We start from the raw sequence: 44,043 nt of genomic DNA on the forward strand, positions 1-44,043 counted from the left end.
CAACAACGCCTCACTAGGCCAGAGCGGCATCTTCAACGACCCGCGCACCTACGGCCTGGACGTCACCGTCACCTTCTGATCGCCCTGGAGATCCCGATGAACCTTCGATGCAACCACCTTGCCCTTGCCATTGCCCTCAGCCTGCCGATGCTCACTGGCGCGGGCATCGCACTGGCCCGCGCACCCGTCGCCGACACGGCAGCCGCCGCGCGTACCACCAACGTGCAGCCGGTCGCCGCCGATGCACAACGCCTGATGCCGCTGCAGGGCGCATGGAACACGCGCACCTTTGCCGGCCTGCAGGGCAGCCATGGCCCGATCCCGGCCAGCGCGTTCGTGCGCACCTCGGACCTGGGCCGTCTGACGGCCGCCGATCGCGACGCACTGGCTGCCGCCGGCGTCACGCTGGATATCGACCTGCGCACCGCCGATGAGCAGGCGCAGTCGCCGGACCTGCTGGCCGACGATGCCCGCTTCGCCTACCAGCGCACCTCGCTGATGGGCACCGAGAAGATGGACCTGCAGAAAATGATGACCACCTTCCCGGATTCGCTGGGTGCGGCCTATGTGCAGTGGCTGGATCACAGCCAGCCGCAGTTCAAGCAGGTCTTCCAGCGCATCGCCGCCGAGCGCGACGGCACCGTGCTGTTCCACTGCACCGCCGGCAAGGACCGCACCGGCATCATCGCCGGGCTGCTGCTGGATCTGGCCGGCGTGTCGCGCGCGGACATCGTGAAAAACTACGCGATCTCCGCCCATTACCTGGAAGGCCAGCCCAAGGACAGCGCGATGAACGCGCAGATCATGGAACTGATCAAGCAGAACCCGGAGATCGGCAGGAAAATGGCCGGCATGTCCGGCACCGCGCCGGAGAACATGGAGCTGTTTCTCACCGCGCTGCATCAGCAGTACGGTGGTGCCGAGGGCTACCTGAAATCCATCGGCGTCAGCGAGGCGGAGATCGATCAGCTGAAGGTGCGATTGGGTCAGGCGGGCTGACCGCAATGCATGACGCAGGCGCCGGGGGACGCCCGGCGCCTGCTCGATCCGAGGTGAGCCAGCAGCGCTCGATCCCGGACGAGCACGCGGCGCTGCGTGGGCATGAGCGATGACGGCCTATTGCGCCTGCGGCTCACCCAGCGGGCGCTGCTGTCGCTCGTCCTGATCGAACGTGATGTAACGGCGGTGGATGAGCTTGGCATCCATGTCCCAGCGATACGTCTCCACCCCGCCGTTGCCTGTGCCGTCGGACAGAAGACCGACAATGCCGCGGGTCAGGTTGTCCGTGAGCAGCACCTGGGAAGCACCGTCGGCATTCACGCGCAGGCTCAGGCGATCACGCAGGTGATCCTCGCCCTTCCCCACCGGGGCATCGAAGGCAAGACCTACCAGGCCATCTTCGTGGGTTGCCATCCCACCGCGTTCATCGCCTTTGGCGTCGTACAGCCACACACCGGCCGTGCGCGATCGCCTTCCGGCATCAACTGCATCCTGGCCCACCTCAACGCGCATTACGCCTTGGTCATCCAGCACAACGACGCGATGGGCGTGGAGTTCATCAACGGTGAGTGTTCCGCGCGGCGCCATCGACAATGCGATGACTGCCACGGCCAGGCCCGCAACAAGCACTCCAAGGGCGATAGTCAACAGAGTGAGGCGGCGTACGGACGTGCGAAGCACCTCCAGCGGTTCTACAACGTCCATGTGCTTGGTGCTCCTTTGCTGATGCCCTTCCTTGGATCATAGCCCTGGCATCGCCGCTGACGTTGCGCCACGCGGTGATACCTGGTCCGCCAGGTACCCTCTTCCAACGCCATCTAAGGCTGCCCGGCCATCACACCTTGAATCCAGTCCCGATAGTGACTCACGCGCACATTGCAGGTCACCTGCCCATAGCGCCCGGGACGGGCCGTCAGCACATTACCCTGCACGACCTTCCAGGCTCCCTGCCCGGCCAGCAGCCACTGGCCATCGCGCTCGATGAGCACCGGGCCACCGCTGTCACCGTTGCCCAGCACGCCCTCGAGGGGCAACGCTTCCGGCGGTTCGTCGAACACGTAGCAGAGCCAGCGGTCGTAGGCGCTGGTGATCCGGTTGAACGCACGCCGGAGCTCGGTGCGATTGGGGCCGTTGGGAGAATGCCCCGTAGCGCCGGTACCCGTAGCGCCCTTTCCCAGCATCTTCGCGATCTGACCGGCTTCGTCGCTGTCGCCGTAAAGCGCCACCGGCGCCACGTCGGTGACCGGCGCCTTCAACCGGATCAGCGCAACATCATCGCCCGAGGCGAGAAACACCACGATCAGCATCGCCTCGCCGCTGGCCATGGCCTGATCGATCAACGTCTGCGGCAGCGTCCTGTAGCCGGGATGGGTGACCACCTGCTCAACCTCCCGCGCAGTACCGTTGATCATCACCTGCTTGAGATCGGCCTGCATCGGCAGCGTGTGCGCGGCCGTCAGCACCCACTGCGGTGCGATCAACGCGCCGTGGCCCTCGCCGGGCATGTCCACGAGGGCGGGAAACTCGGTGGCGGGAACGCGGTACTGCGCATCAGCCACGTCATGACGGATGACGATGGCATGGGCGGTCGAAGACACTGCGAGCAGCATCCCGATCAACAGAAATCCCTTCATTGGTGATGCCTTGTGAGGTTCAGACAGCGGCGTCCAGATGCCCTGCAAGGCGTGGGGTACCGTTACGGCTCGCGCTCACGGGCTTCCAGCGCGCTGGCGAACTTTGCCATCAAACGCACCAGCTCCGATACCTCCTGCGCAGGCCAGGAGGCGAAGATCTCCCGGCCGATCCGCTCACGTGCGGCATCCAACCGGTCCGTCATGTCCTTGCCCTTCGGCGCGATGGTCGCCTCACGGATGCGGCGATCCTCGGGGTTTCCACGACGTGTCACCAGCTCCATCGCCGCCAGTTTGGCGACCTGTCGGCTGATGGTGGTGTAGTCGCGGCCCAGCCGGTCAGCCAGGTCCACCACGCCGATGGGGCCGACCCGCTCGATCACCACCAGCAGGCGGAACAGGGCCTGGTCCAGCGTCACCCCGGCCTCCTGGATCAGCCGCTCATCGTTGCGCGGCCGATTCATCACGCTGGCGAGGCTGACCATGGAAAGGTGCAGCGACTTCAATGCGGAAGAATTATGTGTATCTTGCACCTTATTTTTCGCAGGCATAGCATCCCCTCCAAGTAAGTGCATATTACACACACCTGGAGCGGCACAATGGGCAATACCCCTGATGTAGTGATCTGTGGTGCCGGCGCTGCCGGCCTCACCCTGGCCATCGAACTGGCGCGCCGCGGTGTCGCCTTCCGGCTGTTCGAACAGCGCAAGCAGCCCTTTCACGGCTCGCGCGGCAAGGGCATCCAGCCGCGCAGCCAGGAAATCTTCGAGGACATGGGCATCCTCGATCAGCTGTTCGCGGCCGGTGGGCCCTACCCAGTGTCCCGGGTCCATTGCGCCGACGGCAGCAGCGTCGACGCGACGGTCATCGAAGGCGCACCGGCTACGCCGGTCGAACCCTACCGCCAGCCGCTGATGGTGCCGCAGTTCCTGACCGAGGCCGTGATGCGCGATCGACTTGCCGAGCTCGGCCACCGGGTCGAGTTCGGGCATGGATTGATCGGCGTCGAGCAGGACGCAAATGGCGTGACGGTTCGGCTCGCCACCCCCACGGGCGAGCAGACGCTCCAGACGCGCTATCTGGTGGGCGCCGATGGCGGCCGCAGCTTCGTGCGGCAGGCCCTGGACATCGGCTTCCCGGGCAGAACACTGGGTGTGCGCGCGGTGGTGGCCGACATCGTCCTGCAGGGATTGCCGCGCGATGCTTGGCACAGTTTCAACGAGGACGACATGGCGCGGCGCATCTCGCTATGCCCGCTCATGGGAACAGCGCTGTTCCAGTTGCAGGCCCCCGTGCCGTTCGAGGGCGACGTCGACCTTTCCATCGACGGGCTGGCGGACATGGTGCGCATGCGTACCGGCCGCAACGATCTCGAAGTGCTCGATGTCTGTTGGGCCTCGGCGTACCGGATGAACGCGCGATTGGCCGACCGGTACCGCGACGGCCGCGTTTTCCTCATCGGCGACGCCGCCCACACGCATCCGCCCACCGGCGGCCAGGGCCTGAACACCAGCGCGCAGGACGCCTACAACCTCGGTTGGAAACTGGCGGCGGTGTTGAAGGGTGCGCCGCAGGCCCTGCTGGATACTTACGAGGAAGAGCGCCGCCCCATTGCAGCCTCGATGCTCGGGCTTGCCACGACGCTGCTCGCTCAGGCCCAGCGCGGCGACAACCGCCGCGGGCGCGACGTGCAGCAGCTCGATCTCGCCTATGGTGAATCGTCACTCACGCTGGCTGCCGAGGCCCGCAGCGGACGCACCGCGCCGGGCAGCCGGGCGCCCGATGCGCCGCTCCTGGGCGCGGGTGGACAGCGCGTGCGCCTGTTCGACGTGCTGCGCGGAACGCATTGGACATTACTGGGCTACGCCTGCGATCGGTCCAGCGCCCCCTCGCGCGCGGGGTTGCGCGTCCACATCATCGGCCCGGCTGGCGACCTGCGCGATGCGGACGGGCACTTCGCCGAGGCCTATGGCGTGCAACCGGGCGCGTGGCTGCTGATCCGGCCGGACGGCTATATCGCCGCTATCGTCGACACGCCGCACCTGGCGGCGCTGCTGGCGCATTTTGAACGCCATGCGCCATGACGACGCATTACTTGCCGGCGGGACCCGCGCGGGCTCCCTCATCGCCCTGGGTCGCCTCGCGACTCTTCGCGAACTCCGGGAAGGTCTCCGCTATCGAGGCCTTGTCGGGAAGGACGTAGAACACCCCGCCGCGCTGGAAGGTAGATTCAATGATCTGCGCGTAGAACGCCGGCGAGACATTGATGCAGCCATGGGTGACGCGATTGTCGTCCGGTGACGCCGATGCCAGTCGCTCGGCCCGTCGCTCTTTCGGGACACCTGTCGCTGTGGGGTGGATGGAGACGGCGGAATCGTAGTCGACCCACAAGACGCGGCCCGCGTCGATGGACGGCCCGAAGCCCCCCACAAAGCGCCCGGCGGGCGTCGTGCGATCCCGGCCGGGAATTTCGCGAAGGGCGAGGCCGGCGATCCCCGGCGCGATGTGGTCGCCGGTCGCCGAGCCGAACAGCCCCGGGGCGGCGCCGCGAAGCTTGCCATCGCCGTCGAAGACCAGGATCTGCGCAGCGGCCTTGTCCATGATCGCAAACGGATAGCCTTGGCTGTCCTTGCTCGCGACAACCCAGCCCGCGAGTTCAATCACGGTCTCGGACACGGCCTGCCCTTGCGGAAGCTCATCGACGGCGGGTGCTGGCTGAGCGGGAGCATCCTCGGCGCTGGCCACGCCGATGCTCGTGAACGCCAGCGCCACGGCCAATGCGCCACGCAGGGCCCGGGTTACAGGGTATGAGTGCGTACGGATGGGACAATTCCTTACATTGAAGACTGCACAGCCACAGGAAACCAGTGGCCTGCAAAGGCCACTGGTTTCCGATTCACACGTTGCCTGCCTGATACATGCTGCGGGAACGAATCAGCCGCGCGGCTTGCGACGCGGTGCTTGTTCGAGCTGCTGGACGCGGCCCTCGATCTGATCCAGACGCTGGTTGGCCTGCTGCGCCGACTGATTGGCGGACTCGGCGCTCTGCGCTGCACCCTGCACCTTCACGTCGAGCTGGTCGAGGCGTGAATTGATCGTTGCAAACTCGTCTTTGTAGGTCGCACAGGCACTCAGGCCCACGGTAGCGACAAGCGCCACAGCAAGCGTACGCGCGGTCGTCAGGTGTTGTTTGGTCAGAATCATCGCACTGCCTCCTTCTTATGGGGTGTTCGGACTATAGCGGCGTTTACGCCAGCGCCATGACCGGCATTCAGTTGAAGCTCGGCGACGTAGAGGCAGCGTGAAGGACATGCGCTCTCGTTTTCCCACTCTGAAAACCTCACACGTTGGAGACCAGATACTCCGTCGGTGACACCCCGAGAGAGCGGCGAAACATGGCCGAGAACGCGCTTGGGCTCTGATAACCATGCTCCAGCGCAACCTCAAGGATGGAGACGCCCGAGGCGAGGCGCGGCAGGCTGAGCAGCAGGCACATCCGCCGCCGCCAGTCGCCAAAACTCATACCGACTTCTCGATGGAACAGCCTCGCCACCGTTCGCCCGCGTGATTGTCATCGTTGTGCCTTTCGCGACTGCGGTTGGATGTCTGGATTGCTGAACCGGAGCGGCTCCGGCGACAGTTGTCGGGCATGCCACGCTTGGAAGGTCAAGCGATTTCTGTGCCGTTGCCCATCCGCGTGGGGGACGGCCAATCCGCGGGCACGGCGCTGCCGCCCGGCGTGCGCTGAGGGCGCGGCGGGCACAGGGGTGCGATGTCTTCAGGCGATGACGCGGAGCGCAATCGTCAGATGACTGAGACCCGGGAAAGACCCGGTGCCCGCTTCACGCCTGCTGCAGGGAGGACGTGCTGCAAGGCACGCCAGGCGACAATGCCGCCTTGAACGGACGCTACGGTCCGAAACGTCCGTATAGGTCCTGTCCGGTGAGCACATTGACCTCACGCAGAAGTGCTTCCGTTGCAGCGTAGATGGCGCTGCCATCCATCTTCCTGATCGCCATGTCCATGCATTCCGAGCGCAGCTTGGCAGTGAGCTCCAGCAGCGCAGACACCACGGCCGGGTCGTCGGGGGTGTCACGCAAGGCGGCTTTGCCAACGGCATGGGCCAGCTCGACATCACCGCATTGAAGGTGCGTCCTTATCTGATGCGATGCCTCACTCATCATCGCCGGCCCGATCACCCACGCTCGCCTCCAGCGCCTTCGTCACACGCCAGCCGCCGGCATCCCTGCCCAGGCGCCACCCCTCGCTGAGCACCAGCGTCCAGCCGGGGCCCGACCACCTGGCCCCCTCGCCTTCCACGGCGCCGCCGCCCACGCTGAGCAGCGCCCAGTCCTTGGAGAGCAACGCACCGGCCGCCGCCGTCAGCTCGCCCCACTCGTCCCGCACCGTCAGGGGTGTATAGACCGTCCCGGCATCGTCGAGCGGGAAGAGAGAACGCGGATCGAACGACACCGACGGTTTGCGCAGTTCCAGCCGAACCGCATCGTTACCGAGGAAACGCTCACGATAGCCGGCGCTGCGTCGCTCCCGCACTGTGGCGCGTTCGCGTTCCTCTGCGCGCACCTCGTCCGCGCCATATCCGGCATCGCCCTTTGCGATGCCGGGCCCGCCCAGCGCATCGGCCAGCAGCGCAGGCAATGCCGAGCGGGCAGACAACCCGCTGCGCCATGGCGGCGACCAACGGTCGAGCAGCATCCCGTACGCCGGTCCGGTCGCGTACGCCGCCGAACGCACGAAACTCTGCGACGCATCCGCCTTGGCCAGCGCATCCACCGCGGCGGACACCGCATCGCCCTCATGCGCGGCCGCGGCGATTCTGCGCCCGGTGTACTCGGCCAGGCCTTCGTTGCGCTCCACCTTCGCCTCTTCGTCCAGCGCGCGTGTCCCCGCTGCCGCAGCGTCCGAACGCAATGCCCTGAAGCCCAGCGCCGCTGCCGCATGCTGGCGCGCCTGGCGCTCATCGCGCGTGGAGAGTGCCTGCGCCAGCGCACGCATCTCCAGCCGCAACGCGGTGCGACCGGCTTCGTTGTCCAGATGGGCCGTGTCACCTTCGGCGGCAGGCAGGCCGAGGGCCGCCTGCACGCAGTGCCACTGCTCGTGCCAGAGCAGCGTGGCCAGTCCGTCCAGCTCTGCGGGCAGTGGCAGAAGCAGCAGCACCGCAGGGGCACCATCGATCGTGATGCAGGTGTTCGCGGGCGGCTGGTCGTTGCGAAGCACGACGGGGAGCGTGGTGCCTGCAACGCCGTTTCTCCGCCAGCTGGTGCCGGAGCCGCGGTCGTGCACCACCACCGGCGCATCCAGTGGTGTTCCCCACAGCATCTGTGCAACCTGCCTGGACGACGCGGCCTCCGCCACGCTGGCGACCCTGGTCAGCGCGTCATCGACCCCCGCCGGCGGAGCCTGGGGTGCAGCGCTGCAGGGCATCAGCCAAAGGGTTGCGATGACGGCTGCGACGGCGACAGCAACGCGGTGACCGCGTGCAGGACGCCGCGGCGGCCTTGCCCGCTTCATTGTGGACATCCCTGCCATCATTCCCGCACCTCTCCCTGGGCGTACCCACGCTGCACCAGCTCCGGAAGGTAACCCGAGGCGGGCAGTGACGCCATGAGGCCGACCTCCTGCCTGCGCTCACGGGGCGCGCTGCGCCGCCTCCGCTTCCGCATCGTCGCCCGGGCCGGACGGCGACCAACCGCCCCCCAGGGCCAGGAACAGGTCCACCTGGCGGTCAATCAGCTGTGCCTGCGAGGACGCCAATGCGGATTCCGCATCCGCCAGCGCCGCCTCTGCCGAGAGCACGTCGATGAAACCGATTCGGCCGAACCGGTACAGCTGCCCGGCCTGCGCACTGGCATGGGCGGCGTCCTCACGCGCTCGGGCCAGGCTGGCCTCGCGATCGAGCGCCTGCGAGTAAGTGGATAGCGCGGTGTCTGTCTGCTGCAGCGCCTGCACCACGGCGCCATCGAAGGAGGCCAACGCCGCCTCCGCACGCGCATTGGCCGCAGCGATCCGGGCCTTCACTGCGCGCCGGTTCGGCCAGCGCCATGACAGCAGCGGCCCGACGCTGGCACCGACGCTCTCGCTGGCAAGCAGCCGCCGGGGGGCATTCGCCATGCCGGCCGAGGCGCCGAGGTTGACCTGCGGATACAGCTCGGCGGTCTCCACGCCAATGGTGGCCGTCGCAGCGGCCAGGCTGCGTTCTGCCGCACGGATGTCCGGACGCCGCTGGATCAGCTGCCACCCGTTGCCCACCGGCAGGGGCCGATCCAGCCGGGGCGGTCGCGCGCAGGCGCTGACCTCCTGCGGATAATGGGACGGCACCCGGCCCATCAGCGCACCCAGCTGAGCCACTGCTCGCTGACGTTCGGCGATCAGCTGCGGAACGGCCGCCGCACTCCGGTTGACCGCGGCGCTGGCACGGGTCACGTCGAACTCCGTGCCGCGCCCACCGGCGGCAAGCCGGCGGGTCGCATCCAGCGTGTCGCGCTGGGTCGACAGCACACGCTGGGTCGCTGCCAGCGTCTGATTGGCGGCGCAGGCGCCGACGTAGGCGCGGGTCACCGCCGCCGCGACCGTCACCCTGACGTGGTCACGGGCCGCTGCGACGGCTTCGGCATCGGCGCTGGCCGCTTCGATGCCGCGGCGGATGCCGCCGGCCAGATCCAATGGATACGACAGCGTGATGCCGAGCGCATAGGCCTGCGGCAGCGAGCCCGAGGGCAGCGTGTAGCCGCCCGCATGCGCGAGCGTGCCTGATGCCGCAGTGTCGGTGCGCAAGGTGCCTTGCGCCTGATGCTCCAGCACCACCGCCGAGGCACGCCGAAGATTGGCATCGGCCGCGCGCAGGTCCGTGTTGGCCCGCAGCGCTTCGGCCACGTAGGCCTCCAGCTGCGCGTCCTGGTACAGCTGCCACCAATGGTCTGGCGGCTCGGCCTGCGTATACGTTGGCGCTCTGCTTGAAGCGAAGCGACCCTGGGCATCGGGCGCCACCGCCATGGCAGTGGCCGGAACACGGTAATCCGGACCCGATACGCAGCCGGACAACCACAGCATCGCACTGATCGCGCCCACACGCCGAAGGTGCGCCCTCATTTGCAGGCGCCCCGTACCGTCGGGGTGATGGTGACGCTGGCCGTCCTGCCGATGATCAGGCGGGTATCAGGCGGGATGTCGTCGATCCGGATGCGCACGGGGATGCGCTGCGCCAGCCGCACCCACGCATACGTCGGCGCCACCGCGGGCAGCAGGTTGTGGGTGTTCGAGCGCTGGTCATCGGCGATGCCGGCAGCAATGCTCTCGACGTGGCCGTGCACGTCACGGGTGTCGCCCATCAGGCGCGCTGTCGCGTGATCGCCCTCGGTGATGCAGGCAAGCTTGGTTTCTTCGAAGTAGCCCTCGATCCGCAGGCTGCGGGTGGCGATCAGGGCCATGGCCTGGGTGCCCGGCGGCAGGAAGTCGCCGGGGTGCAGGTCCAGGTTGGTCACGATGCCATCGGCAGTGGCGCGCACTTCGGTCCGTTGGACATTCAGCCGTGCCACTCGTCGCTCGGCCTGCGCTTCGGCCAGGCCGGCCACTTCGGTGTCGACCTTGGCGGCGTTGCGCTCCCGTGTCTCGGAGGCGACCAGGTTGCCCAGGGCACCGTCCCGTGCCGATTCGCGGCGCGCCAGCGCAAGCGTCGCCTGGGCGCTGCGCAGCCGTGCGTCGGCCGTTTCCAGCGCGGCGGCGAAACGCGGCTGGTCCAGTACCAGCAGCAACTGCCCTGCCCTGACCCGCTGATTGTCCTGCACCAGCACCCGGGTGACCAGCCCGCCCTGGTCGGACGCGACCCGGACCACATCCGCGCGGACGCGACCATCGCGCGTCCAGGGATGCCGTTCGTATCGGCTCCACAGCGACAGAACCGCGATCACGGCGAGGGAGACCAGGCAGAGCGTAGCGATCCAACGGCCAAGAACAACGAGCGTGTGCTTCATTTCATTTCTCAAGCAGGGGCACGAACTGGATCAACCATTCGGCCAGGATGACGAACAGGGACAGGCCGACCAGCGGGCGACAGGCAAACAGCCGGTACAGCCCGAGCCGCGCCAGCAGCCGCGACGCCATCAACGACAGCGCCAGCGCGGCAAGGGCCACGGCCATCAGGCCGGGGATGAAAACGCCATCAACGGAAACGTCGGGCAACATCGCATCAGTCTCCATGCGCGATCAGGGGTGCCAGCACATCGCGGCGGAGTGCGGCGAGCAGCAACAGCAGGCGCGTGCGCTCTGGCTCATCCCCCGCCAGCACCGCTCCCCGGGCACAATCAAGGCAGTCCAGCAGGTGCGTATCCGGGGCATGGCGCTGGAGCGTGTCGCGCTGGCAGTGATCGATCACCGCGTCGATCAGCGCTGCATGACAGCGGCGGATGGTTGGCGCGTCCGAACGGCTGCCCAGGCAGCGAAGCTCGGCAACCACATCGGCCGCACGCAGAGCGGCAAAGCCCGCGCGCAGGCACTGGCTGGCGCCTGGCTGTCCGCGCAGCCGCGGTGCCAGCAGACCCAGGCGGTCCACCATGCGGCTCCTCCAGCCGGCGACGTCACTCACGCCACCGCGCATCCGCCGCGCGACATCGTGCCGGAGCGCGGCCTGCAGCCTGCGGCGGCTGCGATGGGTATCCAGGGTCTGGAACAACAGCATGCTGCACAACGCGACGCCCATACCCACCAGCAGCGCCACGCTGCTGTTGACGGCGGCCACGAAATCCCATGCATTGGTGGCGCCGAGGCCGGCAACGAGCGGAAAGGTCAGCACCACGCCAAGTGCAGCCAGGGTGAACGCCGGCCGAGCCAGAAAGGCGCCGCTGAGCAGCAGGGCCGGCGCCAGCGCCACGGCCAGACCGACAAAGCCGGACATGCCAGGGAGGATCGCCAGTCCGTAGACCAGGCCGACCGCCACGCCGATGGCCGAACCGGCCAGATAGCGCATGACATGGCCCGCGGGCGCCTCGGTGGTACCGAACAGCACACACGCGGTGCCGATGATGGAGACGGCGGTCGCGCCGTCGGACCAGCCCGTCGCGATCCACACCACGCAACTCAGCACGATGCCGATGAAGGCGCCAAGCGCGCTGCGCAGGGCGAGCCGATGGTCCCGGTGCAGGACATGGCCACGCGCCTCGCCTGCGAGACGGGCGGGCACCTGCCGGCGCCAGTGCGGATCGTCGCGACCCAGCTGGTGTTCCAGCAGGCGGCAGTCGCGATGCGCGACATCCAGCCCGGCAAGATCCGCGGCCAGGCCCGCTGACAGCAGCGCCTGCCAGCTGTCCACGCCGGCCGCCTCCTCCACGTCCGCCGTGTCGTGCGCCGAGCCGCGGGCGGCCGGACACCCGCGTGCTGGTGCACGCAGCGCTGCCATCGCGTCCTCTACGCCGCTGGACAGCACCAGCACGTCGAGCATGCGGTCATGCAGCGCCCGCAGCACCTCTGCCTGGGTGACGCCGTAGGCGCTGTCGAACCGAAGGTGGACCGCCAACGTGTGCAGCTCAAGCAGGTCCACCGCGACCTTGGCGCGGTCTTCGGCAAGCACGGCCTCGGTCGCGCCGGCGCGCATGTCGCGGGTCCAGCGCTCGGCGTCGGCCAGGATCGCGGCAACGCGGACCTTGACCCGCCGCGAGACCGGGCGCGGCAGGAGCAGCGCGTGCACCAGCGTGGCAGCAAGAATGCCGAGGGAGATTTCCTGCACCCGCATGACGGCGACGCTGAAGACCGCCTCGGGCGCCATCACACTGGGGAACCCGATCAGGCTGGTCGTATAGCCGGCAAGCAGAAAAGCGTAGGCACGCGGCGTGCGGTCCAGCATGGCCAGATACAGGCACAGCCCCATCCAGGCCGCCAGCACCACGCTCAGCACCAGGGGTTCGTTGGCGAAGCGTGGCACCAGCAGCACCGTGGCTGCCGCACCGCCCAGCGTACCCAGCAGCCGGAACAGGCCGCGGCTGAGGGTGGCACCGGACATCGGTTGCGAGACGAGATAGACGGTCCCGATCACCCAGAAGGGACGGGTCAGGCCGATCCACAAGGACACGTACAGGCCAAGGACTGCGGCGACCAGGCATTTCAGCGAGAACAGTGCGGCTTCCTGGTCGGCCCTGAGCGCGGGCGACGTCAGCAGTGCAAGCGGCCGGGCCAGAACGGTGCGGCGAACGGGAGGGGGCGACGGGTGCATGGCGCACATCGTAGGCACCGACCCGGGTGATCGAATCTCGCTACAATGCCAGTCAATCGCTAAATCCGGTCACGATAATGCCTCCCGTTTCCATCGCCGGCTTCGACATCGACCCGGATGTGACGGATCGGCCCGCCGTGGCCAAGCGCCTGCAGGTAACCGAGCACGCGGCGGAGATCCCGGTCCACGATCATCGCAAAGGTCAGCTGATCCTGGCCCTGCATGGGGCCGTCACCTGTGAGGTGGAACACGCATTGTGGATCGTCCCGCCACAATGCGGGGTATGGATTCCCGGTGGCATGCCGCACAGCAACCGTGCCACGGCGAACGCGCGGCTCTGTTACCTGTTCGTGGAGCCCGACGTGGTGGATCTGCCACAGCATTGCGTGACGCTGACGATTTCACCGATGGTGCGCGAGATGATCCTGCATCTGGCCGACGCCCCGTTCGACTACCCGCGCGATGGGCCGACCGATCGCCTTGCCCGCGTGCTGCTGGAAGAACTGGTGCAGATGCCGACCGAACGGCTGTACCTGCCGGTGAGTCATCATCCGAAAATCCGGGCACTCGCCGCTGCCCTTTCAGCACATCCGGAAGACCGCGGCACGATCACCGAATGGGCCAAGCGCCTTGCGCTGGGCGAGCGCACGCTGACGCGCCTGATCGCCAGCGAGACCGGCCTGTCGTTCGGAAAATGGCGGCAGCAGCTCCAACTGCTGATCGCGGTGCGGGAGCTCGCTGCCGGCGCCCCGGTACAGCGGGTATCCGAAGGCCTGGGCTACGAGTCCGTCACGGCCTTCATCACCATGTTCAAGAAGGCGCTGGGGCTTTCGCCCACCCGTTACTTCGCCGCGCGCTCGCGCCGCCAGGCGGCGGGTGCCCCAGACCCCGACGCGCAGGCCTAGCGCGCCGGGAACGGGAACGCGGCGGGGATCAGCGCCAGCCGCGATTGTGGTTGCGGCGGTCCTGGTTCCAGCGACGCTGGTCATGTCGGCGGTCATGGCGACTGCTCCGCTCGTAGCGGTGGTCGCGGTCATAGCGACGATCGCGGTCGTAGCGATGATTACGGTTGTCCCGGCGATCCTTCGTGGTCACGTTGCCGATGGCCCCGCCTGCCACCGCGCCACCGGCGGTCATCAGCGGATCTCCGTTGGACAGCACGTGCCCGGCCACGCCCCCCACGACGGCACCGACCAGCGTGTTCTTGTCCTTGCGCGACATCGCATCCGCATTGCCCGCGGCGGTCACGCCAGCGGTCAGTGCCAATGCCAGAGCCAGGCCACGGAAGCTGAAAACGGTCGAGGTGAGCATGGTTGGATCCTCCAAGGGAACGGTGTTGAATCGAATCTGGTCGCCGAAGGTTGCCGGAACATTGCGTACCTGCAGATGAACCGACCCCTGTTCAGGTTGGCGTAGGCACGCCGGACACCACCATCGGCCGCTTCACATACGCATTTGCTATCGTGCCCTCCGTCAGTCCCTCCTTCTCTGGAATCCCATGCCCCGTACGCCCTCCACCGCCTCTTCCGCAGCAACGATGAACGCCACACTGGCAGCGGCGGTCGCGCGATCTGGAATGGACGAGCAGGCACTGCTGAAAGCAGCCACCAGGGAAGCCTACGAGCGTGTCACGCTCCTGTTGACCACCAGCTACGCCGATTTCAGCCCCGAGCAGCAGCGCAGGATCCGGGCGCTGCTGGACACCGCGCCTGCGGCCAAGCGCGAGAAAGCCCCCAAGGCCGCCAAGGCCCCGAAGGAAGATCTGCCGCCCCGTTTCTGGTTGCCGCACAGCGGCGCCACCTGGTCGGGCCGCGGGCGCGTACCGAACGCTTTCCTGTCCTGGGAAGGCACGGTCGCGCATACCGAATGGAAGAAGACTCACCCCGATCAGCGCTTCCCGTCCTATCCAGGCTGAGGCCGCACCCATGCCGCAGACCGTCATTCCGCAACTGCGCATGACCGATGCCGCGATCAGCGTGCCGTTCTACCAGCGGCTCGGGTTCGCGATCGACTGGGAACACCGCTTCGCACCGGACATGCCGCTGTTCGTGCAGATCAGCCGTGAGGGCCAGCAGATGTTCCTCAGCGAACACACCGGCGATTGCGAGCCGGGGGGCGCCGTGTACTTTCATGTGCCCGACGTGGACGCATTGCATGCCGCGTTCGTTGCGGCCGGCGCGCCGGTCTTCCGACCGCCGGCAGACGTGCCGTGGGGCGGGCGCGAAATGATGGTGATCGACCCCGACCACAACCGGCTGCGCTTCGCGACACAGGGCGACTGATCGAAGCGACTATGATGGTCGCCATTGAACGAAGCAGTGGTTGCAGATGAGTCGCGGAATCAAGATGCGCAAGGCAGTGGGCACGCACGGCACCCTGCACCGGGTGGGCGACCTGCAGAAGCGTCATGACGCGCAACAGACCCTGCCGACCCTGCTGTGCGATGGGTGCAACGTGCCGGTGAGATTCGTTCCCGAGCACAGCAGGCCCGGCGTGGATCGCGCCCCGCCCCTCCATTTCCCCGCCTACCTCGCCCTGAACAAGGGCACCGGGCATCTGCCCGGGTGTCGCTACATCGCGGCCTCTCATCTGCAGGCCCTGCTTGCCGCCGGTGGCGATCCCGAGTTCCTGCCGACGCTGGATGATGGGAAGCACGAGCTTCGCCTGCTGATCCTCCAGCAGGCCCTGAAACGCGGCAGCGCGGGGCCGGCACTTCTCCCGGCAGACGCACCGCTCGACGGTTACCTGCGCACCCTCACCGACCTGCTTACGCTGCAGGCGATGTGCGAGGACGACACGCTGCTGGCCGCGCAGCTGACCCTGCGCCTGGGCAAGAAGCGGGTGGATTGGACGAATTTCGTCTACTGGCAGGACCGCTACGACTCGGCATGGGAACGCCTTGGCTCAGCATCGAGCGAGCTGCCGATGGCGCTGCTCGGGACCGTGCGGTCGCATCGCACGCCGCAGCCCGGTGACCCCCATGGCGTCACCTTCCTCAACTGTGCTCCGAAGTATCAGCACACCGGTGTGACCGATCGCCGGGATTTCTACGAAGTCAGCGTCGGGCACCCCGATGCCACGTGGCTGAAGTCCTTCCCGGTAGGGGCGGAGATCGTGATGTTCGGGTTGTGGCGCCAAGGCAGGAGCAGCACCGCCTCCCGGCCGCACCCGACCGATCCGCGCCGCACGATCACCAGTGTCACCCACAAGCTGGCATTGCGGCCGAGCTTTGCCCGGCAATTGACCCTGGTGGAGTGATTCGCGCGGCCGGCATGGGTTTCCCGTGATCGACAGCTCGCAACGCTAACGACATCCGACGTTGTGGAGATGTATCACTACATTTCAAATGCGAATGGTTCGTGATACGATTGTTAAGATTTCTTGAAACCCCACACGGACGTCCCCAGCCATCGCCAGCGGGCTCCCATAGCCACGGAGTATTTTCGCGATGTCGCACCCCTCCCCCGTTTCCCGTCGTTCCGCCGCCACGCTGGCCGTGGCCATCGGCCTGGTACTCACCGCACAGGCGCATGCCGATGCCGCTGCGGATGCGGCCGCCTCGCCCCGCCAGATGGATACCGTGGTGGTTACCGCCACCGGCGCCCAGCAGTGGATCAAGGACGCGCCGGCCAGCATCAGCGTGATCACCCGCGAGGAGATCGAACGCAAGCCGGTCAGCAGCATCGGCCAGCTGCTGAGCACGGTTCCCGGCGTGACCGGAGGCTATGCGCTGTCCGGCGCGCAGTCGAAAATCCGCCTGCGCGGCCTGCCCGAGCAGTACACGCTGATCCTCATCGACGGTCGCCGCCAGGGCAATTCCTCGGGCGTGAACTACCGCGATGATCTGGGCCCGCAGGATCTGAACTGGCTCTCGCCGGACATGATCGAACGCATCGAGGTGGTGCGCGGGCCGATGTCCTCGCTGTACGGCTCAGACGCGATGGGCGGGGTGATCAACATCATCACCCGCAAGATCGCCAGCGAATGGGGTGGCTCGGTCACCTACAACTACAGCAAGCCCGACTCCCCGACCCGAGGCGACACCACCCAGATGGGCGCGCTCTTCAGTGGCCCACTGACCGAGAATCTGGGCCTGCGCGTCGGTGCCAACGTCACCAATCGCGAATCGGACACCGGCCGTCGGCAGACGCCGGGCAACAAGGCCGAGAACGCCAATGCCCTGCTCAACTGGCGCATCAATGATGATCACACGCTGGGCTTTGAAGCCTCGCGCGGCGAGCAACGCAACAGGGGCGCCGGCGCGGTCGGTGCGTGGGGCCTGTCCAAGCTGGTGCAGACCGGCTATGTGGTCATGCATGACGGTCGCTACGGTGATGCCGCCACGTCCAAGACGACGCTGGTGCAGAACGATTACGAAGACAAGGGCAGCGCTGTCGGCAACCACTCCAAGGAGACGGTGTTCGATACCGCGTTCACCCGCAGCTTCCATTGGGGGTTCGAGCAGAGCTTGAACGTGGGCGGGCAGTGGAAGCGCGAAGAGTTGAAGAACGGCGACACCATCGGCACCGTGCCGGTCACCTGGACCGGTACCGGGCGGATCAGCCCGGTCAGTGAGGCCGACTCCTGGGCGCTGTTCGCCGAAGATCACATCACGCTGCACGAGCGCTTCATCCTCACCGTGGGCCTGCGCTGGGACAACACCGACAATTACGACGACAACCTGAGCCCGCGCGTCTACGGCGTCTGGCACCCGTCCGATGACTGGACTGTGCGCGGCGGTGTCTCGCAGGGCTTCCGCGCGCCCACCCTGAAGCAGGGCACCGCGGGCGCTGCGACCCAGTCCGGTGGCAACGGCTGCACCGCGTTGACCGTGGAAGGCTGGACCAACCGCTCGATCAGCGCCGATGGCACCACCGGCTGCTACATGGCCGGCAATCCGAACCTGGAGCCGGAAACCAGCACCAACTACGAGCTGGGCGTCGGCTACGACAAGAACGGCTGGTCGGCCTCGGCCACCTACTTCCTGACCGACTTCGATGACAAGATCCAGCAGGTCCCGCTGCGTGACATCCCCGGCCAGACGACCAGCTTCGTCAACGGTTTCTGGTGGACGGTCGCGCAGAACATCCAGAAGGCCCGCACCCGCGGCGTCGAAGCCAGCGTCACCGTGCCCCTGCATGAGCGACTGAACTGGATCACCAACGCCACGCGCATGCTGGAATCGAAGAACCGCACCACCGGCGCCAGCCTGCTGGTGGTGCCCAAGCTGACCGCCAATACCTCGCTGGACTGGCAGGTCACCGATGACTGGTCGCTCAACCTGAGCGCGCAGCACATCGGCGAACAGCTGGTGTCTTCCACCAGCGCCACGTTCGCCAAGGCGTACACCACCTGGGATCTGGTCACCGGCTACGACGTCAACGAGCACCTGACGGTGCGCGCGGGCGTGCTCAACCTCGGCGATGTCTCCACCATCGAGGAAGGCAACAACTACGACGGCGGCGCACGCACCTTCTTCGTGGGTGCCACGGCGCGGTTCTGACCGCGCCGGGTCGAGTGCAGACCTGAAGCAACGAAGGGCGGCGCGGACTTAACCGCGCCGCCCTTCTGCGTTGTGAAGCAGCGCGTCGTTGCGCGCCACCGTCCATGCCCGCAACCCCATCACGGCCAGGCCGACGAACACCAGATACAGCACCGCGGTCACGTGCAGTGACTTGACCATGTACATGCCGACGTAGACAACGTCGACCAGGATCCACAGCCACCATGCGGCCGTGTGACGCCGCGCCTGCCACCACTGGGCGATCAGACTCAGCGCAGCCAGCATTGCATCCAGCCACGGCAACGCTGCATTGGTGAGGAAGTGCATCGCCGCGCCGAGCGCGATGCCGAAGGCGACGCCGATGCCGAGGTCACGCCACATGGCCGCCCGCGCCAGCGGCATGATCGCGACCCGGCCATCGTCCTCCACCTGCCCACGCCAGCGCACCCAGCCGTAGACCAGGAAGCCACCGAAGACGACCTGCAGCAGCGTGTCCGAGTACAGCCGGGCCTCGGCGAAGACCAGCGCGTACAGCGCCACCGAGATCAGCCCGACCGGCCAGGCAAGGGGCACCCGGCGCGTCATCAGCCACACGCCGAGCATGCTGACACCGGCCGCCGACCATTCCAGGATCGCCGGGTTCATAGCGCGAACGTGACCGACAGCCTGGCCTGACGCGGTGCGCCCGGGAACAGGTAGTAGTCGCCAGAGCTGCTGCCGGTATCGCGCCAGTAGAAGCGGTTGAACAGGTTGTCCACCGAGAGATTCCAGGTCACCGGATGCTCAGCCAGCTGATGCTTGAAGCGCAGGCCGGCGTCGAACACGCTGTAGGCCGGTGCGCTCACGCGACCATCGGCAGTGGCCACGTTGGAGGCCGCGTAACGCCATCCGCCGGTCAGCCCCAGGCCGGTCACGAACGGCAGCTGGTACTCCGCGTGCACGGTCGCGCGCGTCTTGGGCACGTTGATCAGCTGGTGGCCCTCGTAATCCGGCGTGCCGGCATCGCGTGCGCGGGCGCGCAGCACACTGGCGCTGGCGGTCAGCGACAGGCGCTCGGTGAGCTGGCCCTGCGCGGTGAGTTCCAGCCCGGTATGGGTCTGCTGCCCCTCCTGGACGAAGGTGTAGCCGGCATCACTGCCGTCCGGCTTGGCGTACTGGAACGGCTGCGAAGTGCGGAACAAAGCGGCACCCAACGTCAGCGCATCGCTGGACACATACTTGACGCCCACTTCGGTCTGGCGCGACAGCACCGCAGGCAGGAACGCGCCGTCATTGGAGGTCCAGAACGGCGCTTCCTGGCCGAGCGAAATGCCACGCACGTAGCTCACATAGGCGTTGACCTCGTCGGTCGCCTTCCAGACCAGCGCGGTCTGCGGCAGGAAGCGCGACAGGCGGCTGTCCCGCTCGGGGTTGCCACGCTTGTCGTAGGCACGCTCATCCAGGCGCACGAAACGCCCACCGGCCAGCCACTGCCACTCGCCGAAGCTCATCCGGTCCAAAGCGAACACCGCCGTCTGCGCGCTGTCCAGACGCCGCGCGGACGGGCCCGGCATCAGCGGCGACGGTTCGAACTGCGGCACCTGTGCATCGTGGATGTTGGCGGTGCCCACGTATTCGTTGACGTTGCGGCGCTTGTCCACGGTGCGCTCGAAACGGTCCGCACCCACGCTCAGCGCGTGCCGGATATCGCCGGTGGCGAAACTGCCGCGCAGTTCGCCACGGAATTCCAGGTTGCGGCGGGTATCGTCCGGGCTGCGGTAATCGTAGATGTCGTAGTCGCCGTTGGGCGCGAAGTAGTTGCCCGGCACGCTGCCATCGGCACATCCGGCGGCGTAGTAGCAGCCGTAGGCGAAGGCGACGTTGTCGTCGATCACCGAGCGGCTGTAGCTGGCCGATACCCGCGACTGCCAGCCCGGGCTGAAATCGTAGGTATGCAGCGCGGTCAGGTTGGTGCTGTCGATGCCGACCGGCCGCTGCCAGGCCTGATAGCCCAGCAGGTGTTTGCGGTCCACGCCGCGCGGCAGCTCGGTGGCCCCCAGCAGCTGATAGCCCGAGGCCGAGCGCTGCGCGCTGGTCTGGTAGTTGGCATCCACTTCCAGCTTGCCGCGTTCGCCGATCAGCCAGTCGGTGGCCAGCGAGTAGAAGTTGCGGCGGCCGTCGGCATGGTCGATGTAGGAGTCGGTGTCTTCCCACGCGGCATTGAAGCGCACGCCGAAACGCGGCGACAGCCAATGGCCGAGATCCACCGCGGTGTAGCGCGAGCCTTCCGAATCGGTGCCGAGGGTGACGTTGCGGACCTCGGCCGGGCGCTTGCCCACGTAATTGATGATGCCGCCGGGCGCCATGACGCCCGCGGCGAGGCCGGCCTCGCCTTTGAGGATCTCCACCGACTGGATGTTCTCCAGCGCCAGGCGTTGCTCGCCGGTGATGGACAGCCCGTTGAAACGGTAGCCGGTACCGGTATCCAGCGGGAAACCGCGGATCGCGATGTTCTGGTAGTAACCGACCGGTGCATAGCTGTCGCCCAGCGAGGCATCGTTGCTGGCCAGCTCGGACAGCGTACGGATCTGGCGGCTGTCCAGCAGGTCGCGATCCAGCACGTTCACCGACGCCGGGGTGCTCTTCCAGTCACCCGCGCCGAAACTGCTGGTCTGCGTGGCGGTGGCTGCCGGCTGATGCGCCTGCACGCGCACGGCGGCAAGCTCGGTCGGCGAGCGCTCGGGCGCATCGGCGAGATCGTTGGCATGAAGAGGCAGCGCGGCGCAGAGGGCGGCGGACAACAGCGTGGGGCGGAAGCAACGGTTCATTCGATTCGTCATCAGCTGGGGGAGACGAAGCGAAGGCGCGCACGCGCACCGACCCATCACGGCGGTATGCCTGCTGCTCAAAGCTCCCTACGCCGGTGCAAACCGGATCAGGTTCCAAGGGACTCTCTCAGCCTGGTTTCGCCAGGCACCCCCGCTTCTGTGACTATTTCACTACAAACCGTACGGATTTGCGAGCCTGCCCTCAGGCGGCGGCGTGCAGCGCCTTCAGCAGGCCCTGCCCCGCTGCGGTGCTGAACCAGTCAGCATGCCCGAGCAGGAAGGTGTGGTAGGCCACGTCGGCATTGGCCGGCGAGTGGGTCACGGCCTCGAAATACTCCACTTCCGAGAGTGCGAAATCCAGCTGCACGATCGGCAGCAGATCGGCCAGCAGGTGTACGCGCTCGGCAGACAGCGGCACGATCCCGCGGTAGCCGGCCAGCAGCGCCAGTGCGATATCCACGCGCACCGCCGCCTCGCCGCTTTCCAGCGCCAGCCAGGCAATGGCGTTGCGTTCGATGGCGGTGGCCAGATCGAACAGGGCACTGGTCGGTGAGGCCAACCCGAGATCGAGCACGGTATCGACCACGGTGGACCTGCCGTCCTGGCGCCATAGCAGATTGGACACGTGCCAGTCGTTGTGCGCCCACAGGCGCGGTTCGGCCTGCAGCCGCTCGGCCAGGCCGTCATGCCATGGCAGCACCGCCCGCTGCAGATCGGCCTGCCAGTCCTGCCGCGCAAGATAGGCCGCCAACCCGGGGCGATCGTCGAGCCCGGCCTGGAGGGCGGCGATGGGATCGGCGGCACGGATCAGGTCATCGCGGGCGACCAGCAGATGGGTGCTGCGCTGGGGTGCGTGGTAGCTGGCCGATGCAAGATGCAGTCTGGCCAGCATCCGCCCCGCTTCGTGCGCCTGCGCGGTATCGGTCAACAGCGTCCAGGAGGGCGCATCGCGATACAGATCCTGGCCATGGCCCACGCCATGCAGTTCGTAGGTCCACCCCTCGTGCTCCACCGCAGTGGCGCCATCGCGGTCACGCAGCACCTCGACGACGGGCACGCCGTGGTCGGCCAGGTGCTGGATGAAACGATGCTCTTCGCCCAGGCCAGCCGCACTGCGGACGCTGCCATGGTGGCGCTTGACGAACACCCGGCCCGCGTCGCTCTCGACAATGGCCGCGGCGGACATCGGTCGCGGGCTGTGCCACAGCAGCCGGCACGTGCCCGCCAGCGGCGCGAAGCATTCGCTGAGCCAGCTGATCTCGCGGTCGGTGATGGCGGGCCAGTCGGCGGCCACCTCATCGTTGTTGAGGCCTTGGACGCGGTGGGTGCTGTTGCTCATGGGATGACGGGTCGATGACGGCGAAAAGGCACGCTGTCACCAGACAGTGGGCGCGGCGAGGATACCAAGCCACGCCCGGCCAGGGGGGAACAGATGCGTCCCGTCAGCGCCTGCCGCCACCCTGCTTCGTTGCGGCGGGCGTGGCCGGCAGCAGCCGCGGCTGCTCCGCATACCAGTCGCGGGCCCCGGCAAGGTGCCACTTGCGCTGCTCGCCCTGCAGCTCGATGCCGGCCCCCAGCACGCCCCAGCGCAGGTAGAGATCGCCACGCCGCTTGCCATGACTCAGATCCAGCCGCGCCTGCAGGGACAGTCGCTCGTTCTCGGCCTGCAGATCCTCCACGATCAGCTCGCCACTTCGCCAGCGCAGTTGCCCACTGGCCTGCACCTCCCCGGAATCCAGCATCCCGAGCACCCAGCGCGGGTATTCGCTGCGCTGGGCGAACACGCCGAGCAACGGCCCGGCATCGCGCAGGCGCAGGTCGGCCAGGCCATCCACCTGGAACGGCGCGGCCGCATCGATGTGGCCACTGCGGATCGCCACCTTGCCCCACCAACGCCCGTCACTCTTTTCATCGCCGACGTGGATGTTGCGCAGGTCCACCGTGGTGCCACCGAGATCAAACTGGCGGCTGTCGAAATCCGCACGCCGCAGACGCGCCTGCAGCTGCGCATCGCCGCGCATCGCGATGCCCGCCATGCTGAGCCGGGCCCCGGTGCCACGAAGATCGGCACTGCCCTTGCCTACCCGGCCGGAGGCATCCAGCGACACATCACCGCTGAGCAGACCGGTACCGCCGAGCAGGCGCACGTTGTCGTTGCCCAGATAACGGTTGTAGGCGGTGAGGTCGGGCACCCGCGCATCAGTGAAGCGCAGCTGGGCGCGCATGCCGTCGCTCAACTGCTTCAACCGCGCATCCCCGCGCAGGGTCAGCGCCAGTTGGCGGCCATCGAACAACACCGCCTTCGGCGCGTTGGTTGGCGCAGCCTGGAAGCGCGGGATCTGCACCTTCAGCTCCGCCTGCGGCGGTTCGCCTTCCACGATCCGCCCCTGTGCGTGGGCGTCGCCGCGCATCCGCACCCCTGCAACCTCGGCGACGGCGGCCACCTGCGGGATATCCACCGTGCTGCCCGGCGCCAGTTCACCGTCGGCAATGACGACGTCTGCCTTGAGCAGTCCACCGCCGTCGAGATGGAACCAGGGTTTCTTCACGAACAGATCGCTGATCCAATTGAGCGACTGGAACTGCCAGGCGCCCTGCACGTTGCCAGACAGCCGTGGAAGCAGCTCGGCCGGGGCCTGGAACGGAATCTTCCGGCCGGTCACGCGCAGATCGGCATTGAGTTCGCTGCCCGTTTCCGGGTCACGCGGGAGCCGCGCCTGGACCCGCATGTCCTGCGCCACGTCCAGCTGCAGTGCCAGCAGACCGCGGTCATCGGCGTGGACGCCGGCATGCAGCGGCAGCCGCCAGACCAGTCGGCTGCCGGGGCGCAGCGCGCCTTCCTCCAGCGTTACATCCGCGGTCAGGCGCGCGTTGGAAACCGCGCTGCCCACCTTGACATGCGGGCCACCCGTATCGATGCGAAGGCCCTGGCTGCGCGCGTCGATCTGCAGCTGCGCCCAGGTGATGCCGAGTTTCTGCAACCCCGGCGCGTCGTCACGATAGTGCCGCGGGAAGTGGAAGCGCGCGGCGATATGGGCATCGTCCAGCACGTTGACCCCGTCGAAACTGACCTGGGCATCATCGAAGCCGGCCGTGGAATCAAACAGCTCCGACGGCCCGCCCTTGAGCTGCTTGAGGAAACCGACATTGCCGCGCCCCTGGCCGACGATCAGCAACTTGCCGAAGCGCCCACTGCGGATCGTCTCGCTGTGGATCGCATCGAACCGCAGCGTCCAGCCGCGGTCACCCCGCGGCGGCGGTGGGATGGCCTTTTCGACACGCTCGACCTCGGCTTCAACCCCCGTGGCATCAATGCGCGGAATGCGCACTTCCTTGCGCAACAGCGCCGGCAGATCGATCCAGGCACTCGCCCGGTCGGCGCGGAACACATACTGCGTTCGATTGGCCTGGCCACGCATGCGGATATTCCAGACCACGGCCTGCCCGGGCATCAGGGTCAGCGCGGGCCCGGTCTGCATCGTGAATTTTTCAGGTTTGCGGTTGGTCACCGCATCGAACAGCGGCGTATTGAGGAACACATTGCCCGCCAGCAGGTACAGCGCATACAGCGCCAGCAGCGACAGCAACGCCACGCGCCACGGCCGGGGCCAGCGCTGCACGCGCTCGGGAATCAGGGGCATGTGGGTCCGCAACAGGAAGCAGGATGACGGCCCACTATCGGCAAGATGCAGCCGTCATCGCGTGAAGGCCCTGCCGCAAGACCTTTCATGACCCGACCACGGCTCAGGAACGTCGTGCTGCCTGCTGCGCCTGGAAGAACGCTACCGTCGGGGCCAGGCCCAGATGCGAAAGCTGGGTCGCAGCGCCCTCGGCCGAGCCCTGCGCAGCCTCGATGACGCGCTCGAACATGTGCGCCTCGTAGGCTGCCACGGCGCGCTGCCAGTCCGGCCCCTGACCGAGTTGCGCGGCCAGCTCCGCGGCATCCAGCATCGCCGCGTTGACACCCTCACCGCCGAAGGGGGACATCAGGTGCGCCGCATCGCCGATCAGGGTCAGCCCCGCACGTGGATTCCAGCGGTGTCCGACCGGCAGCGCGTGGATCGGGCGCGCCACGAATCTGGTGTTGCTGGCCCGGAACAGGTCGCGGATCGTTTCGGCGAATCCCTCGAATTCTTCCAGCAGTGACGTGCGCATCGCCTCGGGCGAGGTGAAATCGAACCGCGTCGCCGCCCAGTCGACGGGGACGCGGAACACCGCGTAGCCGCGCACGTGCGAATGGCCGTTGCGCTGGGCGATGATCATGCGGCCGTCGCCTTCGATGCCGACCTTGCCGCGACCGACCAATGCAGCCAAGCCGGGATGGGCCCGGTCGATGTCGTCGATGCCGAACTCGATGAAGGTCAGCCCGCTGTACTGCGGCCGATAGGGCGAGAGTAACGGGCGCACCCTGGACCAGGCGCCGTCGGCGCCGATCACCAGATCGAACGGTCCTTCCACACCGGTGTCGAACACCAGCTCCCAGCGGTCGTCCGCACTGCTGCGTACGTCCACCAGTCGCCTGCCCCACTGAAGGGTGTCGGCAGGAAGCGAATCGATCAACAGCGCGCGCAATGCCGTGCGATCGACCTCGGGGCGGCTGCGATCGGCGCCTTCGTTGTCCTCGAACAGCACCTGACCGGTCTTGTCGAGGAGGCGCTCGCCCTGGTCGTCGTGCCGTGCGATCGCCTCGAATGCCGCGCTGAGTCCGGCACGCTCAAGCGCCAGCAGGCCGGACTCGGCGTGCAGGTCCAGGCTGCCCCCTTGCGGGCGTTCATCGGGATCGCGCTCGGCCTCATAGACGGTACTCGGCAGACCGTGGGTGTGGAGAATCCGCGCCAGGGTCAGGCCTGCGGGGCCGCCGCCGACGATGGCAATACGAGGGGGGCTGGGCATGGCATCCATCCGGGACTAACATAGGGGCCTATATTTATAGATAGCCACCTATGGAAAGTCAATCCTCACCTCCCCCGCTGTCCACCGACAAGCCCCTCAAGCTGCTGGGCGTGGCCTACCGCGGCTTCCAGAGGATCGTGGATGCACCGTTGCGCGAACTGGGTTTCGCGATGAGCCAGCTCCCCGTCCTGGTGTCACTGAAGCATGGCAACGCCCTGCCGCAGAGCGAACTTGCCCGGATCGCCGGTGTCGAGCAGCCGAGCATGGCGCAGCTGCTCAATCGCATGGAGCGCGACGGGCTGATCCAGCGTCGCCCGGACCCGGACGACCGCCGCAGCCGGTTGATCGCGCTGACCCCGCAGGCACGCGAACGGCTGCCTGCCGCACAGGCGGTCATGGAAGCGGCCAGCGCAACAGCGACCGCCGGTTTCAGCGCCGCCGACATGGCGCAGTTGCAGTCGCTGATGGTGCGCCTCAACGCCAACCTCGAGGCGAGCGGCTGATCAGGCCAGGCTGATCGCATCCATCAGCGCGGCCGTTGCTGATCGGCCACCCGGAGGTCGGGACGCGCCTGACCCGCACGGTCCTGCGGCCAAGGCTGGATCGCAAGCCTGCTGCCACGGCAGGCATCCACGTCCTGGTAGACCTGGGTCCTGCCGTTGACGAAGGTGAAGCGCAGATCGAAGCGGCAGCCCTCGCCAGCCAGGTCCACCGTCACCGCATCGCCGCCCCCGGACAGCCTGCGCACCAACGCACGGGGCGCGAACGCGTCACTGTCGGCAGGCGCGACCTCCACCGCACTCACGCTGTCATGCGCGCGGTTGACCAGGGTCAGATAACGGGCGTTGGCAGCGCCGGCAAGCGGTACCGTCATGGTGGAGAGCAGTCCGGCAAGGGCAACGGCGCGGGTCAGGGTCATGGCAGCGGTCTCCAGCAAGGAAGGGATACCGGCAGCGGCTGCATCGCAGGGCGCGTTCCGGTCGTCCCATCTCGCCGTCGCGACGGCGGCCCGGCAACCGGTCCGGGACCAATCGTCGCCACGCGCGGACCAATCGTAATGAGGCCTCATGGCGCTTCCCGCACGCACGTCCGCCTGCCTAAGATGACGTCCGCCAGAAGCGCCTGGCCCGGAACCCACCATGCACATTCGCCTCGGCAGCACCCGGATTCGCCTGTCCCGCTACCTCGCCCTGTGGACGGCGGTGGCCGTGGTGTTCGCCCTGCAGACCTCGATCAACGCCGGCCTGCCGAACAGTCAACAACCCCTCTGGGATCTCCTGCGCTGGTCGCTGATCCAGTGGTACACGTGGGCTGCCCTGGCACCCACGGTCTTCCGCCTCGCCGAGCGCTTTCCAGTACGCGGCAGCGGGCGCCTGCACGGGCTGGGCGCACAGGTGGTGGCCAGCCTGTGCATGACGTTCATTGCGATGGTCGTGGGTGCGATGGTCTCCACCCTGTTCGAGCCCAGCGGTTTCTTTCAGCAGTTGGGCTACTTCCTGGAGCAGCACTTCGCCATCGGGCTGCTGACCTACTGGACGCTGTTCGCGATCCAGCAGGCCATCCATTTCCATGCCGAAAAAGCCCGGCGCGAACTGGAAGCCAGCCAGCTGGCCACCGAGCTGGCGCAGTCGCGGTTGCTCTCGCTCAAATCCCAGCTGCAGCCGCACTTTCTGTTCAACACGCTGCACGCGATCATTACCCTGCTCGACGAGGACAAGGTCTCGGCCGAAGACATGTTGCTGCGCCTGAGCGAACTGCTGCGCGCCTTCCTGGAAGACTACGACGGCCAGGAGATCAGCCTGCGCCAGGAACTGGACCTGATCGAGCTGTATCTGGGCATCCAACGCACCCGCTTCAAGGATCGGCTCACCACCCGCACGTATATCGCCCCGGACACGCTGGCCTGCGCGGTGCCCAGCCTGATCCTGCAGCCGCTGGTGGAGAATGCGCTACGCCATGGCATCGGCCAGCGCGTGGGCAGCGACACCATCGAGATCGAGGCTCGCCGCGATGGCGACACGCTGTGCATCGAAGTGCGCAACCGCAACAGCACCCTCTCGGCCGAACCGACCGCATCGGCGGGGCACGGCATCGGCATGTCCAACACTCGCCTGCGCCTGAAGGAACTGTACGGCGATGCCGCCGAGGTAAGGCTGGACCTGATGTGGCCGGAAGGTGTCGTGTGCCGCATACGCATTCCGTTCCGGGAACTGGAGATCGCCGACGATGCACCGGAATTCTTCCCTGGCACTGCGCCGGCATGAGCCTCACCGTCCTCGTGGTCGATGATGAGCCGATCGCGCGGCATGCGGTCATCCGGTTGCTGCGCGATGATGCGGATATCGAGATCGTCGGCGAATGCGGCGATGGCGTATCGGCGGTCAACGCCATCCGCAACCAGTCGCCGGACCTGGTGTTCCTGGACATCCAGATGCCGGCGATCACCGGCCTGGACGTGGTCGCCACCATCGGTGCCGAGCGGATGCCGGCCACGGTGTTCGTCACCGCCTACGAGCAGTACGCCGTGAAGGCTTTCGAAGCCAATGCCGTGGACTATCTGGTCAAACCGTTCAACCGTGAGCGCTTTGCCGCCACATTGCAGCGTGCCAAAGCGCGGTTGTCCACATCCGCCGCGTTGGGCGCACAGGCCTCGACGCAGATCCTGCAGGCGTTGGATGCGCTGCGGCAGCGTGACGACTACCTGCAGCGCATCCCGGTGCGCGTGGATGAGCATGTGGTGCTGGTGGCGGTCGATGACATCGTCTGGATCAAGGCGGCGCGCAACACGGTGGAGATCCACCTGGTCGGGCACATGCATGAGCTGCGCGAGACCATGGCCGCCCTCGCCGCCCGGCTGGACCCGCGGCACTTCGCGCGCGTGCATCGCTCGGCGATTGTCAATGTGCGCCGGGTCAAGGCGATCCACCCCTGGTTCAACGGCCACCACGTGGTGACCATGGACACCGGTCAGCAGCTGCGCATGAGCCGCTATCAGAACGAGGCGTTTCTCAAGCTGGTGTCCACCCGTAGCGAATGAGGCCGCCGAGCATGGCCCGGCGGCCCGGCTCAGTCGGGCATCCGCTCGCCCGTGCGCAGGGTCAGCACCTCCACCCCATCGGCGGTCACCAGCACCGTGTGCTCGGCCTGCGCCGACAGCTTTCCATCACGGGTGGTCACGGTCCAACCGTCGTCGCTCATGTCGATGGCGGCGCGGCCCTGGTTGATCATCGGCTCGATGGTGAAGGTCATGCCTTCTTCCAGTTCCAGCCCATCGCCACGGCGACCGTAGTGCAGCACCTGCGGCTCTTCGTGCATCTCCTGACCGATGCCATGACCGCAGAATTCGCGGACCACGCTGTAGCCATGCGCTTTTGCATGCTGCTGGATCGCAAAACCGATGTCGCCCAGCGTCGCGCCCGGGCGCACCACGCCGATCCCCTTCCACATGGCTTCGCGGGTCACACGCACCAGCCGCTTGGCCGCGTAGTCCACCTCGCCGATCAGATAGGTCTTGCTGGAATCGGCGATGTAACCGTCCTTCTCCAGGGTGATGTCCAGGTTGACGATGCTGCCGCTGCGCAGGATCACATCCGCTGAGGGCACGCCGTGACAGACCACGTTGTCGATCGAACTATTGAGTACGTAGGCAAAGCCGTACTGGCCCTTGCTCGCCGGGCGGGCGTGCAGCTGATCGACGATGAAACGCTCGACCCAATCGTTCACCTGCAGCGTGCTCATGCCCAACAGCGGCAGCTCATCCAGCGCGTCGAACACCTGCGCCAGCAGGCGTCCCGATGCGCGCATCAGCGCCTGTTCTTCAGCGGTCTTGATCATGCTTCGGCCACCCGCAACGCGCCCGGTTCGACCCCGGCGGCACGCAGTTCACGGCTGACGATCTCCTGGTAGCTCATACCCGGATTCATCTCGCACAGCATGCCGATCTTGATCCAGAACCCCGCCTGGGCATTGATCGAGCGACCCGAGACGCCGCTGGCGCGGCGCAGGTTGTCGTGCAGTTCGTCATCGATGTTGACGATACCCATGGGCGAGCCCTCTGAAGTGATATACACATCATATATGTTTCGTATATCAGATGAAAAGGCCCGCCCCGGATCGCTCAGCCGGTGTACGCCGTCGCCTCAATCTCGAACAGCATGCCTTCCAATGCCAGCCGCGGCACCGGAATCAGCGTGCAGGTCGGCGCACGGCCCAGCGGCCAGCGGCGGCCGATCTGATCCGACAGAATGCCGAGCCGGTCCTGATCGTGATCCACCACCAGCACGATCAGCTTCGCCACGTCGGCCAGGGTGGCACCGGCCGACGCCAGTGCGAGGCTGAGGTTGTCCAGCGCCTGGGCGACCTGCGCCTCGAAGCGCGGCGACAACGCGCCATCTGCGGTCTCCCCGCCCTGCCCGGCGATGTGGATCACGCGGGCCGGCAGCCGTATCACCGCAACGTGGGAATAGCCGTTCGCGGTCGGGTCGTACAAACCGGACGGATTGATGAAGCCGAACAGGCCGGCGGGCGCAACAGGGGCATCGGTCAACATGGGGGGAGACGTCGTCGGGGAGTGGGTGCGCAGTCTCCGGCCTCAACCGAGGTTGAGGTCAACGCAGCGCCTTGGAACGCTGCGGTACTGTCGTTGACGTTCCGCTTGCGCGCCTCAGGTCCAGGCGGGATCGGCCGTGAAATCGATGGTCAACCAGAACTCACTGCCGCGCGCATCCAGGCGCTCGGCGATCTCATCACGCAGCCGATCCACATTGCCGATGTTGCCGATCACCGTTTCCGGGTGAGTGAGGATGTGAATTTCGACGAACCGCATGCGGCCCATCTTGGCCACGTGGCTGGTGAAATCCAGATAGCCATGCTCGGCGACGAAGTCCTTCATCACCGCCTGGACGCGCGCATCCAGCGTATCCGGCGCCACCTGCAGCACTTCGCGCATGGCCTTCCAGGCGCTGCGCAGCGGTACCGGCAGCACCGCGACACTGATCGCGGCCAGCACCAGTGGATCCAGGTAGGGAATCCAGTGGGCATGCTCGCCACCGCGCAGCAGCAGCGCGATCGCAAACGCCAGCACCACGGCCAGGCTCATCAGCCCGCTGAGCAGCCAGGCGCGCACGTCCAGCCACAGCAGGGCCGAATGCAGCTGCATCGCACGGGTACGCACGAACGCCGCCATGGCCAGATTGCTCACGCACAGTACGGCGGCCCACAGCAGCGCAGGCCCCGCCTTGATCTCATGCCCCCCGGTGGTCAGCCCGATCACCGAGTTGGCCAACGCATAGATGCAGGCCAGCGACAGGATCGCCCCGCCAAGCGCCTCCACCATCGGCTCCAGGTGCCAGTAGCCATACTGGAAGCGCGGGCTTTCTTCCCGCGCCACCAGCCGCAGCACCGACAACGCCACCAGGGTCAGCGCCACGTCCACCAGGCTGTAGACACCATCGAACAGGATGGCCTGCGACCCCACCAGCAGGCCGCCGATGAAGCCGATGGCGCTGACCGCCATCGTCACCCCGATGGAGAATGTGAGGACCCGCTGCTCGCGTGCTGTATCCATCGCTGGCCGAGGGTCCTCCGCGCGGGCGTCAGACCTTCAGCACCTCCACCTTGTAGCTCGGCGCATCGCCGTCGGTATCGATGATAAGCCCGTGCACATCCGACTCGAAGCCCGGGAAGCGCGCATTCTGCTCGCGGGCGATCCGCAGCGATTGGATGATCGGCTCATCGCTGCTGCCGAAGCGCTCGCCCGGCATGATGGTCGGGATGCCCGGCGGGTATGGCACCAGCATGGTGCCGGCGATGCGGCCGCTGATCTGCTCGATGTCGACCCGTTCGATCTGGCCGCGGACCAGATGGTCGTAGGCCTCGGCCGGGGTCATCACCGGCTCGGGCAGGTCCACGTACATCGCGCGCATCACCTGGGCCACGCCGAACTCGTCGTTGAAGGCGTGCAGCGCATCGCACAGATCGCGCAGACCCCAGCCGGCGTAGGCGATCGGGAACTCGGCGGCGAGCTGCGGCAGCGCGCGGGTCAACGGCGCGTTGCCGTCGTAAAGCTCCTTGAAGGCCATCAGCTCGGTGACCAGGGTGCTCCACTTGCCCTTGGTGATGCCCATCGAGAACAGGAACAGCACTGAATAGAGATTGGTCTTCTCCACCGTGATGCCACGGGTCCACAGGAACTTGCTCAGTACCGCAGCCGGGATACCCCGCTTGCCCATTTCGCCGTCCATCGACAGCCCGGGCGTGAGCAGGGTCACCTTGATCGGATCGATCAGCACGTAGTCGTCGACCAGGCCATCGAAGCCGTGCCAATGCGCATCCGGCTGCAGGTACCACTCGCTGCGCTTGGCCACCATCGGAGCCGGGGCATCGCCCTTGGCCAGCGAGCGCTCCAGCTTGTCCGGCTGCCAGACGCTGAACCACCAGTCGTCGCGGCCCAGGTCCTCGCGCACGTGCAGCATCGCGCGGCGGAAGGCGATCGCTTCGTCATGCATCTCCTGCACCAGCGATTCGCCTGCCGCGCCCTCCATCATCTTGGAGGCCACATCGCAGGCCGCGATCACCCCGTAATGCGGGCTGGTCGTGGTGTGCATCATGAACGCTTCGTTGAAGCGCTCGGCATCCAACTCGCGGGACGCCGCATTGCGCACGTGGATCATCGAGGCCTGCGAGAACGCGGCCAGCAGCTTGTGCGTGGAGTGCGTGGTGAAGATGATCGCATCCTGCTCGCGCGGCTTGCCCTTGGCCATGCCGTAATGGTTCTCGTAGAACGGATGGAACGCGGCGTAGGCGTACCAGGCTTCGTCGAAATGCAGGAAGTCCACCGCGCTGCCGATCTCCTCGGCGATCTTCTCTGCGTTGTAGCAGAGCCCGTCATACGTCGAGTTGGTCACCACCGCGATGCGCGGCTTGGACCCGGCCTTGTACGCCTTGCTGGCCAGCGGGTTGGCGGCGATGGCCTGTTGCAGCGCCGCGGGGGTGAACTGATCCAGGCTGATCGGGCCGATGATGCCGTGTGCGTTGCGGCTCGGGGTGAAGTACACCGGAATGCCCCCGGTCATGATCAGCGAGTGCAGCAGCGACTTGTGGCAGTTGCGGTCGACGAACACCACATCGCCGCGCCCCACGGTCCCGTGCCAGACGATCTTGTTGGCAGTGGAGGTGCCGTTGGTGACGAAGAAGGTATGGTCGGCGCCGAAGTTGCGCGCCGCCTCGTTCTCGGCCTCCTTGATCGGGCCGGTGTGGTCGAGCAGCGAGCCCAGTTCCGGCACCGAGATCGACAGATCGCTGCGCAGCGTGTTCTCGCCGTAGAACTGGTGGAACGCACGCCCGACCGGCGACTTGGTGAATGCCACGCCGCCGGCATGCCCCGGCGTGTGCCAGGAGTAGTTGGATTCGGCGGTGTGGTGGATCAGGGCCTTGAAGAACGGCGGCAGCAGATTGGCCATGTAGTCTTCGGCCGCACGCATCACCTGGCGCGAGATGAAGCTCTTGGTGTCTTCGAACAGGAAGATGTAGCCGTGCACGAACTTCAGCAGCTTGCTCGGTACCTTCTCGATCGTGCGCCGTTCGCCGTACAGGAAGACCGGCAGGTTGGCGCGGCGGGCCGTCTGTTCGCGCAGGAAGCCCAGCAGGCGCTGGAACTGCTCTGGATTCTCCTCGGTGCCATCGATGGAGATCAGCACTGCCGAGGCCGCCACATAGGTGCGCGCACCGGCCTGCGCGTCGGCCAGGGTCAAGCCGCACAGCACGCGCTGGTCGTTCTTGCGCAGCTCGTCCACCAGCGCACGGATCAGGATGCCGCCGATGCGCGGGGATTCGTAGTCGTCATCGATGACGATGATCGGGTAATCAAGGGACTTGAAGTACACAGGGATTCTCCTGGGGGAAGATCACGAAAGCGTCGTGCGGACGGCGGCGTCGAGCGCGGGCAGCTGGCCGCGCTGGCGGCGACGCTCCTCGCTGAAGAACGGGTAGAACACCGTGATGAACAACACGAACAGGAAGGCGTACTGCACGATGTTGCCGGCCGAGCCGAAGATCGCCCACAGGCAGTACACGACGGTGACACTGGTCAGCAGCCAGAACGCGCCGGTATGCACCAGCGTGTGCGAGCGCTCCACCACGAAATAGCAGGCCACGCAGGAGTAGATGTAGGGCAGCAGGGTCAGCACCACCGCGGCCGAGGTGATCACGTCGAACTGGGCCGAGGCGGTCTTGGAGGTGGAGGTGACCAGTACCGCCAGGGTCATCAGTACGGCCACGATCAGCACGCCTTTGACCGGCACATCATCCTTGTTGGTCTTGCTGAAGATGCTCGGGAACAGGCCGTCATCGGAGGCCGCCTTGGCACTCTGCGCGGTGAGCAGGATCCAGCCGCCGAGCGAGCCGGCCGCACCCACGAAGGCACACAGGCTCACCAGCGCACCGCCCCAGCCACCCACCGCATTGGCAGCAGCCAGTGCAAACGGCGCATCGGAGACCTGCAGGTCGCCGTTGGGCACCATGCCCATGATCACCGAGGAGCTGGCGATGTAGGCGATCGCCGCCAGGAACACGCCGGCCAGCGTCGCGCGGGCCACGTTCTTCTCCGGGTTCTCCACCACCCCGGCGGTGACCGAAGCCGATTCCACGCCGATGAAGGCCCACAGCGTCAACGCCGCTGCGCTGGAGATCGCGCCGAAGTTGGATTCACCGGAGACGTTGTAGGCGCCCTTGAAAATGGTCGGATCGAAGAAGAACCAGCCGAAGATCGCGATGCCCAGGATCGGTACCAGGGCGAAGCTGGTGGTCACCGTCTGCAGCTTGCTGACGAACGACGGGCCGATGACGTTGGCGAAGCTCAGCGCCCACACAAGTGCCAGCACCGCGATGCAGCGCGGCAGCGGCTCGGAGAGGATCGGAAAGAAGTAGCTGAAGTAACCCACTGCCGCGATCGGGATGGCAACGTTGCCGATCCAGTTGGCGAACCAGTAGATGGTGTTGGTCTGGAAGCCCATGTAAGGGCCGAACCAATCGCGTGCATAGGCATACGGGCCACCGGCCTTGGGCGCGAGCCTGCCGAGCTTGGCGAACACGAACGCCAGCAGCAGCGCGCCGGCCGTGGTGATCAGCCAGCCCCAGATCGAGGCGGTGCCGATCTTGGCCAGGCTGGAGGGCAGCAGGAACACCCCCGACCCCATCATGTTGCCGGCCACCAGGAAGGTGGCACCGACGACCCCGATTTTTTTTGCTTGTGCCATGACGTTTGCTCCTTTGCCAGGCAGGGACCCGGTCGTGCCGGGCGGTGGGAGTTACTTGATGAAGTTGTATTGCAGGCTGCCCTGCAGCCGCATCGTGTCGCCGCGTTGCCCGCTTTGCTGTTCCAGTTGTCCGTAGAGCAGTTCCATGCCCATCGTCCAGGACGGTGCCGGGCTCCAGAGCAGGTTGAAGACGCCATAGCGGCTCTGGCGGAACGCATCGGCAGCCAGTGCCGCGTTGCGCCCGCTGGTGAGCTGGCCGTAGATCAGGTTCGAACGCCATAGCGGCGACCAGTAGTGCGTGTACCCGACGAAGCCGCCGTACAGCGACAGCGCCTGCAGGCGGCCATCAGCGGTCACCACCGCATCCATGCCCGAGCCGGTCAGGTCGGCTGTATAGCGGGCCAGGCCCTTGCCACCGAGCATCCCGAACAGCAGCAGGTCCTGCTCGCCCACCGCGGCCGAGCCACTGAGTTGCAGGCCACCGGCGAAACGGCGGCCATCCCCTGCATCGCCGTCGTAGCCCAGGCTGCGGGCGACCGCGCCCAGCTGCAGATGGCCCCAGTCGCGCTCCATGCGGGCGGTAACGGTGACATCCGGCAGTTGATCGACCGGCATGATCCCCTCGGCGGGGGTGCTCAACTGGGTATCGGGATCTTCGGCAGCCACGGTCAGCGTGTTGCCCTTGCCCATCGCGAAGCTGTGGTGGATGCCGGCCACCAGCAGGTAGCCCGCCCCACCCGGCCCGGCGAAATCCAGCGTATCGGGCAGGCTGTCGGCATCCATGAAGGTCGAATAGCCATAGCCGGCGTAGGTATTGCCGAGCTGCCCGTAAGCATGGCGCAGGCGGAACTGATAGCTGTCGCTGCTGCCGAAGAAGTCGTTCTCCAGATAGAAGCGCAGGTTGCCATGGGTGGTCGGCCGCCGCGCTTCAAAGCTGAAGCGGGTCTGCTTGGCGTGCAGGGTGAAGTTGGAGACATCCCGGTGCGCACTGCCGACGGGGATCGAGGAGGTAATGAACTGCTCCTGGTCGCCGGCCGCGCGTGAATCAGCGATCGCATCGAGCTTGGCGTAGCCGCCGATGCGGATCAGGGTGTCGGTGTTGGGGATCGCGAAGAAGCCTTTCAGCTCGGGATCGGTCGGGCCAGCGGCGCTGTCCGGGCGGGATGCGGCGGTGGACGGATCCGCAACGGAGTCGCGTTGCGGGAGGATGGCCTGGCCCATGCCGGGCACCTGTGCCTGGGCGGTCAAGGGCGCTGGCGAGAGTGCGGGACGTGAGCCCATGCTCGGCGCAGGCGCCGCCGTGACCGTCGGTGACGCGGGCGGAGGTTTGCCGGATTCGATGGCCTGCAGGCGCGCTTCCATCTGTTCCAGCGCCTGCCGCAGCGTCTGGATGTCCTGCCGCAACGCGGCAGCCGAATCCTGCGCATATACCGGCGCCGCAGCCAAGGCTGCCACGCATGCGACCGTCAACACAGCCAAGCGCATCACGTCCTCCTTGAACCGTACACAGTCCCGCGGGTCCACACCGGCTGACGACCAGAACGTCGCAGGTGGTGAGCACGCAGCCCGGCACTGCAATGCGGGCGACCTCTGCCGGCGCGCGGTCCGGTGGCGGTCACGCCATCGGACACATCGCCTGCATGGGTACGCTCGCACGGGATCCCCTCATCCCTGATGACCGCCGCGTTGACGCGCGGCAGCCAGCGCTCTGAGTACCAATCGCAAAGTGAGAACCCCGTGAACGTTCTCAGGCAGTTTTCTGACTGGGCGGCCACGCGTCCGCTTTGTGCGGAGAAATCCAGGAGATAGCGCATGCAGGGCAGCGTAGCGACGCAGGCGATTTCAGCCTTGATCCAAATCAAGCCGAATGCGACAGCGTGTGACGTCCCCCACTACCAGGCGGATATCCGGCCGCCCAAACGCAACGCGCCGGGCATTGCCCGGCGCGCTGTGGCACTACGGTCGCCAGTACTCAGCGCGGGCCGAGCACCACGGTCATATCATCCCCCTGCGGCATGCCGGAACGGCGCTGCACCATTCCCTGGGCGTCCTTGAACAAAATGCCCGGTGTGCCCTGGAATCCGAGCTCGATCATCAGCACCTGATTGGCATCGAGCTTGTTGGCGACCTCCGCCGTCAACGACGCTGCCGGCTTGATACCGCCCTTGTCGAACAGGCGCTCGTTCTCCAGCAGCGCAGCGCTGGGGTTGGGCGCGGTGAGGATGGCAGCCGCCTTGGCAGGGCTGTCTTCGCGGATCACACCGACCATCACGTGGCGCAGCTGCACCTTGCCCGCGTCCACCCACGGCCGCGCGGCCTCCCAGAAGCGGTGGCAGTACGGGCAGTTCGCATCGCTGAAGGTATAGACGACGCGCGGCGCGTCGGCCTTGCCGTCACGCACCCACGCACTCTCGTCGAGCTTCTTCCACGAGCGCTCGGACATCGGCTTGGCCACCAGCTTCTCCAGCGGCGCGGCGCCCACATCCTCGCCGTTGGCATCGAACAGACTGCCCACCACGACGTTCTTCCCATCAGCCGTCACATACGCCGCCGCCGGTTGTTGGCCACCGACCACACCGGCGAAACCGCGCAGGCCGCCGGGTGCGTCGAACTCGCCGATCACCTCGAACCCATGCTTTTCGATGCCCTTCAGCACCGCCGGCCGTTCACCGCCGGCCTTCTCTGCCGGGGCCTTCGGCGTCTGCGCCTGGCTGCAGCCGGCCAGTGCGATCAGCAGCGCGGCGGACAGCGCGGTGATCAGCGTGCGCGAGGATTTCAACGTCATGGAGACTCCTGGATTCATGGAATAAACGACCCGCGACCCTTACAGGTCGTCGAGCTTGGATTGCAGGCCGGCGGCCGTCAGCTCGCCCAGGTGCAGGTGCCGCAGCCGGCCCTGCCCATCGAAGAACAGGGTAGTCGGATACGCATGTACCTGCAGCCGTTCGGCAACACGTGCTTCTTCGTCGAGCAGCACATTGCGCAGCGACAGGTGTTCGGCCGCCATGAAGGCATCCACTTCGTCGCGCGTTTCGCCCTGGTTGACGAACAGGAAGCGGATATCAGGATGGCGCTGCTGTGCGCGTGCCAGTACCGGCATCTCGCGGCGGCAGGGGCCGCACCAGCTCGCCCAGAGGTTGATCACCACCGGCTCGCCCCGGGCCTCGTCAAGCGCGACGGGCGCGCCCTGCAGCGATGTCAGGGTGATCGCAGGCAATGACACCCGCGATTGCTGCAGCCAGCCGGCGCCGGTGGACAGCACGGCCCAACCGAGAAGGCCTGCCAGCGCAGCGGCAGCCACGGGGCGGCGCAGTGTGGGCCAGCGACGCAGGCGCCACCCGCCCCACCCCAGCCCGACCAGCAGTGCCGGCCACAGCACAAACCCGCCATCGCCGATACGCAGCACTGCCCAGGGATCGGCCACATAGTCGGCTGCATGCCAGATCACGAAACCTGCCCGCCCGGCGAGCAGGCCCAGCAGCAGCATGTCCACCACCACCGATCGCGGACGCGGTGCGCCCTCGATTGCCGGGGCACGCACCACGCTGGCCACCAGCATCGCCATGCCCAGACCCACCAACACCCACACGACCGCAAGCGGTACCGGGCCTACACTGCTGATCATTGCTTCTCTCCGCCGTCGCCCGGGACACGCCAACTGCGACGGCTGTTGCATCGGGCCCGCCCGCATGGTCCCAGCAAGGCATCAATGGATCAAGCGTGCCGGTACCGCGCGATTCAGGCCACCGAACGGATGGCCTCGACCCCTCGGCCGACCGGTCGTACTGCTGCATGCTCGCGCTGCTGCGCCGCCAGCTGGCGGCGATAGCGTGCCGGCGTCAGCCCGACGATGCGCAGGAACAACCGCCGGAACGCACTCTGGTCGGAATAGCCCACCGCACACGCCACCTCGTCCACGACCCCGCCCGCCTGCAGCAGCAACTGCGCCTTGGCGATGCGCAGGCGCTGGCAGTACTCGATCGGACGCATGCCGGTGGCTTTCAGGAACCGTCGCTGCAGCGTCCGCGGCTCCAGACCGGCCTGTGCGCAGATGTCGTCCAGCCCCACGCCGCGTGCGGCGATACCGTGCAGCCAGCGCTGTGCCTTGAGGATGCAGCGGTCGCCGTGGGCGAAATTCGGGCTGAAACGTTCCAGATCATCCAGTTCGGTGCGCGGGATCACCAGTTGCAGCTGCTGGATGACGGTGTTCATCACACCCTGCCCGTACACCCGTGCCAGCAGGCGCAGGCTGAGGTACTTCCAGGCCTCCTGGCCTGCTGCGGTCAGCAGGTCACCGTCATCGACCAGCGTGCGCTCGCTGGGCAGCCAGCTGGGCACCATCGTACGCAGCGCCGGACAGCGCGCGGGATCGGGAACGCTGACCGAGCGCCCGGCCAGCACGCCGGCGGCAGCCAGCAGCAGCCCGCCCTCGTCGCAGCCGGCGAGCAGGCTGCAGCCATCATGACATTCCCGCACCCAGGCCAGCAGGCGCTCGTCCGGCGGCGCCATGGTCCAGCTCGATTCGCTGCCTGGCACGACAATGATCGCCGGCAGGGCCTCGCCGAACAGCTCCGCCCCCGCGACCCGCTGCATGCCACGGGCGGACATCGTCCAGCGCGTGACCAGCATGCGTGGGCCGGTGCGGCGCCCGGCCGCCACGGTGCGGTTGCAGCGCTGCGCCAGCTCGGACAGTACGGGCGCGGCGGCACGCAGGCTGCCGGGGAATTCCACCACGGCGACTTCCATCAGGGTCGGCGTGTCCGGCCGGCGGTCCGGCTGCAACGTGTTGCGGGGTGCGTCCATGGCCCTTCTCCTGGGACAGTGCCTGCCGGCGTGGGGCCGGGCAGAACAGGTCGATACATAAGATCGCCTGAGGCTACGGGCGTCCCGGGAGAACGACCATGCAACTAGTTGTAAATTTCACGCCAACTGAATTTCCAGTGGGGTTCCGGCTTGACTCTGGAGCAGACTCCAAGGTTCAGAATGGAGCGTCATCCACGAGGTGCTCATGAACATTGGACAGCTCGCGCGCCAGGCCGGCGTGCCCATCGACACGGTGCGCTACTACGAACGGCAGCAGCTGCTGCCCACCGCACGGCGCAGCGCCGGCGGCTACCGGGTCTTCAGCGAGAGCGACCTGACCCGCCTGCAGTTCATCCGCCGCGCCAAGGCACTGGGTTTCAGCCTGGATGAAATCGCCGATCTGCTGGCCTTCAGCGATCAGCGTGGCCAGGACATGGCGCAGATCCGCGACAGTGCGGTGAACAAGCTCACCGACATCGAACAGCGCATCAGCGAACTGCAGCGGATGCACGGCGCGCTCAAGCAGCTGGTCGATGCCTGCCCCGGGCATGGCGATCAGCAACAGTGCCCGATCCTGACCGCGTTGACCGAGTCACGCCAATGAACGCCAGCCACGGCCACAGCAAGGTCTCCCGTGCGGACGACGGCCCTTCCACCGACCCGGTCTGCGGCATGACCGTCGACCCGGCCGCCACGGCCCACCATGCCCGCCATGACGGCAGCGACTACCACTTCTGCAGCGATGGCTGCCGGCGAAAGTTCATCGCCGACCCCCAGCGCTATCTGGAACCGGCATCACACATCGGCGACCCGGCCCCCACCGGCACGCTGTACACCTGCCCCATGCACCCGGAGATCGTGCAGGAAGGCCCCGGCACCTGCCCGCTGTGCGGCATGGCGCTGGAGCCGAAGATGCCCAGCCTGGATGAGGGCGAGAATCCCGAGTTGATCGACTTCCGTCGCCGCTTCTGGTGGAGCCTGCCGCTGAGTGTGGCGACGATGGCCCTGGCGATGCTGGCGATGACACCCGTGCTGCACGGCCTCGCGCCCGATCTGAGGGTGTGGATCGAGCTGGCCCTGGCGACGCCGGTGGTGCTCTGGGCCGGTTGGCCGTTCCTGCAGCGCTGGGCGCAGTCGATCGGCAACCGCAGCCCGAACATGTGGACCCTGATCGGGACGGGCGTACTGGCGGCCTACGGCTACAGCGTGGTAGCCACCGTCGCGCCCGGTCTGTTCCCGCCGTCGTTCCAGCAGCATGGACATGTCGGCGTCTACTTCGAGGCGGCGGCGATGATCATCTCGCTCACGCTGCTCGGCCAGTTGATGGAGCTGCGCGCACGGGCGAAGACCTCTGCCGCGATCAAGGCGCTGCTCGGCCTGGCACCGAAGACCGCGCGCGTGCTGCGCGGGGATGGCCGCGAGGAAGACGTCGACATTACCGCGCTGCAGCCCGGCGACCGCGTGCGCGTGCGCCCCGGTGAGAAGGTGCCCGTGGATGGCACGGTCGTCGAAGGCCGCTCCTCCATCGATGAATCGATGCTCACCGGTGAGCCGGTGCCGGTGGCCAAGGCCGTGGGCGACACGGTGATCGGCGCGACACTCAACGGCACTGGCAGCCTGGTCGTGCGCGCCGATCGCCTTGGCGATGACAGCATGCTGGCGCAGATCGTGCAGCTGGTGGCGCAGGCGCAGCGCTCACGTGCCCCCATGCAGCGCATGGCCGACACCGTCGCGTACTGGTTCGTGCTGGTGGTGTTGTCGGTGGCGGTGCTGACGTTCTTCGGCTGGGGGCTGTTCGGTCCGGCGCCCTCATGGACACATGCGGTACTGAGCGCGGTCGCGGTGCTGATCATCGCCTGCCCGTGCGCATTGGGGTTGGCCACACCGATGACGATCATGGTCGCCACCGGTCGCGCCGCGCAGCACGGCGTGCTGTTCCGCGATGCCGAGGCGATCGAGGCACTGCGCCAGATCGACACGCTGGTGGTCGACAAGACCGGTACGTTGACCGAGGGCAAGCCAGCATTCCGCGACGTGCGGGCGGTGGCGCCCTTCGCTGCCGCCCAGATCCTGCAGTGGGCGGCCAGCCTGGACCAAGGCAGCGAGCATCCGTTGGCGGCCGCGATCGTGGCCGAAGCGCACGCGCGCAGGATGCCGCTGGCCAGCGTGGACGATTTCGATTCCCTGACCGGCATGGGTGTGCACGGCGTGGTGGACGGCAGGCGGCTGCTGCTTGGCAATACCGCGTTGATGGACGAACACGGTGTCGCACTGGAGGCGCTGCGCGAAGATGCCGAGCGCTTGCGCAGCACCGCGGCCAGCGTGATGTACCTCGCCGTCGATGGCCAGCTTGGGGGCCTGCTCGCGGTGGCTGACCCGATCAAGGCCTCCACCGCCGAAGCCATCGTGCAGCTGCACCGCGATGGCCTGCGCATCGTCATGGCCACCGGTGACGGCGCGGCCACCGCGAAGGCCGTCGCGCGGGAACTCGGCCTGGATGACGTCCACGGTGAGATGCGCCCCGCCGACAAGGCCGCCTTGATCCGTTCGCTGCAGGCACAGGGCCGCAAGGTGGCGATGGCCGGCGACGGCATCAACGACGCGCCGGCGTTGGCAAGTGCGGACGTTGGTATCGCGATGGGCAACGGCACCGATGTGGCGATGTCGAGCGCACAGGTCACGCTGGTCAAAGGCGATCTGCGCGGCATCCTGCGTGCGCGCCAGCTGTCCACCGCGAGCGTGCGCAACATGCGGCAGAACCTCGGCTTTGCGTTTCTCTACAACGGCCTCGGCATTCCCGTGGCGGCCGGTGTGCTGTATCCGCTGGGCATCGTGATGTCGCCGATGTTGGCGGCGGTGGCGATGAGTCTGAGTTCGGTCTCGGTGATCAGCAATGCACTACGGCTTCGCCATCAACGACTGCCCGGCGAGTGACAACGGATTGCATGACGATATTTCTTCACTTTTTTCTTGCCAATCGAAAACGTCGTCGCTATGATTTCGCTCCTCACGACGTGGGGCCATAGCTCAGCTGGGAGAGCGCCTGCATGGCATGCAGGAGGTCGGCGGTTCGATCCCGCCTGGCTCCACCAATCCGATCATTAGGCCGATCAGATTGCAGTGACAAAATTTGAAGTTTTCGTGCGTCCCCATCGTCTAGAGGCCTAGGACATCACCCTTTCACGGTGGCGACCGGGGTTCGAATCCCCGTGGGGACGCCAGTTTCAAACAAACAGCCCTGACTTCGGTCGGGGCTTTTTGTTTCTCACGCATCGATCAACACTCGGCATTGGCCGCCTGTTATATCGCGTGCGTGTTGATGCGCTCGCCCACGCAGACGTCGGCCTCTGCAGATGGATGCCTGCGTGCATTCTTTCTTCGGTATTTCAGAAAAAAGACTTGGCGAATGCTTCACGGCCGCGTAGAATTCCGCCTCCAGCATCGTGGGGCCATAGCTCAGCTGGGAGAGCGCCTGCATGGCATGCAGGAGGTCGGCGGTTCGATCCCGCCTGGCTCCACCACTCCGGACCTTAGGCCGTTCGGGTGTGCTGAACAATTTGATGAGTTTATGCGTCCCCATCGTCTAGAGGCCTAGGACATCACCCTTTCACGGTGGCGACCGGGGTTCGAATCCCCGTGGGGACGCCACTCATCAGAAGAACACCGAGGCCCGGCATGCCGGGTCTTTTTGTTCACCGCCTACTGCGGTTGCGATGCGGATGCCCGAAAGGCTTCCACAAACGTGAACAGGCAGATACACTAGGCGGCTCGCGGTACAACGTGGGGCCATAGCTCAGCTGGGAGAGCGCCTGCATGGCATGCAGGAGGTCGGCGGTTCGATCCCGCCTGGCTCCACCACTTCTCCGGACACAGGCCGTCCGATAGAAGCCAAAATTCGGTTTAACGCGTCCCCATCGTCTAGAGGCCTAGG

The 44,043-nt window shown here is 66.7% G+C and carries 42 protein-coding genes, 5 tRNA genes and 1 riboswitch (1 of these 48 cut by a window edge); of the genes, 18 read left to right on the forward strand and 29 right to left on the reverse strand.

Annotation, left to right across the window (positions count from 1 at the left end):
- Positions 1–79 carry the 3' portion of a TonB-dependent receptor gene (locus AC1DIQ_RS06420; RefSeq protein WP_478049685.1) on the forward strand. 2,204 nt of this gene lie to the left of the window's left edge, so 79 of the gene's 2,283 nt are visible here — the last part of the coding sequence; the start codon falls outside the window, past its left edge; it ends in the stop codon at positions 77–79.
- 17 nt (positions 80–96) lie between these two features.
- Positions 97–999, forward strand: coding sequence for a tyrosine-protein phosphatase (locus tag AC1DIQ_RS06425; RefSeq protein ID WP_478049686.1), 903 nt, complete (start codon positions 97–99; stop codon positions 997–999).
- A 117-nt stretch (positions 1,000–1,116) separates the two neighbouring features.
- On the opposite strand, the gene AC1DIQ_RS06430 is transcribed toward AC1DIQ_RS06425, so the two are convergent.
- The 3 genes from AC1DIQ_RS06430 to AC1DIQ_RS06440 form a co-directional block, all read right to left on the reverse strand.
- Positions 1,117–1,704, reverse strand: a complete 588-nt coding sequence (locus AC1DIQ_RS06430) for a hypothetical protein (protein ID WP_088433386.1) — start codon at positions 1,702–1,704, stop codon at positions 1,117–1,119.
- Between the two features lie 113 nt (positions 1,705–1,817).
- Positions 1,818–2,633, reverse strand: coding sequence for a S1 family peptidase (locus AC1DIQ_RS06435; protein ID WP_478049687.1), 816 nt, complete (start codon positions 2,631–2,633; stop codon positions 1,818–1,820).
- A gap of 62 nt (positions 2,634–2,695) precedes the next feature.
- On the reverse strand, positions 2,696–3,115 hold the full coding sequence (locus AC1DIQ_RS06440) for a MarR family winged helix-turn-helix transcriptional regulator (RefSeq protein ID WP_478049688.1): 420 nt from the start codon (positions 3,113–3,115) through the stop codon (positions 2,696–2,698).
- Between the two features lie 114 nt (positions 3,116–3,229).
- Here AC1DIQ_RS06440 and AC1DIQ_RS06445 point away from each other — a divergent pair, with 114 nt between their 5' ends.
- Positions 3,230–4,714, forward strand: a complete 1,485-nt coding sequence (locus tag AC1DIQ_RS06445; RefSeq protein WP_282259958.1) for an FAD-dependent oxidoreductase — start codon at positions 3,230–3,232, stop codon at positions 4,712–4,714.
- A 7-nt stretch (positions 4,715–4,721) separates the two neighbouring features.
- Here AC1DIQ_RS06445 and AC1DIQ_RS06450 read toward each other — a convergent pair whose 3' ends face one another.
- From AC1DIQ_RS06450 to AC1DIQ_RS06490, 9 genes are all read right to left on the reverse strand, one after another.
- Positions 4,722–5,408: a hypothetical protein gene (locus tag AC1DIQ_RS06450; RefSeq protein ID WP_253247686.1), complete on the reverse strand. Its 687-nt coding sequence runs from the start codon at positions 5,406–5,408 to the stop codon at positions 4,722–4,724.
- Positions 5,409–5,564: 156 nt separating this feature from the next.
- Positions 5,565–5,834 carry a hypothetical protein gene (locus AC1DIQ_RS06455; RefSeq protein ID WP_088433391.1) on the reverse strand — a complete coding sequence of 90 codons (270 nt, stop codon included), beginning with the start codon at positions 5,832–5,834 and terminating at the stop codon, positions 5,565–5,567.
- 136 nt (positions 5,835–5,970) lie between these two features.
- On the reverse strand, positions 5,971–6,183 hold the full coding sequence (locus AC1DIQ_RS06460; RefSeq protein ID WP_282259960.1) for a helix-turn-helix domain-containing protein: 213 nt from the start codon (positions 6,181–6,183) through the stop codon (positions 5,971–5,973).
- A gap of 355 nt (positions 6,184–6,538) precedes the next feature.
- Positions 6,539–6,811 carry a hypothetical protein gene (locus tag AC1DIQ_RS06465; RefSeq protein WP_282259961.1) on the reverse strand — a complete coding sequence of 91 codons (273 nt, stop codon included), beginning with the start codon at positions 6,809–6,811 and terminating at the stop codon, positions 6,539–6,541.
- Entirely contained in the window at positions 6,804–7,970 is a 1,167-nt protein-coding gene (locus tag AC1DIQ_RS06470; protein WP_282259962.1) for a hypothetical protein, read from the reverse strand. The genes AC1DIQ_RS06465 and AC1DIQ_RS06470 overlap by 8 nt, the downstream gene beginning before the upstream one ends.
- 309 nt (positions 7,971–8,279) lie before the next feature.
- A complete protein-coding gene (locus AC1DIQ_RS06475; protein ID WP_282259963.1) occupies positions 8,280–9,740 on the reverse strand; it encodes an efflux transporter outer membrane subunit in 1,461 nt (486 codons plus the stop codon).
- A complete protein-coding gene (locus tag AC1DIQ_RS06480) occupies positions 9,737–10,621 on the reverse strand; it encodes an HlyD family secretion protein (protein WP_478049689.1) in 885 nt (294 codons plus the stop codon). The genes AC1DIQ_RS06475 and AC1DIQ_RS06480 overlap by 4 nt, the downstream gene beginning before the upstream one ends.
- A gap of 1 nt (position 10,622) precedes the next feature.
- On the reverse strand, positions 10,623–10,832 hold the full coding sequence (locus AC1DIQ_RS06485) for a DUF1656 domain-containing protein (RefSeq protein WP_088433403.1): 210 nt from the start codon (positions 10,830–10,832) through the stop codon (positions 10,623–10,625).
- 4 nt (positions 10,833–10,836) lie between these two features.
- Positions 10,837–12,852 carry an FUSC family protein gene (locus tag AC1DIQ_RS06490; RefSeq protein WP_478049690.1) on the reverse strand — a complete coding sequence of 672 codons (2,016 nt, stop codon included), beginning with the start codon at positions 12,850–12,852 and terminating at the stop codon, positions 10,837–10,839.
- Positions 12,853–12,929: 77 nt separating this feature from the next.
- Between AC1DIQ_RS06490 and AC1DIQ_RS06495 the strand changes: the two genes are divergently transcribed.
- Positions 12,930–13,757 (forward strand): AraC family transcriptional regulator, encoded by an 828-nt coding sequence (locus AC1DIQ_RS06495; protein ID WP_478049711.1) that lies wholly within the window; start codon positions 12,930–12,932, stop codon positions 13,755–13,757.
- 28 nt (positions 13,758–13,785) lie between these two features.
- On the opposite strand, the gene AC1DIQ_RS06500 is transcribed toward AC1DIQ_RS06495, so the two are convergent.
- Positions 13,786–14,163, reverse strand: coding sequence for a glycine zipper 2TM domain-containing protein (locus AC1DIQ_RS06500; RefSeq protein ID WP_088433405.1), 378 nt, complete (start codon positions 14,161–14,163; stop codon positions 13,786–13,788).
- Between the two features lie 226 nt (positions 14,164–14,389).
- On the opposite strand from AC1DIQ_RS06500, the gene AC1DIQ_RS06505 reads away from it, so the two are divergent.
- The 4 genes from AC1DIQ_RS06505 to AC1DIQ_RS06520 all read left to right on the forward strand — a co-directional run bounded on the left by AC1DIQ_RS06505 (position 14,390) and on the right by AC1DIQ_RS06520 (position 18,355).
- Positions 14,390–14,767 carry an H-NS family nucleoid-associated regulatory protein gene (locus tag AC1DIQ_RS06505; protein ID WP_293978076.1) on the forward strand — a complete coding sequence of 126 codons (378 nt, stop codon included), beginning with the start codon at positions 14,390–14,392 and terminating at the stop codon, positions 14,765–14,767.
- Positions 14,768–14,777: 10 nt separating this feature from the next.
- A complete protein-coding gene (locus tag AC1DIQ_RS06510; protein WP_088433407.1) occupies positions 14,778–15,134 on the forward strand; it encodes a bleomycin resistance protein in 357 nt (118 codons plus the stop codon).
- Between the two features lie 46 nt (positions 15,135–15,180).
- Complete coding sequence (locus AC1DIQ_RS06515; RefSeq protein WP_478049691.1) at positions 15,181–16,110, forward strand: hypothetical protein; 930 nt, start codon at positions 15,181–15,183, stop codon at positions 16,108–16,110.
- Positions 16,111–16,300: 190 nt separating this feature from the next.
- The gene (locus AC1DIQ_RS06520; RefSeq protein WP_478049692.1) at positions 16,301–18,355 is read left to right on the forward strand and encodes a TonB-dependent receptor domain-containing protein; all 2,055 of its coding nucleotides are present in this window, start codon (positions 16,301–16,303) and stop codon (positions 18,353–18,355) included.
- Between the two features lie 48 nt (positions 18,356–18,403).
- Here AC1DIQ_RS06520 and pnuC read toward each other — a convergent pair whose 3' ends face one another.
- From pnuC to AC1DIQ_RS06545, 5 genes are all read right to left on the reverse strand, one after another.
- Entirely contained in the window at positions 18,404–19,000 is a 597-nt protein-coding gene (pnuC, locus tag AC1DIQ_RS06525) for a nicotinamide riboside transporter PnuC (RefSeq protein WP_461769978.1), read from the reverse strand.
- Positions 18,997–21,162, reverse strand: a complete 2,166-nt coding sequence (locus tag AC1DIQ_RS06530) for a TonB-dependent receptor (protein ID WP_478049693.1) — start codon at positions 21,160–21,162, stop codon at positions 18,997–18,999. The genes pnuC and AC1DIQ_RS06530 overlap by 4 nt, the downstream gene beginning before the upstream one ends.
- Positions 21,163–21,229: 67 nt before the next feature.
- Positions 21,230–21,325, reverse strand: a riboswitch (TPP riboswitch).
- Positions 21,326–21,364: 39 nt separating this feature from the next.
- Positions 21,365–22,501, reverse strand: coding sequence for a phosphotransferase enzyme family protein (locus AC1DIQ_RS06535; RefSeq protein ID WP_478049694.1), 1,137 nt, complete (start codon positions 22,499–22,501; stop codon positions 21,365–21,367).
- Positions 22,502–22,604: 103 nt separating this feature from the next.
- A complete protein-coding gene (locus tag AC1DIQ_RS06540) occupies positions 22,605–24,803 on the reverse strand; it encodes a translocation/assembly module TamB domain-containing protein (protein ID WP_478049695.1) in 2,199 nt (732 codons plus the stop codon).
- A gap of 103 nt (positions 24,804–24,906) precedes the next feature.
- Positions 24,907–26,055: an FAD-dependent oxidoreductase gene (locus AC1DIQ_RS06545; RefSeq protein ID WP_152151281.1), complete on the reverse strand. Its 1,149-nt coding sequence runs from the start codon at positions 26,053–26,055 to the stop codon at positions 24,907–24,909.
- A gap of 50 nt (positions 26,056–26,105) precedes the next feature.
- Between AC1DIQ_RS06545 and AC1DIQ_RS06550 the strand changes: the two genes are divergently transcribed.
- The gene (locus AC1DIQ_RS06550) at positions 26,106–26,558 is read left to right on the forward strand and encodes a MarR family winged helix-turn-helix transcriptional regulator (protein WP_121037128.1); all 453 of its coding nucleotides are present in this window, start codon (positions 26,106–26,108) and stop codon (positions 26,556–26,558) included.
- Positions 26,559–26,581: 23 nt separating this feature from the next.
- On the opposite strand, the gene AC1DIQ_RS06555 is transcribed toward AC1DIQ_RS06550, so the two are convergent.
- A complete protein-coding gene (locus AC1DIQ_RS06555) occupies positions 26,582–26,974 on the reverse strand; it encodes a hypothetical protein (protein WP_478049696.1) in 393 nt (130 codons plus the stop codon).
- A gap of 220 nt (positions 26,975–27,194) precedes the next feature.
- On the opposite strand from AC1DIQ_RS06555, the gene AC1DIQ_RS06560 reads away from it, so the two are divergent.
- Both AC1DIQ_RS06560 and AC1DIQ_RS06565 read left to right on the forward strand, forming a co-directional pair.
- Positions 27,195–28,319, forward strand: a complete 1,125-nt coding sequence (locus AC1DIQ_RS06560) for a sensor histidine kinase (RefSeq protein WP_478049697.1) — start codon at positions 27,195–27,197, stop codon at positions 28,317–28,319.
- Positions 28,316–29,092: a LytR/AlgR family response regulator transcription factor gene (locus tag AC1DIQ_RS06565; RefSeq protein ID WP_478049698.1), complete on the forward strand. Its 777-nt coding sequence runs from the start codon at positions 28,316–28,318 to the stop codon at positions 29,090–29,092. The genes AC1DIQ_RS06560 and AC1DIQ_RS06565 overlap by 4 nt, the downstream gene beginning before the upstream one ends.
- A gap of 29 nt (positions 29,093–29,121) precedes the next feature.
- Here the strand turns inward: AC1DIQ_RS06565 and map are convergent, their stop codons facing one another.
- From map to AC1DIQ_RS06615, 10 genes are all read right to left on the reverse strand, one after another.
- Positions 29,122–29,889, reverse strand: a complete 768-nt coding sequence (map, locus tag AC1DIQ_RS06570; protein ID WP_478049699.1) for a type I methionyl aminopeptidase — start codon at positions 29,887–29,889, stop codon at positions 29,122–29,124.
- Positions 29,886–30,098, reverse strand: a complete 213-nt coding sequence (locus tag AC1DIQ_RS06575; RefSeq protein ID WP_088433419.1) for a ParD-like family protein — start codon at positions 30,096–30,098, stop codon at positions 29,886–29,888. The genes map and AC1DIQ_RS06575 overlap by 4 nt, the downstream gene beginning before the upstream one ends.
- 74 nt (positions 30,099–30,172) lie before the next feature.
- Positions 30,173–30,604, reverse strand: a complete 432-nt coding sequence (locus AC1DIQ_RS06580; RefSeq protein WP_461769985.1) for a RidA family protein — start codon at positions 30,602–30,604, stop codon at positions 30,173–30,175.
- Between the two features lie 114 nt (positions 30,605–30,718).
- The gene (locus AC1DIQ_RS06585) at positions 30,719–31,621 is read right to left on the reverse strand and encodes a cation diffusion facilitator family transporter (RefSeq protein ID WP_478049700.1); all 903 of its coding nucleotides are present in this window, start codon (positions 31,619–31,621) and stop codon (positions 30,719–30,721) included.
- 28 nt (positions 31,622–31,649) lie between these two features.
- Positions 31,650–33,938 (reverse strand): Orn/Lys/Arg family decarboxylase, encoded by a 2,289-nt coding sequence (locus AC1DIQ_RS06590; protein WP_121037142.1) that lies wholly within the window; start codon positions 33,936–33,938, stop codon positions 31,650–31,652.
- Positions 33,939–33,959: 21 nt separating this feature from the next.
- Positions 33,960–35,309, reverse strand: a complete 1,350-nt coding sequence (adiC, locus tag AC1DIQ_RS06595) for an arginine/agmatine antiporter (RefSeq protein ID WP_121037144.1) — start codon at positions 35,307–35,309, stop codon at positions 33,960–33,962.
- A 51-nt stretch (positions 35,310–35,360) separates the two neighbouring features.
- Positions 35,361–36,794, reverse strand: coding sequence for a DcaP family trimeric outer membrane transporter (locus tag AC1DIQ_RS06600; protein ID WP_478049701.1), 1,434 nt, complete (start codon positions 36,792–36,794; stop codon positions 35,361–35,363).
- 487 nt (positions 36,795–37,281) lie between these two features.
- Positions 37,282–38,094, reverse strand: a complete 813-nt coding sequence (gene dsbG, locus AC1DIQ_RS06605; protein ID WP_121037148.1) for a thiol:disulfide interchange protein DsbG — start codon at positions 38,092–38,094, stop codon at positions 37,282–37,284.
- Positions 38,095–38,133: 39 nt separating this feature from the next.
- A complete protein-coding gene (locus tag AC1DIQ_RS06610) occupies positions 38,134–38,934 on the reverse strand; it encodes a TlpA disulfide reductase family protein (RefSeq protein ID WP_121037150.1) in 801 nt (266 codons plus the stop codon).
- A 113-nt stretch (positions 38,935–39,047) separates the two neighbouring features.
- Positions 39,048–40,112, reverse strand: a complete 1,065-nt coding sequence (locus tag AC1DIQ_RS06615) for a helix-turn-helix domain-containing protein (protein WP_121037152.1) — start codon at positions 40,110–40,112, stop codon at positions 39,048–39,050.
- Between the two features lie 205 nt (positions 40,113–40,317).
- Between AC1DIQ_RS06615 and AC1DIQ_RS06620 the strand changes: the two genes are divergently transcribed.
- The 7 genes from AC1DIQ_RS06620 (at position 40,318) to AC1DIQ_RS06650 (ending at position 43,970) form a co-directional block, all read left to right on the forward strand.
- Positions 40,318–40,716 (forward strand): heavy metal-responsive transcriptional regulator, encoded by a 399-nt coding sequence (locus AC1DIQ_RS06620; RefSeq protein ID WP_121037154.1) that lies wholly within the window; start codon positions 40,318–40,320, stop codon positions 40,714–40,716.
- 68 nt (positions 40,717–40,784) lie between these two features.
- Positions 40,785–43,046: a heavy metal translocating P-type ATPase gene (locus tag AC1DIQ_RS06625; RefSeq protein ID WP_461770326.1), complete on the forward strand. Its 2,262-nt coding sequence runs from the start codon at positions 40,785–40,787 to the stop codon at positions 43,044–43,046.
- 82 nt (positions 43,047–43,128) lie between these two features.
- A tRNA-Ala gene (locus tag AC1DIQ_RS06630) sits at positions 43,129–43,204 on the forward strand.
- A 53-nt stretch (positions 43,205–43,257) separates the two neighbouring features.
- Positions 43,258–43,333: transfer RNA gene (locus tag AC1DIQ_RS06635), tRNA-Glu, on the forward strand.
- Between the two features lie 224 nt (positions 43,334–43,557).
- Positions 43,558–43,633: transfer RNA gene (locus AC1DIQ_RS06640), tRNA-Ala, on the forward strand.
- 51 nt (positions 43,634–43,684) lie between these two features.
- Positions 43,685–43,760, forward strand: a tRNA-Glu gene (locus tag AC1DIQ_RS06645).
- A gap of 134 nt (positions 43,761–43,894) precedes the next feature.
- A tRNA-Ala gene (locus AC1DIQ_RS06650) sits at positions 43,895–43,970 on the forward strand.
- Positions 43,971–44,043 lie beyond the last annotated feature (73 nt).

It is taken from the genome of Stenotrophomonas sp. 05L413 (assembly GCF_056397945.1).

Excerpts from the sequence above, each read along its gene's own strand:
- AC1DIQ_RS06425 (WP_478049686.1), top strand. The coding sequence starts at position 97 with ATGAACCTTCGATGCAACCACCTTGCCCTTGCCATTGCCCTCAGCCTG.
- AC1DIQ_RS06430 (WP_088433386.1), bottom strand. The coding sequence starts at position 1,704 with ATGGACGTTGTAGAACCGCTGGAGGTGCTTCGCACGTCCGTACGCCGC.
- AC1DIQ_RS06435 (WP_478049687.1), bottom strand. The coding sequence starts at position 2,633 with ATGAAGGGATTTCTGTTGATCGGGATGCTGCTCGCAGTGTCTTCGACC.
- AC1DIQ_RS06440 (WP_478049688.1), bottom strand. The coding sequence starts at position 3,115 with ATGGTCAGCCTCGCCAGCGTGATGAATCGGCCGCGCAACGATGAGCGG.
- AC1DIQ_RS06445 (WP_282259958.1), top strand. The coding sequence starts at position 3,230 with ATGGGCAATACCCCTGATGTAGTGATCTGTGGTGCCGGCGCTGCCGGC.
- AC1DIQ_RS06455 (WP_088433391.1), bottom strand. The coding sequence starts at position 5,834 with ATGATTCTGACCAAACAACACCTGACGACCGCGCGTACGCTTGCTGTG.
- AC1DIQ_RS06465 (WP_282259961.1), bottom strand. The coding sequence starts at position 6,811 with ATGAGTGAGGCATCGCATCAGATAAGGACGCACCTTCAATGCGGTGAT.
- AC1DIQ_RS06470 (WP_282259962.1), bottom strand. The coding sequence starts at position 7,970 with ATGCTGTGGGGAACACCACTGGATGCGCCGGTGGTGGTGCACGACCGC.
- AC1DIQ_RS06475 (WP_282259963.1), bottom strand. The coding sequence starts at position 9,740 with ATGAGGGCGCACCTTCGGCGTGTGGGCGCGATCAGTGCGATGCTGTGG.
- AC1DIQ_RS06480 (WP_478049689.1), bottom strand. The coding sequence starts at position 10,621 with ATGAAGCACACGCTCGTTGTTCTTGGCCGTTGGATCGCTACGCTCTGC.
- AC1DIQ_RS06485 (WP_088433403.1), bottom strand. The coding sequence starts at position 10,832 with ATGTTGCCCGACGTTTCCGTTGATGGCGTTTTCATCCCCGGCCTGATG.
- AC1DIQ_RS06490 (WP_478049690.1), bottom strand. The coding sequence starts at position 12,852 with ATGCACCCGTCGCCCCCTCCCGTTCGCCGCACCGTTCTGGCCCGGCCG.
- AC1DIQ_RS06495 (WP_478049711.1), top strand. The coding sequence starts at position 12,930 with ATGCCTCCCGTTTCCATCGCCGGCTTCGACATCGACCCGGATGTGACG.
- AC1DIQ_RS06500 (WP_088433405.1), bottom strand. The coding sequence starts at position 14,163 with ATGCTCACCTCGACCGTTTTCAGCTTCCGTGGCCTGGCTCTGGCATTG.
- AC1DIQ_RS06505 (WP_293978076.1), top strand. The coding sequence starts at position 14,390 with ATGAACGCCACACTGGCAGCGGCGGTCGCGCGATCTGGAATGGACGAG.
- AC1DIQ_RS06510 (WP_088433407.1), top strand. The coding sequence starts at position 14,778 with ATGCCGCAGACCGTCATTCCGCAACTGCGCATGACCGATGCCGCGATC.
- AC1DIQ_RS06515 (WP_478049691.1), top strand. The coding sequence starts at position 15,181 with ATGAGTCGCGGAATCAAGATGCGCAAGGCAGTGGGCACGCACGGCACC.
- AC1DIQ_RS06520 (WP_478049692.1), top strand. The coding sequence starts at position 16,301 with ATGTCGCACCCCTCCCCCGTTTCCCGTCGTTCCGCCGCCACGCTGGCC.
- pnuC (WP_461769978.1), bottom strand. The coding sequence starts at position 19,000 with ATGAACCCGGCGATCCTGGAATGGTCGGCGGCCGGTGTCAGCATGCTC.
- AC1DIQ_RS06530 (WP_478049693.1), bottom strand. The coding sequence starts at position 21,162 with ATGAACCGTTGCTTCCGCCCCACGCTGTTGTCCGCCGCCCTCTGCGCC.
- AC1DIQ_RS06535 (WP_478049694.1), bottom strand. The coding sequence starts at position 22,501 with ATGAGCAACAGCACCCACCGCGTCCAAGGCCTCAACAACGATGAGGTG.
- AC1DIQ_RS06540 (WP_478049695.1), bottom strand. The coding sequence starts at position 24,803 with ATGCCCCTGATTCCCGAGCGCGTGCAGCGCTGGCCCCGGCCGTGGCGC.
- AC1DIQ_RS06545 (WP_152151281.1), bottom strand. The coding sequence starts at position 26,055 with ATGCCCAGCCCCCCTCGTATTGCCATCGTCGGCGGCGGCCCCGCAGGC.
- AC1DIQ_RS06550 (WP_121037128.1), top strand. The coding sequence starts at position 26,106 with ATGGAAAGTCAATCCTCACCTCCCCCGCTGTCCACCGACAAGCCCCTC.
- AC1DIQ_RS06555 (WP_478049696.1), bottom strand. The coding sequence starts at position 26,974 with ATGACCCTGACCCGCGCCGTTGCCCTTGCCGGACTGCTCTCCACCATG.
- AC1DIQ_RS06560 (WP_478049697.1), top strand. The coding sequence starts at position 27,195 with ATGCACATTCGCCTCGGCAGCACCCGGATTCGCCTGTCCCGCTACCTC.
- AC1DIQ_RS06565 (WP_478049698.1), top strand. The coding sequence starts at position 28,316 with ATGAGCCTCACCGTCCTCGTGGTCGATGATGAGCCGATCGCGCGGCAT.
- map (WP_478049699.1), bottom strand. The coding sequence starts at position 29,889 with ATGATCAAGACCGCTGAAGAACAGGCGCTGATGCGCGCATCGGGACGC.
- AC1DIQ_RS06575 (WP_088433419.1), bottom strand. The coding sequence starts at position 30,098 with ATGGGTATCGTCAACATCGATGACGAACTGCACGACAACCTGCGCCGC.
- AC1DIQ_RS06580 (WP_461769985.1), bottom strand. The coding sequence starts at position 30,604 with ATGTTGACCGATGCCCCTGTTGCGCCCGCCGGCCTGTTCGGCTTCATC.
- AC1DIQ_RS06585 (WP_478049700.1), bottom strand. The coding sequence starts at position 31,621 with ATGGATACAGCACGCGAGCAGCGGGTCCTCACATTCTCCATCGGGGTG.
- adiC (WP_121037144.1), bottom strand. The coding sequence starts at position 35,309 with ATGGCACAAGCAAAAAAAATCGGGGTCGTCGGTGCCACCTTCCTGGTG.
- AC1DIQ_RS06600 (WP_478049701.1), bottom strand. The coding sequence starts at position 36,794 with ATGCGCTTGGCTGTGTTGACGGTCGCATGCGTGGCAGCCTTGGCTGCG.
- dsbG (WP_121037148.1), bottom strand. The coding sequence starts at position 38,094 with ATGACGTTGAAATCCTCGCGCACGCTGATCACCGCGCTGTCCGCCGCG.
- AC1DIQ_RS06610 (WP_121037150.1), bottom strand. The coding sequence starts at position 38,934 with ATGATCAGCAGTGTAGGCCCGGTACCGCTTGCGGTCGTGTGGGTGTTG.
- AC1DIQ_RS06615 (WP_121037152.1), bottom strand. The coding sequence starts at position 40,112 with ATGGACGCACCCCGCAACACGTTGCAGCCGGACCGCCGGCCGGACACG.
- AC1DIQ_RS06620 (WP_121037154.1), top strand. The coding sequence starts at position 40,318 with ATGAACATTGGACAGCTCGCGCGCCAGGCCGGCGTGCCCATCGACACG.
- AC1DIQ_RS06625 (WP_461770326.1), top strand. The coding sequence starts at position 40,785 with ATGACCGTCGACCCGGCCGCCACGGCCCACCATGCCCGCCATGACGGC.